This is a genomic window from Nocardia sp. NPDC046473 (assembly GCF_040645995.1).
Taxonomy (GTDB): Bacteria; Actinomycetota; Actinomycetes; order Mycobacteriales; family Mycobacteriaceae; genus Nocardia.
Map to the genome: position 1 here is coordinate 520,825 of NZ_JBEYZJ010000006.1, position 54,307 is coordinate 575,131.

Here is a 54,307-nt window from a genome sequence, read left to right on the forward strand (position 1 = left end):
CCGCGTTCGGTTCGGGGCCGGACATCGACACCTTGGTCAACCTTCCCATCAGTTCGCCGAGCAGTTTTTTCCGCGCGGTCACGCGTCCTCCAAAGCAGCCCGCAGGCGGACAAGCAAGTCGGGGTCGACCGGCTTCCAGCGGTCCGGGGCCGGCACCGGTGCGGTCGGTCGCACCCGGCGTCGGCGGGGTGGTGGCGTCGCCTCGATGACCGGCGGGGCGGTCGTCGATGGTGCGGGCATGACCTGGACGGGTGGCTCGATAAGCCCGGCCGCGGTCAGTTCCCGCACCGCGACCAGACACCCGTAGCTGGTCCGGCCGAGGTAGTCGCCGATACCGGCGACGCTGCGTCGAGCGTCCGCGGCCGCGAGCACTTCGGCCTGGCCGCCGGTGAGGACGATGCGCCGTCGCCTGCCGCGGCGGACGGGTACGACCGGCGCGCGATCGACCAGCTGCGCGGGCCATGGCGTCGACTCGGGATCGCCGCGCCGCTCGCACTCGTGGACGAGTACGTGCGGGGTGATCCGGCAGACGGTGGCGAGCCAATGTGGTGGCGTGGGCCGGAATTCGGGGACCGAAGGCGACGCGAGCAGGAAATAGGCGGCATCGAACACCGAGAGCATTGCCAGGGTTTCCAGCCTCGGCTGTTCCAGCAATCGGCTAGCGTCACCACCCTCGGCTCGGCGCCAGTCGTCTGCGGTCGCCACGCCTGCCTCCATGACGAGCCGGGCAAGTCCGCTCGTGCGCAGGCAGTCGGCCGAGGTGATCGCTCCCTCGGTGAGCTGAAATGCGCCGTCGCCGACGAATAGCACGCCGGTGCCTTTCGTTATTTCCAGTCGTCGCAGTTCATCGGTGAGTTCAACGCTCATGACCCGGCCCGACGAATTCGGCGAGAATTCCGCGGAGCTGGAATCGCGCTATCGCCAGATTTCCGGTGTCGTCGTCGAATAGGACGTGCATGAAAAGGCGACCGTCGAAGTCGCCGTTCACCAGATTGAGCAGATGGAATCCGTGGGTACCGCAGACGATGAGCTCGGTGAGGTCCTCGCCGTCGCGACCGGTTGTCAGCGCGGGGCAGTCGAGCACCGCGCGCATCACGTCGGTGGTGGCCGCGGCGCCTTCGTGCTGGTCGACTACGTCGTGTCGGCCCGCCGCGGCGATTGCCAGGCCGCTCGCGCCATCCACCAGGGTCGCGCTGCGCGCACCGGGAATGTCCATGATGCGTTCCAGACAGCCGTCAACACCGATCACCGCGTCACCACTTGTCGTATCAGGGGTTCAAGAATTCCAGAGATTACACACTGCTGGTGTGTGACGCGCGGTAAATGCCGCAAAACTTTGCTCTAAAAAATCGGGCCAGGCCGGAAAAGGAAACCTGTCGGTATTCGGACCTTGCAGTATCTATTACCCTTCAGTATTGAATACCTTGCGGTTCGCTGATTCGGCTCGACGCCATAATTTGCTATCGGTCGGATGCCGAGCGGTGTCGACCGCTGGCTCGATCTGCCGGAATCGAGTCGGCCCGTGGCGTTGGGGCGGTGTGGGACGGGTGTCGAGACCGCGGCCGAGTGGGGTGCGCGGCGCGGATCGAGCGACGGCGGCAAACCTCAGCGGGCCGGCTCCGATCGCGGGCGTCCGGTGGCGGATTTGTCAGCGTGACTTCACTGGAATTAGTTCGACCGAAGAGTCCGTTTTCGGAATAGTGTCCGGCGTCACTTGGCTTCTCGGGTGATAGCCAGCGCGCAAACAGTGGCGCAGATCACGTACCACCCGGCGTGCCGTTCTGCGAAACGCCGTGTCCTGTCTACATGCGATGCGCTGACCCGGCGCACAGACGGTTGAGGAGCGGGCTCTTGGATTCCGATTACTTCACCTATCTCCCGGCCGCGGTGGCCGACGCGGACGGGAGTTTGGTCGAGCAGTTGAATGACGGCGCGTTGCGCAAGCTGGTGCAGACGGCGGCCGGGCTCTCCGTGGAGGCGCAGCACTACCTGGCGATGCTCGCGAATCGACTGCGGGCGAGCGAGGGCTTACATGCGCGCAACTACGCCGATGGTGAGATGTAATGCGCGGGAGGGGGTCCGGGCCGAGCGTTCAGCGCTCGGTGGAGTCGGAGTCTCCGTTGCGATGCTGGCGGGATAGCCGCCAGAGAAACTCGGGGTCGTCGTCGGGTCCGACGACGCGCTTGCGTTGCGGTGAACGCGAGTGGGTGGCGGACGGTCCGGCAGTTCTCTCGGGGCCGAACGCTTTCCAGCACAACACCGCGACTGCCACTACCGCGATGAGTGCCAACAGGTACGTCACGTCGCTCACCTCCTGGTTATGAGGGTAGTCCCGTGCGTAGCTCTCGCACACCGCAGACGTGAAATAGATACGCCGGGTGGGCGCGGGCCCCGGCACGATGGGCCCGCGCGGCCCGCAGTCAGCGTGCGGTCGCCTCAGTGGTGAGCGACTTGAGCAGCTGCATTACCTCTGATTCGCGGAACCGGCGATGTCCGCCCGGTGTGCGCAACGACCCGAGACGCCCGGCATGAGCCCATCGGGTGACCGTCTTGGGGTCGACGTGGAACATGGCAGCAACCTGCCCTGGTGTCAGCAGGGTGTCCTGGCCGCCGACGGTGATCGCACTCATAGCAAACCTCTCCGTTCTCGACAGTTCCCTCATCAGATGGCGTCATCGTTGCACTGAAACCCCTAGGTACTCGAACCACCTACTGTTGGTAAAGGGGAAGTAATAGACAAATCGGATATGCTGCCGACCTCGGCGACAGGCGCGCGCTGAGGGCGGGCAACAGCTTCGCATAGGCTGAGCGACGTGAGTGACGCAACTCCACCGGATGGTGTGCCAGGACAGCAAACCGCTGGCGCGGGTCAGCGCCTTGCCCGCAACCTCGGTCTGTACACGGTGGCCAGGCTGGCCCTGGTCGTGGTGATCACGCTGCTGATCGTGGGGCTGGCCCGGCTGGTCAAGGTGGACATCCCGCTGGTGGTCGCCGCCCTGTTCGCCCTGATCATCGCCATGCCGCTGTCGCTGATGCTGTTCAAACGGCTGCGCGTGCGGGTCAATGAGGACATCGCGGTGGTGGACGAACGCCGCCGCCACGACAAGGCGCAACTGCGGGCCCGGTTGCGCGGCGATGACCATGAGGACAATCAGGGGGCATCGTGAAGTCCTGTGATCGCAGCACCCCGCGCGACTGGGTGGACAACGCGGTCCGGCTGATCGACGCCGACGCCCAGCGCAGTGCCGATACCCACCTGTTGCGGTACCCGCTGCCCGCCGCGTGGAACGTCCAGCTGTATCTGAAGGACGAGTCCACCCATATCACCGGCAGCCTCAAGCACCGGCTGGCCCGATCGCTGTTCCTCTACGCGATCTGCAACGGCTGGGTTACCGAGGGCACCACGGTGGTCGAGGCCTCGTCGGGCTCGACCGCGGTGAGCGAGGCGTACTTCGCGAAGCTGCTCGGCCTGGATTTCGTCGCGGTGATGCCGGCCAGCACCTCGCCGCAGAAGATCGCGCTGATCGAAGCGCAGGGTGGCCGTTGCCATTTCGTGCAGCGCCCGCCCGACATGTACACCGAGGCGGCGCGGCTGGCCGCCGAATGCGGCGGCCACTACATGGATCAGTTCACCCACGCCGAGCGCGCGACCGACTGGCGCGGCAACAACAACATCGCCGAATCCATCTTCGAGCAAATGACTTTGGAGTCGCATCCGGTGCCGGACTGGGTGGTGGTCGGCGCGGGCACCGGCGGCACCAGCGCCACCATCGGCCGCTACATCCGATACCGCAGGCACGCAACGAAATTGGCCGTGGTCGACCCGGAGAACTCCGCGTTCTACGGCGGCTACGAGACCGCCGACTCGGGCTATGAGACCGGAATGTCTTCGCGCATCGAGGGAATCGGCCGCCCGCGGGTGGAGCCGTCATTCGTCGGCCAGGTGGTCGATCGGATGATCGGCGTGCCCGACGCGGGTTCCATTGCGGCAGCGCGCTATGCGAGCAAGGTGCTCGGCCGCCGGGTCGGCGGTTCCACCGGTACCAACCTGTGGGGCGTGTTCGCGATCATCGCCGAAATGCTCGCCGCCGGTCGCGGTGGCAGCGTGGTCACCCTGCTGTGTGACGGCGGAGATCGTTATGCCGGAACGTATTTCGACGACGCCTGGGTCGAATCGCAGGGCCTGAGCCTCGCTGAGCCGACCGCGATCCTGGACAAGTTCGCCGCCACCGGCGCGTGGGCGGGCTGACCGCACCCAGCCGTTCGTCATCACCAGCCGAAGGCCACCGTCATTCGGGACATCGCGCCCGATCGAAGGTGGCCTTCGCGCTGTGTCCGGTGTTTCGCCGACCGTGAACAACTCTCGTGTCAATTTTTGTTGACATCCACCCGATGTGTCAATCAAAATTGACGACATGACTGAAGCAACCACTCTGGCGGCCGCCGCGGGCAGCCCCGACCCCAAGGTCGGGCTGCGCGCGGTGCTCGCACTGCGGCGGCTGCTCGAACGTCTGGAAGCCATCCAGGTGGCCAATGCCCGTGAACAGGGCTGGTCCTGGCAGGCGATCGCGGAGGCGCTCGAGGTCAGCAAGCAGGCAGCCCACCAGAAGCACAATCAGAGAGGCAGGAACCGCTGATGTTCGAACGGTTCACCAAGTCGGCGAGGACGGCCATCGTGATGGCCCAGGAAGACGCGCGCGAACTGCGCTCGCCGAACATCGAGATCGAGCACGTGCTGCTCGGCCTGCTGTCGCAGGGCGAGGACGAACTGAAGGCGCTCTTGGCCGAGGCGGGTGTCACGCACGAGAGCGTGATGACCGCGCTGGCGGCGCAGCGCAAGGGTGAACCGCTGGGGAGTGAACCGCTGGGCGAAGAGGACGCCGAGGCGTTGCGCTCGATCGGTATCGACCTCGACGCCGTGCGTGAGTCGCTGCAAGCCAATTTCGGCGAGGATGCGCTCGACCGTCCGATACCCGAGGGACGGCGCGGTCCGTTCGGTTGGGGCCGTGCCGTCACCTACGGCCACATCCCGTTCACGAAGGACTCGAAGAAGGTGCTCGAGCTGTCCCTGCGGGAAGCGCTGGCCCGCAAGGACAAGACCATCGAATCCGGGCACGTGCTGCTCGGCATCCTGCGCGCACCCAACCAGACCACCGTGCGCCTGTTCGGCGGTTCGGAGCCGATCCACGACCTGCGGCCCAAGGTGCACGCGCTGCTCGATCGCGCGGCCTGAGATAGGGGACATGTGTCGTCGTGGCGGATCGACAACGGTCGCGGAACTCGGTGCGGTCACGCCGCGCGACCGCCGCGAAATGCGTTTCGAGACGACACATGTCCGCTCGGTCGCATAACATGCGCGGCCGGACGAAGTCCGTTGTCAGCCGCGTCGGGCCGAGCGCAGGCGAGGCACTCGCTTTAGCATGGGCGCATGCAGCTTCTGATTCGGTTGATCATCAACGGCGTGGCCATCTGGCTGGCCGCCGCCTGGGTCGACAAGATCGACATCATCAGTCCGGCGGACAACGGCAATGTCGGCAAGGTCCTCGTCGTGCTGGCCGTCGCTGCGGTGTTCACGGTGGTGAACGCACTGGTCAAACCGATCGTCAAGCTGCTGTCGCTGCCGCTGGTGATCGTCACGCTCGGTCTGTTCCTGCTGGTGATCAACGCGCTGATGCTGTGGCTGACCGCGAAGATCACCGAGACCACCGACTACGGCCTGCGCGTCGACGGCTTCTGGGCCGCGGTGATCGGTGGCTTGATCGTCTCGATCGTGAACTGGGTGCTGGGCATCTTGGTCCCGGACGGCGACGACTAGCCGGGATCAGTTCGTCACCCGAAACTGATGGCCAACGCGGTGAGCGCCGACCAGGCGAGCATCGCGAGGCCGGAGTCGCGCAGCGCCGGAATGAGTTCCAGGCCGCCCTTGCCGGACCGGACCGGCGCGTTGGCGCGCACTGCGAGCGGAATGGCCAGCAGGCCCACCAACGCGAACGGGGTGCGCGCTACCAGGAGCAGCGTGCCGATGAACGGGATGGCGAGCAGCGCGAGCTGCAGCGTCCTGGTCCGCGGGTCGCCGAGTTTGACGGCCAGGGTGACCTTTCCGGACTGCGAGTCGGTCGGGATGTCGCGCAGGTTGTTCGCGACCAGCACCGCGCTGGAGAACGCGCCGACCGAGACCGCGAGCACCACGCCCGCCCAGTCGATCTTTTCCGCCTGCACGAACTCGGTGCCGAGTACACCGACCAGGCCGAAGAACACGAACACCGCGATCTCACCGAAGCCGCTGTAGCCGTAGGGCTTACTGCCGCCGGTGTAGAACCAGGCGCCGGCCAGGCAGGCCACGCCGACGAGCAACAACCACCAGGCCGTGGTCGCGGCCAGGATCAGGCCGACCACCGCGGCGATGCCCAGGCTCAGGATCGCCGCATTGCGCACCGCGGCGGCCGAGGCCAGCTTCTGCCCGACCAGCCGCACCGGGCCGACCCGCACGTCGTCGGTGCCGCGAATGCCGTCGGAGTAGTCGTTGGCGAAGTTGACGCCGATGATCAGGGCCAGCGAAACCAGCAGCGCGAGAACGGCTTTCCACCACACGGCACCGTCGAGCGAGGCGGCGGCGCCGGTGCCCGCCAGCACCGGGGCGATTGCGTTCGGCAGGGTGCGTGGACGCGCGCCCTCGATCCATTGCGCTGCTGTAGCCATCCCCGCAGCATAGTGTCGCGGTCGGACAATAGCCGCTCAGCGCCAGCGCTCAGCGCCGGCGCGGGGCGCTCAGCCGCCGTTGGCCTCGGCGACCGCCTTCAGCCGCGCCAGGCCCTTCTCGAAGTCCTTGCCGACGATCTTGTCGGTCGGCAGGATCTTGGAGAGCACCTTCATCAGGCCCTGCTGCGTCCCGGTCATCCGCCAGACCACCTCGGTGGCGCCGGATTCGGTCGGGTTCAGCTCGAACAGCACCTGATTGGTGGCCTGCCACGGCTTCTCGAAGATCAGCTGGATGCCGATCTCGCGATCGGCGCTGGCGACGACCTCCATGCTGCCCGCACCGGCCTTACGGTTGCCGACCCAGGCGTACTTGGCGCCGATACCGGCGTCCGGGCCGGTGTAGGTGCGCTGCAACTGTGGGTCGAGGTCCTCCCAGGGGGACCACTTCGTCCACTCGTGCAGGTTGTCGATCAACCCGTGAATGCGCGACGGCTCGGCCGAGATCACGGCCTGCCGGACCACTTCGAACTCAGCCATGCGGACAGCGTAGGCGACCGACCATAGGAAATGGGGTAAAAAACCATGTCGGCTCGGATGGCGCCACTCGCATACGATTACCGCGGGATGTTGTCGGATCAAAGCGGCCCGAATGGCCGCAGTCAAATGTTGCGGGCGCCCGCAGGTGAACCAATCGTGGTCGGCCTGCTGGGCGAGATCGCGCTGCGCCGGGACGGCGCGCTGACCGCGCTACCCGGAGCCCGCTCCCGGCTGCTGCTGGCGGCCTTGGCTTTGCGCCCCGGCCGCAGCCGCAGCGCCCAGTCCCTGATCGACGACGTATGGGGCGAGCAGCCGCCGCGTGCGCCGATGAACGCGCTGCACACTCAGGTGTCGCGGCTGCGTTCCGCGCTGCCCGACGGCGCGCTGGAGATCGGCCCGGCCGGCTATCGCCTGACGTTGCGTGCGGACCAGCTGGACCTGACCCGCGTCGCCGAACTCGTCCGTCTGGCTCGTGACTACCGGGCCGCCGGTGACGACGCGGGCTGCCTCGGCGCGGTCGCGCAGGCGCGGGCGCTGTGGCGCGGCGAGCCCGGCGCGGATCTGCCGCCGGGCGAGGTCGCCGATGCGCTGCATGCCTTGGCGACGAGCAGGCTGGCCGAACTGGATGCACTCGAGCTGGCGGCGCGCGAGTCGACCGGCGACCTCGACGGCGCGCTGCGGATCGCCCGGACCAGGGTCGGCCGCAACCCACTGGACGAACCCGCGCAACTCACCCTGATGCGATTGCTCGCCGTGGCAGGGCGCCCCAACGAGGCGCTGGAGTCGTTCGCCGCCTTCCGAACTCGGCTGGCCGAGCAACTCGGCGCGGACCCGGGACCGGCGCTGGTCGAGCTGAATACCGCGATCCTGCGCGGCGATTCGCTCGGCCCGATCGCCGCCGCAGCGCCGACGGCTCCGCAAAGCCACGGCACGGCAACACCTTCCGGAAACGGCGGCTCGCCGCCCGACGCGGACTTCACGATGCCCGCGGCGATCGGCCTGCGCGCCGCGCCCAACGCACTGCTCGGTCGCGAGGCCGATCTGACCATGCTCGACGAACTGCTGCGCACGTCGCGGGTGGTCACGGTGCTCGGCCCCGGCGGCTCCGGCAAGACCCGCATCGCCAACGAGGTCGGCGCGCGGATGGCCCGCACCCGCTCGGTGGTGTTGGTGGAGCTGGCATCGATCCGCGCGGAGGATACCGACGTCGTCCATGAGATCCAGGCCGCGATCAGCGCGGCGCTCGGTCTGAGCGACGTGATGTTCGGCTCGTCCGCGTTGCGGAATCGTGAGGTCGTCGAGGCAAGCTGGCGGCGCCTGCGCAACGCGGTCGCCGCGCGACCGATGATGCTCATCCTGGACAACTGCGAGCATCTGATCGATGCCACCGCGGTGGTGGTCGCCGACCTGATCGGCTTCGCGGATTTGCTGACCGTGCTGACCACCAGCCGAGCGCCGCTGATGATCACCGCCGAAGCGGTGTACCCGTTGCCGCCGTTGACCATCGACGCCGCCGGGTCGCCCGCGACCGAACTGTTCGCGGCGCGTGCCAGGTCGGTGCGACCCGGCGTCCGGCTCGATCCCGAGACCGTCGCTCAGCTGTGCCACACCCTCGATGGCCTGCCCCTGGCCATCGAACTTGCCGCCGCGCGGGTCCGGGCGATGAGTGTCGAGGAGATAAATCTGCGGCTGGCGGATCGGTTCGCGCTGCTGCGCCACGGCGATCGCAGTTCGCCCGAACGCCACCGCACCCTGCACGCGGTGATCGACTGGAGCTGGAATCTACTGGACGTCCCGCAGCAGGTGGCGCTGCGCCGATTGTCCCGATTCCCAGCGGGTTTCACGCTGTCCGCGGCCGAGGCGGTGGTCGGCGGGCCGGAGGTGGACGACGTCGCGGCGGCGGTCGACGGATTGGTGAACCAGTCGCTACTCACCATGCTCGACGACGAGGTCCTCGGCACCCGCTACCGCATGCTGGAGACGGTGCGCGAGTACGGCGACGAACAGCTGGCCGCGTGCCCGGCCGAGTCCGACCTGATGGCCGATCGATTGATGTTGTGGGCCAAGGACTTTGCCGTTGACGCCGCGGCCCGCTACCTCACCGGCGATCAGGTGGAGCTCGCCCTCTCGGTCGCCACCGAGCTGGACAACCTGCTTGCGGCACTGCGTTACGCGCTCGAACGGCGCGACGCCGCTACCGCGTACACGGTGTTCCCGGTGATCTCCATGCTGTGGGTGCTGCGCGGTTCGCACCTGGAGGTGGTCGCGTGGGCGCCCCGGGTCGCCGACCTGTGCCCGGCCGATACCGGACCGGACGCGCCACCCGGCGACCTGGTGCTGATGAGCTATCAGACGATGTTCCTGCACCTGGCCTTCAGTCAGGCCAGCGCGCGTGACCTGGTGCGCCTGCGCACCCGGATCCGCCGATTGTTGCGCAGCAGAACCGATCTCAGCGCCGCCAACCGCTTGGCCGGCAGCATCGTGCTGACCCGCTCCGACGGCCGCGGGCTGGCCCGGTTGATCGCGAACGCCATCCGGTCGACGGATCTCGAAACCCGGTCCACCGCCTTGCTGGTGCGCGCGAACATCAGGGAGAACCTGGGCGACGTGCGGGGTTCGACAGTCGACGCGGTCCGCGCGCTCGACATCGTCGGTCGGGACAATGTCTGGAGTGTGGCCATGGTGTGCAGGCACCTGGGCCAGGTGTACGGCCAGATCGCGGAATACGACAAGGCCGTGGTGCATTACCGGCGCGCGCTCGACATGCTGCAGCGGCTGGGAGCCTACGAGGACACCGTCGAGACCCGGGCGATGCTGGTCGCGTCGCTGCTCGGCGCTGGTTACCCGACGCAAGCCCGGCATGAATTGGAGATCGCGCTCGGATCGTCGGACCTCGACGGCTCGGTGGGCGGGAAGAATCATCTGCTCGCCACGATGATGCAGACCGCCGCCGAGGTGGCGCTCGGCGAGGGCGATATCGAGGGTGGGCTCAGCCGCTATCAACGGGCCTTGGAGCTGTCCGGCTGGCCGGGCAACGAGGCGAATCCGGGGCCGAGTGGGCTCATGCTCGGTGCCGCTGTATTGGACGCTCGCGTGCTCTACGGCGCGGTGGATGCCGGCGGTGAGCTCGTCGACAACCTGGTCGATCTGGTGTTGCCGACGATGACACAGTTCCAGGACCTGCCGCAGGTCGGCGCGGTCGCCTGCGCGGTCGGTTCGTATCTGATCGCCGCCGAGCGGGATCGGGACCGTGGGCTGGAACTGTTGGCGTTGGCGCCGAAGGTCTTCGGCCGTCAGGACTTTCCGTCGATGCGCTGGTCCACGCACGCCGAACGGGTCGACCGGCTGCTCGGTCCCGGCCCGTTGGCGGAGGCCAGGGCCGAGGTGGTGCGGATGCGTCGGCGGGATTCGTCCGAACGGATCATGCAGATCATGGGGGAGTTGCAGAACGCGCGCTGAGCGGCGAATCTGCCTGTCCGGGAAACCGATCGGGCCCGAATATCGGTGCCGGCCGGAACACGACGCAACGCCGGCCGACCCATGGTCGACCGGCGTTGCGTTGTCCCTCATCGGTTTTCGGTTGTCACGCCCGGCGCATGTACGCCTTGACGGCCAGCGGGGCGAAAATGACGATCACCACCACCGAGCCGATCAGCGACCAGGCCAGGTTGGTGCCGTAGCTGTTGCTGTTCATCAGGTCCTGGGCCGCGTTGACCATGTAGTAGACCGGGTTCACGTGGTTCAGGCCCTGCAGCCAGCCCGGCATCTTGCTCACCGGTGCCAGCGCGCCGGACATGAATGTCAGCGGGAACATGATCATCATCGAAATGCCTTGCACGCCAGAGGCACTCTTGCCGGTGACGCCGACGAGCGCCCAGATCCAGCTGACCGCGAACGAGCACACGATGATCACCAGTCCGGCGACGACCACGCCGGCGAATCCGCCGCCGGGCCGGTAGCCGAGGATCAGCCCGACCACAATGGTGAGCACCGTCGCGATGGTGTAGCGCACCATATCGGCGATCAGCGCACCGCTCAGGGCCGAAATGCGGGCGATCGGCAGGGATTTGAACCGATCGAAGACGCCCTTGTCCATGTCCTCGCGCAGCTGGGTGCCGGTGACGACCGAGGTCAGGATCACCGTCTGCACGAGGATGCCGGGGATGAGAGTCGGCAGGTAGTCGTGCACGGACCCGCCGATCGACCCGCCGAAGATGTAGGCGAACAAGGCGGTGAACAGGATCGGCTGGACCGTCACGTCGAACAGCTGTTCCGGGTTGTGCTTGATCTTCAGCAGGCCGCGATAGGCCATGGTGAACGAGGTCTCGATGGTCCTGCGCAGGCTGATGCTGTTGCTGACCTCGGGAATGTTGGCGGGTGCCGCGCGGCGCGGCTTGGCAGGTGCGGTGATCGTAGTCATGCCGCGCTCCGTTCGGTGTCGTCGTCGGCCGGACGGCCGGTGATGGTGAGGAAGACCTCGTCGAGGCTCGGCTTGCTGACGGTGATCTCGTCGATGCCGATCTGCCGCTCGCGCAGGCGAATCAGCAGATCGGCGGTCATCCCGGCATCGCGCAGCGGCGCGGTGAGCCGACCGGCCTCCGGTGTGATCACGGCATCGACCCCGAGGAACTCGCTGACGATGCGGCGTGCCTCGTCGAGCTGAGCCCGGTCGGTCATGGTCAGGTGTAGGGACGAGCCGCCGACCGAGGCCTTGAGCTCGTCGGCGGTGCCGTCGGCGATCACCCTGCCGTGGTCGATCACCGCGATGCGGTCGGCCAGCTGATCGGCCTCGTCCAGGTACTGCGTGGTGAGCAGCACCGTGGCGCCCTCGCGGACCAGCCTGCGGATGGTCTCCCACATCTGGGCGCGGGTGCGCGGGTCGAGGCCGGTGGTCGGCTCATCGAGGAACAGCAGCGGCGGGGTCGAGATCAGGCTGGCGGCCAGGTCGAGCCTGCGCCGCATGCCGCCGGAGAAGTTCTTGAGCGGCTTGGTCGCCGCTTCGACGAGGTCGAACTCCTCGAGCAGGTCGGCCGCCTTGCGCCGGGCGTCGGTGCGGCTGAGACCGAGCAGGCGGGAGAACAGGATCAGGTTTTCGGTGGCGGACAGGTCCTCGTCGACCGAGGCGTACTGCCCGGTGACGCCGACCAGCGACCGCACGGCCGTCGGTTCGGCGACGACGTCGTGGCCGAAGATGCGGGCGCTGCCACCGTCGAGCCGAAGCAGCGTGGCGAGCATCTTGATGGTCGTGGTCTTGCCTGCCCCGTTCGGTCCGAGCACGCCGTACACCGAGCCTTGCGGAACCGCCAAGCTCACACCATCGACGGCGCGCTGTTCCCCGAACACCTTGACCAGCCCATCCGCCTCGACGGCGAGTGCTGAAGTGGGTGTGAAAGAAGTCATGGGTAAACAGTGCGGCCACCTTCTTGCACGGCCCTTGCATGCCGATGACATGGCCCTTGCATCAGATGTCCAATGGGGTAGCATCTGATGCATGCGTACGACGATAGATATCGACGCAGTCGTGTTGGAACAACTTCGGCGTCGACAGAAACGGGAGGGAAAGACGTTGGGGCAATTGGTTTCCGAACTGCTGGCCCGCGAACTCGCCAGGGACGAGCCGAGGCTCGTTGCCGATATCGCCTGGCCGAGCCAGAACCTCGGTCTCCGTGTCGATATCGAGGACAAGCACGCGCTGTACGCGGCACTGGATGCGGATGGCTGATGTCGCGAACCGTCGACACCAACATCCTTGTCTACGCCTCGGACAGCGGGTCCCCGGTCTATCAGCAGGCGTCCGCGCTCATGCAAGAGCTACTGCGCGGCCCGGAACTGACGACTGTGTTCTGGCCGGTGCTGCAGAGCTACCTACGGATCGTGACGCATCCGGCGATCTGCTCGTCGCCACTGCCGATCGCGATGGCCCATCAGGCGGTCGAGGCGGTGCTGGCGTCGCCGTCGATCCGGGTCGTCGCGGAAGGCGCGAACTTCTGGCGCTGCTATACCCAGATCGGCGGAGGGCGCGGCAATGACGTGCCAGATGCGGTGATTGCCGCACTGATGCTCGAGCACGGCGTATCGACGATCTATACCCGGGATCGGGACTTTCGGCGGTATCCGGCCATCTCGGTCCGGGATCCGTTCGCGGATCGGGTCGTGCACGGACCGAGCTGACCGGCGCTACTGACTCGAGTCGGCGAGTAGCTTTTCGCGCAGCGTGGTGCGGTCGGGTTTGCCCGGGCCGCGCATGGGGATCTCGTCGACCAGCGTGAGCTCGCGGGGGGCGGCGATCGAATCCAGTTCGGCCACCACGTGTTCGCGTAGTTCGTCGAGGGTCGGCACCGCGCCGGGAGCGGGTACCACCACGACCGCGACCCGCTGGCCGAGGCGTTCGTCCGGCAGGCCGAGCACCACGCATTCGCGGATGGCCGGGTGATTCATCAGCACGGCCTCGACGACCTGCGGGATCACCAGTAGGCCACCGGTCATGATCGCCTCGTCGAGCCGGCCGGTGATGCTCAGCCTGCCGTTGTCGAAGGTGCCAGCGTCCTCGGTGCGGAACCAGCCGGGCTCGGCGAAGGCCGGGTTGTCCGGTTGGCCGCGGTAGCCCGAGGCGATCATCGCGCCGCCGAGCAGCACCCGGCCGTCCTCGATGCGTACCTGCGTGCCGTCCAGCGGGATGCCGTCGTACACGCAGCCGCCGCAGGTCTCGCTCATGCCATAGGTGCGAACCACGTTGATACCGGCCGCTTTCGCGCGTTCGTACACCGGAAGCGGGGTGGCCGCGCCGCCGACCAGGACACCGTCCAATTGGGCGAGCGCCGCCGCGGCGGCGGGTGCGTCGAGCGCCTTGATCAGCTGGGTCGGCACCAGCGCGGTGTAGCGCCGGTCGCCGCGCATGCCGGAGACGGCACCGGCCAAGGCCTCGGGCAGGAAACCACCCGACACGTCGAGGATGGTCGGCTGGGTGCCCGCCAGGATGCTGCGCAGCAGAACCTGAATGCCCGCGATGTGATGCGTCGGCAGGGCCAGCAGCCAGCTGCCGGGACCGCCGAGCCGGTCGTGTGTGGCGGTGCCGCTGGCCCGCAGCGCGGCGGCACTGAGCATCGCGCCCTTGGGCACGCCGGTGGTGCCGGACGTGGTCACCACGAGCGCGACATCGTCATCGATCGTCTCGCCGGGAGCCAGCGCTTCACTGAGCCGCCTGGCCTCGCGGCGGTCGCTGGTCGGGATCGGCAGCCACGCGGGCCCGCTGCCCTCCAACGCTTCTCGCAGATGAGGCAGGACCTCGCCCGCACCGGATCCGGTGGGCATGGGAAGTGTGCGAAGCGTGCGGCTCATGACTGCACCTCGCCGGCGCTCGGTTCCGTCATTCGCGGGGGCGCTGTGTCGATGGTTCGTTCGCTTCGCTCCCTCACGACCACACCCCGCCAAAGCTCGGATGCCCGCCGGGCTCACTCACGACCCCACCTCGCCGGCGCTCGGCCCCATCGTTCCCAGAGGCGCTGTGCCTACGGCTCGCCCACTGCGCTCGCTCACGGTAGCGATCGTGTCATGGCCGCGTCGCCGAACGCGGAACGGGTGGTCGGTTTGCTGGGGCGGCATGAGACATGTGTGGCCGCCCCCAGGAAATGGGGCTCAGGTACGCCAGGCATCGAGACTGCGATTCACTCGTCGGACGGGTTACGCACGGCGGCCGGCCCGGACATCGGCGGTCGGGGGCCATCCGAGCGCTATCGTCCTCGTCGCGGCGGCCCTTGGCAACTCGGGTCCGCAGGCCGATTGCACGTGCGAATGTAAGATCAGTCCGCTGACCTGCGCGAATCTCGGCGGATCGGATGATCCGGCGGTATCTCGACCAGCACGATCGGCACGCCGTCCGGGTCGCGCACCCACATTTCGATCAGTCCCCACGGCTCCTGAACGGGCGCCCGGTCGATGGCGACCCCCTTGAGCGCGAGCTCCGCCGCGGCGTCCGCGGCGTCGCGTACCTGGAGCCAGATGGCCCCGCCGAACGCGGACGGCCGACCCGATCCGCCGTGCGCGGCCACCTCGACCAGCGACTGTCCAGCGAAGAAGACCGTGCCGCCCGGATACTCCCGCGCGATAGCCAGCCCCAGCCCGTCGCGATAGAAATCGAGCGTGCGCGGGTAGTCGGTCGGCCGCAAAATGATTCGGCTGCTGAGGATGTCCATGTCAGAAGTACCAGGGGTAGGGCGTCCAGTCGGGCTTGCGCTTCTCCAGGAAGGCGTCGCGGCCCTCGACGGCCTCGTCGGTCATGTAGGCCATCCGCGTCGCCTCGCCCGCGAACAGTTGCTGGCCGACCAGCCCGTCGTCGAGCAGGTTGAACGCGTACTTCAACATCCGTTGCGCCTGTGGGGATTTGCCGTTGATGTCGGCGGTCCAGTCCAGCGCGACGTCTTCCAGTTCGGCATGGTCGACGACCTTGTTCACCGCGCCCATCTGGTGCATCTCCTCGGCGGTGTACGGGCGGCCGAGGAAGAAGATCTCGCGGGCGAACTTCTGGCCGACCATCTTCGCCAGGTAGGCGCTGCCGTAACCGCCGTCGAAGCTGCCCACGTCGGCGTCGGTCTGCTTGAAGCGGGCGTGCTCGCGACTGGCCAGGGTGAGATCACAGACCACGTGCAGACTGTGCCCGCCGCCCGCGGCCCAGCCGTTCACCAGCGCGATGACCACCTTCGGCATGAACCGGATGAGTCGCTGCACCTCGAGGATGTGCAACCGGCCCGCGCGGGCCTGGTCGACGGTGTCCGCGGTGTCGCCGCTGGCGTACTGGTAACCGTTGCGGCCGCGGATGCGCTGATCGCCGCCGGAGCAGAAGGCCCAGCCGCCGTCCTTCTCGCTCGGGCCGTTGCCGGTGAGCAGCACCGCGCCGACATCCGAGGTCATCCGAGCGTGGTCGAGTGCCCGATAGAGTTCGTCGACCGTATGCGGGCGAAACGCATTGCGTACCTCTGGGCGATCGAAAGCGACACGGACAGTGCCCTGTTCGATGTGCCGGTGGTAGGTGATGTCGGTCAGATTCTCGAACCCGGGGACGGGCCGCCACAACTTCGGATTGAACGTCACGTCAGTGATTATTGCCCTTGGCTCTCGGTCGGCTGATCCGGTGTGTGGAACTGCCACGACTTGACGGTGTAAAACAACGCGTTACCGTGCATATATGAGTGATGCAGTGAAACCGGTTATCGACCGGAGCGCGGTGGATGAGTCCCGGTACGAGAAGCATGGGGGATTCCCGAAGGTGTCCCGCGCGAAGATCGGGCGCAATTTCGGCCCGTTCGTCGAGGCGATGCGGACGCTGCAGGATCTCGCGGTTTCGGTGGACGCGCCCGACGAGGTCTTCGGTGCCGCGGTCGACCAGGCGCGAGAACTCACCGCGCTACTCGAGCCGTACCGCGCGCCCGAACTCCAGGGCCCAGCGGGCCGCGCCGTCGAATTGCCCGGCCGCGGAAGCCTTCTGCTGCTGCCGTGGCAGGTGGTCGAGGCGGGCCCGGACGGCATCCGGATGACCGGTGAGTTCCGCCGCTTCCATCTCGGCGGCAACGGCGCGGCGCACGGCGGCGTGCTACCGCTGCTGTTCGACGATCTGCTCGGCATGATCGTGCACTACGCCGGACGGCCGATCAGTCGCACCGCGTATCTGCATGTGAACTATCGCAAGATCACTCCGCTGCAGACGCCGCTGACCATTCGCGGTCGTGTCGATCGCACCGAGGGGCGCAAGACCTTCATCACTGCCGAATTGCTCGATGAGCAGGGCAATCTGCTCGCCGATTGTGAAGGATTGATGGTGCAGTTGCTGCCGTGGCAGCCTTGAGCCGGTGAGTGCCGCGACCAGTTGCGCGAGGATGCGTATAGTTGCGCCTGCTCGTTCATCGAAACCTATTCCGGAGGACCTGAAAGTGGTTGCAGCACTGTCTGAATCCCTGCTCGACGACGCCAAGCGCCCGGCTTTTCTTGCCGATGCCGTCGAGGTTCTTGATGCCGAGGTCTCGGACAAGGGTGGTGCGTCCGGCCTGGCTGTGAAGGGTGGCTACGCGGCGGTCAAGAAGATCAGCCCGTCGATCGTGCCCGATGCGCTGGCGTCGTTGGCGCCCAAGCTCGTTGCGCAGCTGGACCCGTTCTGGCAGGAATTCGCCGCAACGGGTTCGGGCACGTTCGGCGATCTGCTGGTCGCCAAGTCCGACCAGGTCGCCGAGGCGTTGCTCTCGGTCACCGACGCCCGCGCCGAAGCCTCCACCCGGCCCGCGCTGAAGAAGGTCTACTCGTCGATGCGTTCGTCGGCGAAGAAGAATGTCATCGAGGCGCTGCCGCGCGTCGGCGACCTGATTCAGAAGCACGCCAACTGAATTAACACCGTGCACGTCGAACGCGTCGCACATCGACCGGCCGCCCGCGGCCGTGCTGTCCGATGTGCGGCGCGTTCTGCTGTCCGGCCCGGCCGGTGCGACCGGCCGGGTGTGAGCAGGGCGACGAAGACGGAACGCCCACTGTCTGAGAGGCTGGAGGCGTGAACCCGTCTACAGCACAAGCGCAGGTCGTGGTGGACGAACTCGCGCGTGGGGGTGTACGGGATGTAGTCCTGTGCCCCGGATCGCGCAACGCCCCGCTGGCCTTCGCGCTGCAGGCCGCCGACGCGGCCGGCCGGCTGCGGCTGCACATGCGCATCGACGAGCGGACCGCAGGTTTCCTGGCCATCGGCTTGTCGGTGGCCAGCCGCCTCCCGGTGCCCGTGGTGATGACGTCGGGTACCGCGGTGGCCAATCTCGGCCCCGCCGTGCTGGAGGCCAATTACGCCCGCATTCCGCTGGTCGTGCTCAGTGCCAACCGGCCGTACGAGATGCTCGGTTCCGGCGCGAATCAGACGGTGGAGCAGCTCGGGCTCTTCGGTAGCCAGGTCCGTGCCACCATCAGCCTCGGCCTCGCCGAGGCGGAGGCGCTGACCGACGACTGCGCGGAGTACGGGCATCAGAACAGCCAGTGGCGCTCGGCGGTCTGCCGGGTGCTCGCGGCGGCCCGCGGCACCCGCTCCGGCAATGCCGGCCCGGTGCATTTCGACATCCCGCTGCGCGAGCCGCTGGTGCCCGACCTGGCGCCGGGCGAGCTGACGCCGGACGGGCGCGCGGACGACCAGGCCTGGACCAAGACCCAGTACGCCACGTTGGACGTGCCACTCGATCTCGATCTCACGCCCGACACCGTGGTCATCTCCGGGCACGGCGCCGGGCTACGGCCCGAGCTGGCCGACCTGCCCACCGTCGCGGAACCCACCGCCCCGATGCACGGCCCCGCGCTGCATCCGCTCGCGCTGCCGCTGCTGAAGCCGCGCCAGGCCATCATCACCGGGCGGCCGACCCTGCATCGTCAGGTATCCAAAGTCCTTGCCGACCCGGCGGTTCGGGTCTACGCGCTCACCACCGGCCCGCGTTGGCCCGATGTCTCCGGCAATGTGCTGGGCACCGGCACCAGGGCGGTCACCACCGGCGCGCCGCGGCCGGAGTGGCTGGCGTACTGCCGCGAACTCGACGCGAAGGCGAATCAGGTGGTGCGCGAGGAACTCGACCACCACCCGAAGCCGACCGGGCTGCATGTGGCCGCCGTGGTGATGAACGCGCTGCGGGACGGCGATCAGCTGGTGCTCGGCGCGTCCAATCCCGTGCGCGACGCCGCGTTGGTGTCGCATCCGCGTCCCGGCATCCGGGTGCTGTCGAACCGCGGCGTCGCGGGCATCGATGGCACGGTGTCCACTGCCGTCGGGGCGTCGTTGCGGCACGAGGGCCGCACGATCGCGTTGATCGGCGACCTGACGTTCCTGCACGACGCGTCCGGCCTGCTGATCGGCCCCGGCGAGCCGCGGCCCGCCGATCTGACCATCGTGGTGGCCAACGACGACGGTGGCGGCATCTTCGAGCTGCTCGAGCAGGGGGATCCGCAGTACGCAGGCGTCTTCGAGCGGGTCTTCGGCACGCCGCACGGGATGGACCTGGCCGCGCTGTGTGCGGCGTACCGCATCCCGCACCGGCAGGTCGATCCCGAGCAGTTGGCGGTCGAACTGGCCGGAAACGCGCATGGCACCCGGGTTTTGGAAGTCGCTACCGAGCGTTCCAGCTTGCGGGAGTTGCACGCGACGGTGCGCGCCAAGATCTCGCCGTAGCGGAGTCCCTGTGCCGCAAGCCGCCTCGGTTCAGGCGGGCTCGGGTTCGTCGTCGAACGGGACGGTGATCGACTGTTCGATCACGTCGGCCGGATCGGCGCCCCATGCGTCGCGGGCGATGGTCTCGGCAATCTCCTGGTCGACGCCGCCGTCCGGATCGGGGCCGTCGTTCAGGTAGTCGGTGTCGTTCGGATACGCGGGGATCGACTGCTCGGCGAGATCGGCTTCGGGAATCGCGTAGCTGTCGGCGGACGTGCTGTGATCGGTCATGGTGCTCCTCGCTGCGATGGCCTCGACCACGGGCGTACCCGTCGTGGCGCGCCGCAACCGAGGCGGACAACAGTTCCAGCACTGTCGAGCATGCGCCAGGTCCGGTCCGCGAGCAACCCCGTGGCGTCCGATCACTCGCCGTCGAGCGCCCCGGTTCCGTTGGCGGGAAATTCGACCAAGGCCAGCGTGCGGGCGGCCATGAACCGCGCGGTCCGCACCGGGGTTCCGGTCCGGGTTACTTCGGTCACTTCCACCACTCCGCGCGCGATGCGCACGTCGACTCGCCGTCCCGCACGGGTGGCTACCACTTCGTAATTGCGAGACCCGTCGCCGAAGTCGACGACGATCTCCACTCGATCACCCTTCATCTACCAATTGTCCTCTTTTCCAGCGCTTTTCGCTGTCACGACTTGGTCGCGGTGCGGTGCCGCGGGCGGCGTCGGACGACGGTGGCAGGCAGGCGAATTCGGTCGACGACGCGCGCGCCGCGGTCGCTCGATCGGGCCGTCGGGGGTCGCACCGATGAATCCTGTTGCGCCGCGTCGTCTGCACACACAGGAGACGTCCAGCTCGCCCAGGAGAACCGATGAACCAGGAATTCGATTTCGAACCGGCCGCCGCGGCACTCGAGGCCGTGGTCGTCCGCATCACCGATGATCAGCTCGCCGCCGGCTCACCGTGCGTGGACACCAGCGTGCGCGACCTGCTCGCCCACGTCGTCGACCTGACCGAGGCGTTCCGGCAGGCCGCGACGAAGGAGGCGGTCGGTGGTTCGGTCGCGCCGTCGGTGGGGGCCGAACGCGCGCTACCCGGCGATTGGCGCACGCGCATCCCCGCGCAACTGAAGGCGCTCGTCGGTGCGTGGCGCGAGCCGGCCGCCTGGGACGGCGTGACCGAGGCGGGCGGGGTCAGCGAGCAGGCGCCGGTGATGGCCAGGATCGCGCTGGACGAAATCGTCATCCACGGCTGGGATCTGGCCAAGGCCACCGGCCAGCCGTTCAACGCCACTGCGACCGACCTCGCCATCCTGCTCGACCTGCTCCGGGAGACCCCACCCGAGGGCACTCCCGGCCTCTTCGGTCCGGTGCTCCCGGTGCCCGCCGAGGCCTCCGCGCTCGAGCGGGTCCTCGCCCTCACCGGTCGCAGCGCCGACTGGGCGGCCTAACTCGGCGTGACGAATGTGCCTGCGCTGACGGCGTTTACGGCGGCGCGGGCGGCGGTGGTCGCGGCGTGGTCATCGATCGGATCGCCGCTGGCCAGCAGGCGGTAGTACAGCGGGGCGGACACCGCCGACAGCACGGCGCGCGCGTCGGTGCCGGCAGGCGCCTCGCCGCGGTCGATGGCCCGTTCGACGCAGGGCGCCCATTCGGCGAGGCGGACGTCGTAGAAGCGGCGCAGGGCGGTGGCGGCGGACTCGTCACAGGTGGCCGCGGCGATGACGGCCTGAAAGAGCTTGCCCTGGCGCGGATCTGTCAGCGTCTCGGCGACCAGGCGGGCGTTGGCGGTGAGGTCGCCGAGCAGCGATCCGGTGTCCGCGTGCGGCACGGACTGTTCGGCCATGTCGATCAGGAGGTCGGTGACCAGTCCGGTCGGATTGCGCCAGCGCCGATAGACGGTGGTCTTGCCGACCTCGGCGGCGGCGGCCACCTCGGCCAGGTCCAGGTGGGCGAAGCCGCGCTCGGCCAGCAGATCACCGGCGACCTGCAGTACGGACTCGCGGACCCGGGCCGTGCGTCCACCAGGGCGAACCGAGCCGGGAGCGGCCTCGTCGTCAATCATAATGGGTCTCCAGTTTCATTTAGTGCCGAGGGGGTGTACCGTTTGATGTGTTAACAGAACTGTAGACCCCTTAGGAGTCAACATGGAGTATCGGCGGCTCGGCGCATCAGGTCTGCTCGTTCCGGCCCTGAGCTTCGGCGCGGGCACGTTCGGCGGACGTGGCGAGCTTTTCAGCGCCTGGGGTGACACCGATGCCGAGCAGGCGCGGCGACTGGTCGACATCAGTCTGGAGGCGGGCGTCACCATGTTCGACACCGCCGACGTCTACTCCGACGGTGCCTCGGAGGAGGTGCTCGGCGCGGCGATCAAGGGCAGGCGCGATCAGCTGCTCATCTCCACCAAGGCGTCGCTGCCCACCGGCCCGAGCCCGACGCAGGCCGGTTCCGGGCGGGCCAGGCTGATCGGCGCGGTGGAGGCCTCGTTACGCAGGCTCGGCGCCGACTACCTCGACCTGTTCCAGCTGCACGCCTTCGACGCGGGCACTCCGGTCGAGGAAGTTGTTGCCGCACTGGATGATCTGGTTCGCGCGGGCAAGATCCGCTACGTCGGCGCCTCCAACTTCGCCGGTTGGCAGTTGATGAAATCCCTTGCCGCCGCGGACAAGCACGGCCTGACGCGCTATGTCGCCCACCAGGTGTACTACTCATTGGTCGGCCGTGACTACGAGTGGGAACTCATGCCGCTCGGCCAGGACCAGGGCGTCGGCGCTGTCGTCTGGAGCCCACTCGGCTGGGGCAGGCTCACCGGCAAAATCCGTCGCGGCCAACCGCTTCCGGAAGGTAGCCGCCTGCATCGAACCGCCGAGGCGGGCCCGCCGGTCGACGACGAAAAGCTGTACGACGTGGTCGACGTGCTGGACGAACTCGCCGCCGAAACCGGCAAGACCGTGCCGCAGATCGCGCTCAACTGGCTGCTGCGCCGCCCCACCGTGTCCACCGTCATCATCGGCGCCCGCAACGAGGACCAGCTGCGCCAGAACCTCGGCGCGGTCGGCTGGGAACTCAGCACCGACCAGGTCGCCCGCCTGGACAAGGCCAGCGCGACCACCCCGCCCTACCCCTACTACCCGTACTACCGCCTCGGCGACTTCACCCGCCTGAACCCGCCGGCCGTGTAGCTAGTAGACGTCGCGGACGTAGCGCTTTTGCGCGACAAGCTGTTTACGGAAGGCGAGGGCGCCCGCCTCGTCGAGGTTGCCGTGGACGCGGGCGATGCGCAGCAGTGCGTCGTCCACGTCCTTCGCCATTCTCGTTGCGTCGCCACAGATGTAGAGGTGCGCGCCGTCGGCGAGCCAGGACCAGAGTTCGGCGCCGTGTTCGATCATCCGGTGCTGCACGTAGATCCGCTCGCGCTGGTCGCGGGAGAAGGCCAGGTCCAGGCGGGTGAGGAAGCCGGAGCGGAACATGTCTTCGAGTTCGTTGCGGTAGTAGAAGTTTCGGGCGGCGTGCTGTTCGCCGAAGAACAGCCAGTTGCGGCCGGTGCAGCCGAGTTCTCGGCGCTCGTGCAGGAAGCCGCGGAACGGCGCGATGCCGGTGCCTGGGCCGACCATGATCATCGGTGCCGCCGGGTCGGCGGGCGGGCGGAAGTGTGGAGCCCGCTGCAGGAAGATCGGCACCGTGGTGGGCGCGGTGCCGGCCCGGTCGGCGAGGAAGGTCGAGCAGACGCCGCCGCGGCGGGCCGCGGATCCGGTGGCCGCGGGGTCGCCATAGCGCACGATGCCGACGGTCAGCTGCACCTCGTCGGGGCTGACGAGCGGGCTCGACGAGATCGAATATTGGCGCGGCTGCAGCTTTTTCAGCGTGCCGAGCCAGTCGACCAGATCGGCTCGCACCGGGAAGTCGCGCAGCACGTCCACGGCCTGGCGGTCCCACAGATAGTTGTCGAGCTCGTTGCGATTGTCCCGGCGCAGCAGTTTCGCCAACCGGATGTTCGGATTGCGCTCCGCGATAAAGGTGAGCAGGTCGTTGCTCACCTTGCTGATGTCGTAGTGCGTGCGCAGGGCCTCGCCCAGCGATAGTTCCCGGTCGTCGAGCTCGATGATCCGGCGTCCGTCCAGTCCCGTGCGGGCGAGCCATTCCTGCACCAGCACGGTGTCGTTGGTGGGCCAGACGCCGAGCGAATCACCCACCTCGTAGTCGGCTTCCAGCCCGCGCAGGTCGAAGCCGAACTGCCGCACCTCCTTCACCGAGCTGCCGAGGGTGAGCGACTCGTTGCGCACCAGCGGCGCGAGGACCGGCGCCTGCCGGGTGAACGGCGCGATCTCCCGTCGGGCGCGCCCCGGCGCGGGGGCGGCGGCGCGGGTGAGCACCGCCGTCATGGTGCTGGAGCGAGTGCGGGTCGGCGGCGGTGGGCCCGGATCATGTTCCGGTGCATCGCCTTCCATCGACTCGCCGAGCACGGCTACGACCGAGTCGAGCCAGCGCTCGGCGGGCTCCGGAAAGTCGGGTTCGCTGTCGACGCGCGGAAGCAGCCGCGTCGCACCGTATTCGGCGAACTTCTCATCCAATCGGCGGCCGTGCCCGCAGAAGTCGTCATAGGAGGAGTCGCCGAGCGCGAACACCGCGTAGCGCACGCCGGAGAGCTGAATCGCGGTGCCGTCGAGCCGGTGCCAGAAGTCGGCGCCGTTGTCCGGCGGTCCGCCGTCGCCGAACGTGCTGCTGATCACCAGCACGTCACCGGCAAGCCCGTCGACCGCGCACGAGTCCATGTCGAGCAGCCTTGGCGCGAAACCACATTCGGCCAGCCGTGCGGCGACCGTCGCCGCGAGTTCTTCTGCTGACCCGGTTTGCGACGCCCACAGCACCGTCACAGCGTGCGCGGGCGGCGCATCGGGAGCGGCGGCGCGGGAGTACATGCCGGCCAGCACGCCATCGATCCACAACCTGCTCTGCGCGGACATCGGCGCCGTGGTGGGCAACACGGGCAGCCCGGTCACCGGAATCGCCTGCAGCGCGGCCAGATACCCACTGAGATAGATCCGCTCGGCTTCGGTGAGCATCGGCGTCGCGGCCGCGTCCAGCCCGAACGCGGCGGCCAGCGGATGCGCCGTGGCCTGCGCGGGCGTCGGCACCGCGGGTGCTTCCGGCGGATCGGCCTCGGGTACGGCCACTCGGCGCAGCGAGACCGCGCACGCCTTGAACTCCGGTTGCAGCGAGGCCGGATCGACGGCGTCATTGGTGACCGCGTTGATCGTCAGATACTCGCCGTGCTCGTCGTTCCAGTGGAAAGGCGCGAAGCAATCGCCGGGCCGGACCCGGTCGCTGAGCTGTACGCCCAGCACGGCCCGCCCACGCCGCGAAGCGATTTCGAGCTGATCGCCCGCCCGCACTCCGAGTCGTTCGGCGTCGGCCGGATGCACCTCGACGAACGGCCGCCCGGTTATCTTGTTCAGCTTGTCGATCTTGCCGGTCTTGGTCATGGTGTGCCATTGATGCTGCAGCCGACCGGTATTGAGCAGGAACGGGAAGTCGTCGTCGGGCATTTCTTCCGGCGGAAGGTGCGGGCGCGGCCAGAACACGGCACGCCGGCTCGGTGTGGCGAACGCCAGCCGCGGCCGGCGGCCGTCCGCGTCGACGTGCAGGTTTTGGCTGACACCATCGTTGACGTAGCGAATCGGATTGCGCGAGCGCGCGCCATCGGGACAGGGCCACTGCATCGGGCCGTCCTTGAGCCGCTCGAAATCCATGCCGCGCAGGTCATATCCGGTGACCGGATTGGCGAACCGCTTGATCTCGGCGAAAACCTCGGCGCTGGAGCCGAACTCGAACCCGGCGAACCCCATCGCGGTCGCCACCTGGGCGATCAGCAGCCAATCCGGGCGCGCGGCACCGATCGGATCGACGCAACGCTGCAGCAAAGTGACGTTGCGCTCCGAATTCACCATCACCGCATCGGCTTCGGCCCACAGCGTCGCGGGCAGCAGCAGGTCGGCGTAGGCATTGGTGGCGGTCTCGAGGTAGGCGTCCTGGGCGATTACCAACTCGGCGGCCTCCAGCCCGTCGAGTACCGTCTTGCGATTGGCCACGGTGGCAACGGGATTCGTGCAGATGATCCAGGCGGCCTTGATCGTGCCCGCGGCCAGCTCGCGGAACATCTCGATGGTGCCCGGCCCCACCTCGTCGCGCACCGTGCCGGGCGCGAGCCCCCATGCGGTTTCGACGAAAGCGCGGTCGGCGGGGGAGAGCACGCTGCGCTGGCCGGGCAGGCCGGGGCCCATGTAGCCCATCTCCCGCCCGCCCATCGCGTTCGGCTGCCCGGTCAGCGAGAACGGCCCGCTGCCGACGCGACCGATGGCGCCGGTCGCCAGGTGCAGATTGCAGACCGCGTTGGTGTTCCAGGTGCCGTGAGTGGACTGATTGAGCCCCATCGTCCACAGCGACATCCACTCGCCCGCCGCGCCGATCCACCGTGCGGCGGTGCGGATATCGGCCTCGGCGAGTCCGGTGATCTCGGCGACCTTCGCGGGCGGGTAGTCGGCGAGGAACTCGGCCATCCCGTCCCAGCCCTCGGTGTGCTCGGCGATGAAATCCCGGTCGATGTCGCCGTTTTCGACGAGCAGGTGCAGCAGGCCGTTCAGCAGCGCCAGGTCGGTGCCCGGCGCGATCTGCAGGAACAGGTCGGCGCGAGCTGCGGTGTCGGTGCGTCGCGGATCGACGACGATCAACTTCGCGCCCGCCTTGAGCCGATCGGCCATGCGCAAGTACAGAATCGGGTGACAGTCGGCCATGTTCGCGCCGATCACGAAGAACAGATCGGCATGCTCGAAGTCGTCGTAGGAGCCGGGCGGGCCGTCCGCGCCCAGCGACTGCTTGTATCCGGTGCCCGCGCTCGCCATGCACAGCCGCGAATTGGCCTCGATGTGCACGGTCCGCAGATAGCCCTTGGCCAGCTTGGTGGCCAGGTATTGCGCCTCGAGCGACATCTGCCCGGAGACATACACCGCGATCGCGTCGGGTCCGTGCTCGTCCAGGATCGCGCGCAATCGATCGGCCGCCTCGCGCACCGCGTCGTCGACCGGCACCGGCACCGGCTCCCGACCGCGTTCAGGCCGTCGGTACGCGGTCTCCATCCGGCCGGGTGTGCGCATCAGTTCGAGGTGGGTGGCGCCCTTGGTGCACAGCCTGCCCGCGTTCGCCGGATGCAGCTTGTCGCCGCTGACCTTGGCGATGACCGGCGCCCCGTCGGCGCCCGCCCGGGTCTGCACCGTGATGCCGCAACCGACGCCACAGTACGAGCATGCCGTCCGCGCGGCGCGGTCCGCGGGTTTCGTGCCTGCGTCCACCATGCCCCCGATCATGGCCATCGCCGATTGCGGCGGGTTTACCCCGCGTTATCGACGTGTGACAATGACCCTCACCAGCGGAAAAGTGGTCGGTGAGGTGTGACGGAGATCGCTGGTCAGCCGAGCTTGTACGCCCGGTGCAATGCGACGATCCCGCCCGTCAGATTACGCCACTTCACCGAGGACCACCCGGTGTCGGCGATCCGCAGCGCCAGTTGCCGCTGGTTCGGCCAGGCCCGAATCGATTCCGCGAGATAGACATACGCGTCGGGATTGCTGCTGACCGCGCGGGCCACCTTCGGCAGCGCCTTCATCAGGTATTCCATGTACACCGTCCGGAATCCCGGCACGATCGGCGTGGAGAACTCGGCGATGACCAGCCGCCCGCCCGGCTTGGTGACCCGCAGCATCTCGCGCAGCGCGGTGTCCGGATCGGCGACATTGCGCAGCCCGTAGGAGATGGTCACCGCGTCGAACGACTCGTCGGCGAACGGCAATGCCATCGCATCGGCCGCCACCATCGGCACCTTGCGGTGCTTACCCGCGGCCAGCATGCCCTGGGAGAAGTCGGCGGCCAGGCACCAGGCACCGGACTTCGCCAGATCGAGGGTGGACACCCCCGTGCCCGCCGCGAGGTCGAGCACCCGCTCGCCCGGCCGTGGCGCCAGCGCCTTGCGCACCGCCCACCGCCAGTAGCGATCCTGGCCACCGGAGATCACCGTGTTGGTCAGGTCATACCGGCGCGCGACACCATCGAACATCGACGCAACCTCGTGCGGCTGCTTGTCCAACGAAGCCCTGGTCGATTCTGTTTTCGCCACGCTCATCCGTCTCTCCGCGTCTTTAGGCCATACAAGTCGGGTGCCTCCTGAGTCGCGTACAGGTCTTGCGTCCGGTGCGCCGCATTTCTGGGCGTGCCCGACGAGTTACCCATGTTCTCACGAGATCATTTGCGACTTTCCGATCGGCCGCTGCGCGGCAATCGGTTGCGGAATAGGGCCTCTTTATGCCGTATGCGGAAGCCGCATTCGGGTGCCGGTGACGTCCGCGTAGTGCCCCATCAGTTCGGTGCAGATGGCGGGCCAGGTGCGATGCAGCACCGATTTGCGTGCGGCACCGGCGAATCGGGCCCGCAATACCGGATCATGTAGTGCCGCAACGGCACTCGGCAGCAGTTCGGTGAAACGGTCGACCGGGAGCAGATAACCGTTGCGACAGTGCGCGATCAGGTCACGCGGGCCGCCCGCGTCCGGGCCGATCACCGGGATGCCGCAGGCCAGGGCCTCCTGCACGCCCTGGCAGAAGGTTTCGTGCTCGCCCGCGTGCACCATCACGTCCAGGCTCGCGTACGCCTGGGCCAGGGTGTCACCGCCGAGCTCGCCGGTGAACACGGCGGTCGGCATCATTCGCGCGAGCCGGTCCCGTTCCGGCCCGTCCCCGACGATCACCAACTGGATGTCCGGGTCGTTGCCGAGCACGGCGAGCCGCTCGACGTGCTTCTCCGGCGCGAGTCGTCCGACGAAGCCGACCACCAGCTTGTCGCCGTCCAGCCAGGAGTCGCGCAGTTCCGTGCGCCGCGCAGCCGGGTTGAACCGGTCGATGTCCACGCCACGTCCCCAGCGGTGCACGCGCGGAATGCCGTGCTGTGCCAGGTCGTCCGCGGCCGCCCGGGACGGCGCCAGTGTCCTGGTCGCCCCCTCGTGGATGCGTCGCGTCCAGGCCCACGCCGCCCGGCTGGCCAGCGCCAGCCCGTAACTCTTGGCGAACCCGGCGACATCGGTCTGATACACCGCCACCGTCGGCAGATCCAACCGCATCGCCGCCCCGAGACCGCCGGCCCCGAGCAGGAACGGCGAGGCCAGATGCACCACGTCCGCGTCGAAATCCTCGATGGCCGAGACGATGCCGGGCTGCGGCAGCCCCACCGGCAGCGAACTGATCTTCGGCACCATCACCGCGGGCACCCGGTGCACCCGGAACCGCTCGTGCCAGCGCGCGGCGGGCGGCAACCCACGCGGGGTGTCCGGCGCGATGATCAACGCGTCGTGGCCGTGCCGGTCCAAGTGGTCGACCACCCGCAGCACCGAGTTGACCACGCCGTTCATATTCGGCAGAAACGACTCCGCAACGATCGCTACACGCACCCTCTCAGGGTGACCGCCACAGCGCGCCGTGCCGCCACATGGGCGTTAAGGAAACCTAAAGATCGAGCGAACACCTCGGGCCGATCGGCGGTTCACATGCCGAAAGCGTGGAACCGGGGATCGGCCATGCCCTCCTCGGTGGCGATCGCGCCGAGCACGGTGCGCAGCACGGCGACGGCCTCGGCGCCGTGTTCGCGGATCAGGCGCTGCTCGTAGCGGCGATGGAATTTCTTTGCGGTACTGAGCAGCTCGTTGCCGCGTGTGGTCGGGTACAGCAGTTTGGCCCGTCGATCGGCCGGGTCGTCGCGCCGTTCGAGGTAGCCGCGGCGTTGCATGTCGTCGACGATCTGCGCGGCGCCCTGCTTGGTGATCTCCAGGCGTTCGGCCAGTTCGCTGATGTTCATCGGCTTGCGCGCGAGCGAGCGCAGCACGTATCCGTCGGAACGCCCGGTGTCCGCGAAACCCTGTGCCGACACGGTTTCGCGGAGCTCGCGCACGAACTGCTGATAACCGAGGCCGAGCAGGATGCCGAAATCCAGGTCTTGCGATGGTGCCGTCATACCGTCATGATAGACAAGCAAACTTGAACAAGCTTACTTGTCTATCTAGGAGTCACATGCTCGTCATCAAAGCCGCCGACGCACCGCGTTTCGAGATGCCCGGCGCGCAGTTCACCGCCATGGCTTCGCCGAGCCGCGGTTCGGCCGAGGTCTGTACCTGGCGGCTCACCGTCGCGCCGCGGCACCGGCCGGACGGGTCGCACGTGCTCGATCGCGACGAGATCTTCATGGTCGTCGCCGGAAAACTCGACGTCAGCGGTCAGCTGCTGGCGGCGGGGGATGTCGTGGTGGTGCCCGCGGGCAGCCCCATCGCGGTGGGTAACCCTGGCGACGAACCGGCCGAGGCGTTCATCGCGATCGCCGCGGGTTTCGAGGCCGTCATGCCCGATGGCAGCAGGCTGTCGCCGCCGTGGGCGCAGTAGTTCAGCTCGATTTCGGGCGTCGCCTGCCGAGCCGGGCCAGCAGCCACAGCGTCGGCAACGCGATCAGCCACACCACCACGATCACCGACAGGGCGGGGGGAATGGCAACGCGGACATCGCGTCCCTCCACCCGCACCAGATCGGGATCGGCGCGGTTGTACTCGACCCGGATGCGCTCACCCGCAGTGAGATTGGTCGGATACAGCACGCCGACCTTCGGATTGTGGGTCTCCCCGTCCGGGGTCACGTACATGACCGCCGAGCGCAGCCGCCCTGCGGAGAGCACCTCGGCGCTGGCCACACCCTTGTCCGAGCTGATCAGGTAGTCGTTGCGCCAGGCCGCGCACACCAGCAGCACGACGAGCACGCTGACCACCGCCGCCGCCGTGAGCACGCTGATCCTGGCCCGCCGCAGGCGGATCGACCGCCGATCAGACTGGGTGGTTTCCAACACTGCAACAGGCTACCGACCGACTCGGATACGGTGTCGCGCATGTCCCGAAAATTCAGCTTCACCGTGCCTTATGCCGTCCCGGTCGAAGATCTTCACCGGGCACTTACCGACGACAAGGTCTGGCAGGCGCGTTTCGCCGACGCCGAGACCGCAACATTGGACCTTTCCCATCCCGACGGTGCCGACACCATCCGCATCCACATGACCGAAAAGGCTTCCGAGGACAAGATTCCGAGCGTGGTGAGCAAGGTGCTGAAGAGCCAGCTCACGCTCGAGCGCACCGACAACTGGGCGGCCCTGGCCGGCGAGGTCGCCAAGGGCTCGTTCAAGGGCGCGACCACCGGCATCGCCACCGAGATGTCGGGCACCTACGAAATGCGTTCGACCGCAGAGGGCTCCGAGATCGAGGTGGTCGGCACCGTGCAGGTCAAGGTGCCGGTGGTCGGCGGCGCCATCGAACCGCTGGCCGAGCAGCTGCACCATCGCGTGCTCAACAGCGAGCGCACGTTCATCGAGGAGTGGGTCGCCGCTCAGGCGACTGCCTGATCCAGTCGAGGCCCTGCCTGATTCAGCAAAGGTCTGCCTGAACCAGGCCCCGCCCCGCCGTCCCGGTCCGCACCGGGACGGCGGGCCGCTCGGCTACTCGAAGTCGGCGGGGGAGTACTCCTTCTGCTGCACCAGCACCAGCCAGTTCCCGGAGTTGTCCCGGATGATCGCCTCGGTGCCGTAGGGCCGTTCCGCGGGCGGCTGAACGAACTCGACACCCTTCGCGGTGAGTTCCTCGAAGGTTTTCTGGCAATTCTCGGTGCGCAGCCCGAGCGCGCCGTGCGTGCCGTTCGCGAGCGCGCGGCGGATGGCGTCGGCCAGATTGTCGTCCAGCGGCGGGCCGGGGACCATCAACGTCACCTCGAGCTCCGGGTGCGCCGGGTGCGCGACGGTGACCCAGCGGAACCCGTTGTCGCCCATGGTGATATCGGTGACCTCGACGAAACCCAGCTTGTCGAGGTACCACTGCTTGGCTTCATCCTGGTCGGTGACGTACACGGTGACCAGGGAGACGTTCGTGATCGTTGTCATGCGACCAGGCTATGGGCGGCGGCGCCGGGGGGCTTCTCCGAAATTGCGGGATCTCAGCCGTCTCGTTTGCGGTCGCTGAGGCCGTGCATGAACACATAACACCCGGGTATGCGCGGCGCCCCGTCGGCGAACTTCGCCTGATACTCCGAGGGCGTGACGCCGACCAGCTGACGGAATTTGCTGCTGAACGAACCGAGGCTGCTGTACCCGACCAGCATGCACACCTCGGTGACCGTGACATTGGACGAACGCAGCAGGTCCTGCGCGCGCTCGATCCGCCGCTCCGCCAGATACGCGGCCGGCGTCAGCCCGTAGACCGCGGCGAACGCCCGCAGGAAGTGATACTTGGAAACCCCTGCGGCAGCGGCTAATTCATCGAGACGCAGCGGGTCGGCATACTGTCGATCCGCGAGATCGCGCGCCCGCCGCAGATGCGGCAGCAAATACAGTGCGGGCAATCCACCGTGTTGTCCGCCCATGGTTGAGAACCCGTCGTCGCGTGGGCAAGGCAAGCGTCAGCCTACCGCCGGTGCGTTCGGGGAACCGCAGGTCCTGGCGTCAGGAAAAGGGTGGCAGGTCGTCGGTGCGCATCGACATCCGCCCGGCCGCCCGCCACGCTCGCGCGGTCAGGTCCACGTCCTCGTCGGTGACCAGATTGCCCATCACCCGAACCGCCGTGCGCTGCAAGTACTTCGACCGCATCACCGGCGGCCCGCCGACCGGCACCATCCGCGGATGGGTGGCCAGCCCGGCAATCCGGCGCGCCACCGAGAACGTGCGGCCATATTTCGCGCGCAGCAGCCCGGGCCAGACACGGGTGAGGTCCGGCTCGTCGAGCAGCCCGGCCAACATGTGCCCGCCCTCCAGGCCGTAATCGATACCCTCGCCGTTCAACGGATTCACACAACCCGCGGCATCGCCGACCAGCACCCAGTTGCGCCCGGCCACATTCGACACCGCGCCGCCCATCGGCAGCAGCGCCGAGGCCACCGCGCGCAACGAACCCTCGAACTCCCACTCATCGAAACGCAGCTTCGTGTAGTGCTCCAGCAACGGCTTCAACGCGATGTGCGACGGCCGTTTCTCGGTGGCCAGCGAACCGACCCCGATATTGACCTCACCGTTGCCGAGCGGGAACACCCAGCCGTAGCCGGGGACCAGCACATTGTCGGCGTCGCGCAGTTCGAGATGCGAGGTGATCCACTGGTCGTCGCTGCGGCCGGACTTGATGTACGCGCGGGCCGCCGTGCCGTAGGCGTACTGGCGATGCCAGGTGCGGCCGAGTAGCCGTCCGATCGGCGAGCGCACGCCGTCGGCGACGACGAGCGTCGCGCACTCGATGGTGTGCGTGCCCGCCGCTGTCCGCACGATCACACCCGTGACGCGGTCACCGTCGCGCGTGACATCGACCACCTTCGTGCCGTCGATCATCCGCGCGCCGGACTTCATCGCGGTCTCGCGCAGCTTGTCGTCGAGTTCGGTTCGGGGAACGGCACTTCCGTAGGTCGGAAAGGAACCGGCGGGCCACGGCAGCAGCGCCTCCCTGCCGAAACCGGTCATCCGCAGGCCGTGGTTGACGGTGTGCGCGCGCAGCCAGTCGCCGAGGCCGAGGTGTTCCATTTCGGCCGTCGCGCGCGGGGTCAGCCCATCGCCGCAGGTCTTGTCCCTGGGGAAGACGGCGGAGTCGAGCAGCACCACGTCGCGACCGGCCCGCGCGGCCCAGGCCGCCGACGCGGAACCGGCCGGGCCCGCGCCGATCACGAGCACCTCGGCCCTGGCGGGCAGCGCGTCCCCGCTCGCGGGGGTGACTTCCGGTGAACCCATGGTCTCAATACTTGCAGGGCAATCTTGTTCGTGTCGACGGCGGGCGCGTCACCGGTGCTGCGGCGTGGCGAGGCGCGCGGACGGCAGCGTGCAAAAGTGTCTGATACACCGCATAGTGATGGTGTTCATGGGCCATCGGCTGGGGACACGCTAGGTTCTCTATCGTGGGGTCGGACGGATCGGTGGGAGAAGAAATGAGCACATCGGCTGTGAAGGACGAGAGCACGGTGGTGGCCGGGGTCGACCTCGTCGACGTCGAGCTCGCGGCAACCGTGCGCAACGGCCTGGAAGAGGTCGAGAAGCTCCTGGTCACCGAGCTGTCCGACGGCGAGGAATTCCTGCAGGAGGCGGCGCTGCACCTGGCCAGGGCCGGCGGCAAGCGGTTCCGTCCGCTGTTCACCATCCTCACCGGCCAGCTCGGCCCGCGCCCGACCGATCCCGCGCTGATCACCGCGGGCACCGTCGTGGAACTCGTGCACCTGGCGACGCTGTACCACGACGACGTGATGGACGAGGCCACCATGCGCCGCGGCGCCCCGAGCGTGAATTCCCGCTGGGGCAACAACATCGCGATCCTCGCGGGCGACTACCTGTTCGCGCACGCATCGCGGCTCACCTCGACCCTCGGCCCGGATGCCGTGCGGATCATCGCCGAAACCTTCGCCGAGCTGGTCACCGGTCAGATGCGCGAGACCATGGGTGCCCGCGAATCCCAGGACCCGGTCGAGCACTACCTGCGCGTCGTCTGGGAGAAGACCGGCTCGCTCATCGCGGCCTCCGGTCGATTCGGCGGCACCTTCTCCGGCGCGAGCCTCGACCACGTCGAGCGGCTGGCCCGGCTCGGCGACGCGGTCGGCACCGCCTTCCAGATCTCCGACGACATCATCGACATCTCCTCGGCCGCCGAACAGTCCGGCAAGACGCCCGGTACCGACCTGCGTGAGGGCGTGCACACGCTGCCGGTGCTGTACGCGCTGCGCGACGAGGGCGCCGAGGGCGACCGCCTGCGCAAGCTGCTCGCCAACCCGCTGCAGACCGACGCGGAGGTGGACGAGGCGCTCGACCTGCTGTCCCGCTCGCGCGGCATGGTGCTGGCCAAGGAGAAGCTGCAGGGCTACGCCGATATCGCGCACGCCGAACTCTCCGCCTTGCCCGCGGGACCGGCCAACGACGCCCTCGAACACCTGGTTCGCTACACGATCGAGCGTGTCGGCTGAGTTACGTGGGTAGCAATGGCTACGTTCCGATCAGGAACCTTTGCTCTGCTGTCCTCGTTGACCTCGTGTGATGCTCTCGATGAGAGTCGATGTGGTTTTGGAGCTCGAAGTGACAGCTGATCTGGTGAGCACATGGGTAACTCGCCGGGGACGGGCTTACTGACACGGGCTTCTACCGCCGGGCGCCGACGTCAATCTCGTGGCAGTCGAGTCTGGCCTAGAGACGCGGAGAGGCGGACATGCACGGGTATGCGAACGGACTGAAGACGTTCGGGTTGATGACCGGCCTTTCGGCGTTGATCGTGTTCGCCGGTGCGCTGTTCCGCAGTCCGACGATCCTGATCATCGCTATCGTGCTGGCGGTCGGCATGAACGCGTATGCGTACTTCAACAGCGACAAGCTCGCGTTGAAGGCCATGCACGCGCAGCCGGTCAGCGAGCTGGAGGCGCCGGTGATCTACCGGATCGTGCGCGAGCTGGCGACCACCGCACGCCAGCCCATGCCGCGGCTCTACATCAGCCCGACCAACGCGCCCAACGCCTTCGCCACCGGCCGCAGTCCACGGCACGCCGCGGTCTGCTGTACCAGCGGCATCCTGCAGATCCTCGATGAGCGCGAGCTACGCGCGGTGCTCGGCCACGAGCTATCGCACGTCTACAACCGCGACATCCTGATCTCCTCGGTCGCCGGCGCGCTCGCCGCGGTCATCTCCGGCCTGGCCAACCTGGCCTTCTTCGCGTCCGCGTTCGGCGGCAACCGCAACGGCGAGGGCCCGAACATGCTCGGCGTGCTGCTCGTCTCGCTGCTCGGCCCGATCGCCGCGAGCCTGATCAAGCTGGCCGTCTCCCGCTCCCGGGAATTCCAGGCGGACCAGTCCGGCGCCGAGCTCACCGGCGACCCGCTCGCCCTCGCCTCGGCCCTGCGCAAGCTGGAGCGCGGCGTGCAGGCCGCCCCCTTGCCGCCTGAGCCGCAATTGACCGCTCAGTCACACCTGATGATCGCCAACCCGTTCCGCGCGGGTGAGCGCGCCGCCCGCTGGTTCTCCACGCATCCGCCGATGGCCGAGCGCATCGCTCGCCTCGAGGAAATGGCGGGCGGCGCGAAGAACTACTGAGGGTGTTCGGCGGCGAGCTCTGCCTCGAATGCGCGGAAGGTGTCGACGAACAGTTGGCGTTGTTCCGGTGTCAGCGGTTCGAGCACTCTGCGCCAGGCGCGGACACTGCCGCCGAGCCATTCGTTGACCGAATCCGTATGTGCCGCAGCGATTCCCACGATCTTGCGGCGGCGGTCGCGGTCGTCGGCGGTGCGCTCGAGCAGCCCGTCGCGACTCAGTTCGCTCACCATCAAGCTCACGGTTGTCGGCGCGACCTCCAGCCGCGCGGCGAGGTCGTTCACCGCCTTCGGACCTTCGAAAACCAGGATCGCCAGCAGCGACAGGTGCCGGGGCGCGAGCGCGAACTCCCGGAGTTCCTCCGGGACCCGTAATCGCTTGGCGCGCCCGACAACCCGTGGCATGAGCAGCAGCAGCGTGCGGATCCCCGCGTCGACGTCGATTCCGCCCCGCTGCTGTTCGGTCGACATCGCCGGTACCCGCGAGCTCGCTATCGGTAGTTGACGAACTGCAGGGCGATGCCGAAATCCTCGCCCTTCAACAGCGATATCACCGCTTGCAGATCGTCGCGCTTCTTGCTGCTCACCCGCAGTTCCTCACCCTGGATCTGCGCCTTGACGCCCTTGGGGCCCTCGTCGCGGATCTTCTTGGTGATCTTCTTCGCGTGCTCGGTGTCGATGCCCTGCACCAGCGTTCCGGTGATCTTGTAGGTCTTGCCGGAGGCGACCGGCTCGCCGGCGTCGAACGCCTTGAGCGAGATGTCGCGGCGAATCAGCTTCTCCTTGAACACATCCAACGCCGCCTTGACCCGCTCCTCGGCCTCGGCCGTCAGCACGATCTTGTCCTCGCCGGACCACTCGATGGCCGCGCCGGTGTTGCGGAAGTCGTAGCGGGTGGTCAGCTCCTTCTCCGCCTGATGCAGCGCGTTGTCGACCTCCTGACGTTCGACCTTGCTGACGACATCGAATGACGAATCGGCCACACTTCGCTCCTGTCCTGACGGTCCAACTGCTCGCTCGACCGGTTGATCGGTCACCGTTAGTTGTACCCCGGAGCGCGACCGTAGTCCCGCCGCATGGCCGATGGCCAGCCGGTTTGCATTCAGGGTGCGGGTCCGTTGTATTCTGCTCTCCGCACTCAGTGCACGGCAGATTGCCCGAGCGGCCAATGGGAGCGGACTGTAAATCCGTCGGCGAAAGCCTACGTAGGTTCGAATCCTACATCTGCCACCCGAAGCCCCCGCGGATCGAACTTTCGATCCGCGGGGGTTTTTTCGTTTGCGGCCCTCCAGCACCGGCACTCGCTCCTCGGGTGCCGGAAGGTCCCTCGAAAAGGCTTCTGACCACCCGGTTTGGAGCTCTGACCCTTGGGTGTGTAACCTCGTTCAAGACTTCGCCGCGCCGGGGTCGGGTGTTCGGAGCCTGGTGCGGAAGTAGTCATGCCCCCTTAGCTCAGTCGGCAGAGCGTTTCCATGGTAAGGAAAAGGTCAACGGTTCGATTCCGTTAGGGGGCTCGCCGGATTGCCGGTGGTGACCGACTCGGCATCGCATATAGTTCCCACTCCGGTGGGGCCGGGCGCGGCACTACAGCAATGCGACCCCGTGGCGGTGTAGCTCAGTCGGTAGAGCAAACGACTCATAATCGTTGTGTCGCCGGTTCAAGTCCGGCCATCGCTACCAAACCGATCAGACCAACTGGTTGACCCGAAAGAAGGAATATCGTGGCCGCGAAGTCCACCGATGTCCGGCCAAAGATCACCTTGGCCTGCGAGCAGTGCAAGCACCGCAACTACATCACCAAGAAGAACCGGCGCAACGACCCGGATCGGCTGGAACTCAAGAAGTTCTGCCCGAACTGCGGCACGCACCGGGGACATAAAGAATCCCGCTAGTCCGCCACGCGTGATGCTGCCGCGTGGATCGGCGTCGAGAGCCTGATCGCTCTCGACAATCTCGGATCGTGACAGTGCGAGGGCCGGACGTTTGTCCGGCCCTGACGCATTTCATCGGTCGGGTGACGCGGTATGTGAGGGAGCGCAGCGAGCGAACCATGGATACAGCCGCCCGAGCGGTTACGGCGGAGCCGAGCGTCAGCGAGGCGCAGCCGTAGACGCTCCGCCGACTCCGAATTCGGGGTCAGATAGGTACAGTCCACCCGTGACAATCAACACCGGTACAGACGAAGCGGTTCAGGCGGTCGACACCTTCGACCCCGCAGCACACGCGGCCTCGATGGTTGGTCACCACTACCGCGTCGACGACTACTACGAGGTCGGCCGCGAGAAGGTGCGCGAATACGCGCGCGCTGTGCAGGACTACCACCCGGTGCACTGGGACGAGGACCTCGCGCAGGAGTACGGCTACGACGGCCTGCTCGCGCCGCTGACCTTCATCTCCCTGGTCGGCATTCTGGCCCAGCGCAAGCTCTTCGAGCAGATTGTCACCGGCTACGACCTGAGCCAGATCCTGCAGACCGACCAGATCCTGGAATTCCACCGGCCGATCAAGGTCGGCGATCAGCTGGTCTGCGACGTCTACCTGCATTCGTTCCGGCAGGCCTTCGGCGGCGACATCATCGTCACCAAGAACATCGTCACCGCGCAGAACGACGAGCTGGTGCTCACCACCTACACCACGCTGATCGGCCGCAGCGGCGGCGATATCGACCCGAACCTCAACGATGTGGTCCGCAACGTGCTGATGCACGGCATCGGCGAAGACGCGCCGGACCATCGGCCGCGCGCCAACGCCCCGGCCCCCGTGGTCGCCGCCAAGGTGCCCGAGGTCGCGCCGAGCAAGCGCGCCATCAACTTCGACGACATCGCGGCCGGCGACGAGCTGCCCACCCGCGTCGTCCGGCTGACCCGTGGTGACCTGGTGAACTACGCCGGTGTGTCCGGCGATGCCAACCCGATCCACTGGAGCGACGAGGTCGTCAAGCTCGTCGATCTGGAAGACGTGGTCGCGCACGGCATGCTCACCATGGGCCTCGGCGGCGGTTTCGTCACCTCCTGGGTCGGCGATCCCGGCGCGGTCAAGGAGTACAACGTCCGCTTCACCAGCCCGGTCTATGTGGGGACCGATGAGGCCGCCGAGATCGAATACACCGGTAAGGTGAAGTCTGTGGATCCGGAGACGCGGACCGCGGTCGTCGCCATCGTGGCGAAGTCGGCGGGACGCAAGATCTTCGGGCGCGCGACGGCAACCGTCCAACTGGCCTGACCTGGTCGCTTGACCCTGATTGGCTAACGACGTGGGCGGTAACGTACACTCAGATTTCTGGGGTCACCAGCCGCTGCGCGCTGCTCTGTAGGGCTGGTTCCAAGCGAATCCGCAAGGATTTCGCCGAGGGGCCGGCAACTGCCGGAGTGGCGCGCGTGTTGTGTGACACCAGAACTGAACAACTGAATACCGAACAGTGGTTGGACGGCCAACACGGATCCAACCGAAGGGGCGTAGCTCAACTGGCAGAGCAGCGGTCTCCAAAACCGCAGGTTGCAGGTTCAAGTCCTGTCGCCCCTGCCCTGGATGCCAGCGACGAAAGGATCGACGTGAGCGAGCGGGAAGATCGCCTGGGCGCGCATGCGACCGACGACGGCGATGACTCCGCCGGAGTAGCTCGTCCGAGTGGCAAGCGTTCTGCCCGGCGGACTCGCGGTGCGTCGTCCGACACGGGTTCGGTCGCCACTCTGGATCGACCTACGTCGCGCAAGGCAGCCAAGACCGATCGGGCCGAACGCGGAACGCGTAATCCGTTCAAGCGTTTGATCAAGTTCCTGCGTGAAGTAGTCGCGGAACTGCGCAAGGTGATCTGGCCCAATCGGAAGCAGATGGTCACCTATACGAGCGTTGTTCTGGTGTTCGTGATTTTCATGGTCGCGTTCATCAGCGGGTTGGATATCGCGTTCATCAAGGGTGTCAACTGGCTGTTCGGCTAGCAGAAGCCAGCGCTTGCGACTGCTTGCAGGTCGCTCGAAAGGGTCAGCCCGCCGGCCGATCTCCGGGGCGGACCCGGGCGGAGTAATTCCGCCGCGCGCCCGGCCCCGGCACGCAGAGGATGTACGTGACGACACAGGAAGCGAGTGCCCCAGTGAGCACCCCGGAGAACGACACAAACGAAGAGTTCCCGGTCGAGGACGCGGTGGTGGATCCCACGACCGAAGACGCCGCGACCGTCGAAGACTCCGAGGACGTGGACTCCGAGGACGCCGCTGACGCCGAGGTCGCCGAGTCGGAGACCGAAGACGAGGCCGCTGCCGCCGCCGCTCCGATCGACGAAGCGCCCGCCGACCCGGTCGCGGAGATGAAGTCCGCGCTGCGTCGCGCCCCTGGCGACTGGTACGTCATCCACTCCTACGCCGGTTACGAGAACAAGGTGAAGGCCAACCTCGAGACCCGCGTGCAGAACCTGGACCTGGAGGAGTACATCTTCCAGGTCGAGGTGCCGACCGAAGAGGTCACCGAGATCAAGAACGGCCAGCGCAAGAACGTCAACCGCAAGGTGCTGCCCGGCTACATCCTGGTCCGGATGGAACTCAACGACGAGTCGTGGGGCGCGGTGCGCAACACCCCGGGTGTCACCGGCTTCGTCGGCGCCACCTCGCGGCCGTCGCCGCTGTCCATCGACGACGTGGTGAAGTTCCTCGTCCCCGCCGCCCAGCAGAAGAAGGCGCCTGCCGCCGCCGGTGCCGCGGGTTCGGGCGATTCTTCCGCCGAGTCGGTGTCCAAGCCGACCATCGAGGTCGACTTCGAGGTCGGCGAGTCGGTCACCGTGATGGACGGCCCGTTCGCGACGCTGCCCGCCAGCATCTCCGAGGTCAACGCCGAGCAGCAGAAGCTCAAGGTGCTCGTGTCGATCTTCGGCCGCGAGACCCCGGTGGAGCTCGGCTTCACCCAGGTCGCGAAGATCTAAGACGTTCCGTCCTCGACGGAATGAATCGGCCCGGACCACGGGTTGATTCACCAGGACTTGCAAAGAGCAAGGAAAACAGACACCTAGGAAAGAAAGATGCCCCCCAAGAAGAAGAAGCTCGCCGGGATCATCAAGCTTCAGATCCAGGCCGGCCAGGCGAACCCCGCCCCTCCGGTGGGTCCCGCGCTCGGTCAGCACGGCGTGAACATCATGGAGTTCTGCAAGGCGTACAACGCCGCGACCGAGTCGCAGCGTGGCAACGTCATCCCGGTCGAGATCTCGGTGTACGAAGATCGCTCGTTCGACTTCAAGCTGAAGACCCCGCCCGCCGCTCGGCTGCTGCTCAAGGCCGCCGGTGTGCAGAAGGGTTCGGCTGAGCCGCACAAGACCAAGGTCGCGAAGATCACCATGGACCAGGTCCGGGAGATCGCCAAGACCAAGGCCGAAGATCTGAACGCCAAGGACATCGACCAGGCAGCGAAGATCATCGCGGGTACCGCCCGTTCGATGGGTATCACCGTCGAAGGCTGAGCACATCCGCTCACGGTGGGAGGGCCGGCCAGGCCCGATAACCACGGCTGAAACCAGAAACTAAGGACAGAGAATCATGGCAAAACGAAGCAAGGCGTATCTCGCCGCGGCCGAGAAGGTCGATCGCGACGCGCTGTACTCCCCGCTCGCCGCCGCGCGGCTGGCCAAGGAGACCGCGACCACCAAAACCGACGCGACCGTCGAGGTCGCCGTCCGTCTCGGCGTCGATCCCCGCAAGGCCGACCAGATGGTTCGCGGCACGGTCAACCTGCCGCACGGCACCGGTAAGACCGCCCGCGTCATCGTGTTCGCGGCCGGCGAGAAGGCCGCCGAGGCCGAGGCCGCCGGTGCGGACGCCGTCGGCGCCGAGGACCTGATCGAGCGGATCCAGGGCGGCTGGCTCGAATTCGACGCCGCGATCGCCACCCCGGACCAGATGGCCAAGGTCGGCCGGATCGCGCGTGTCCTCGGACCGCGTGGCCTGATGCCGAACCCGAAGACGGGCACGGTCACCAACGACGTGACCAAGGCCGTCAACGAGATCAAGGGCGGAAAGATCAACTTCCGCGTCGACAAGCAGGCCAACCTGCACTTCGTCATCGGCAAGGCCTCCTTCGCCGATGCCGCGCTGGTGGAGAACTACGGCGCCGCGCTGGAGGAGATCCTGCGTGTGAAGCCGTCGACCGCCAAGGGCCGCTACGTCAAGAAGGTGACGGTTTCGACGAACACCGGACCGGGCATCCCGGTGGACCCGAACCGCACCCGCAACCTCCTCGACGAGGACGCGTAGCGACTGCTTGCAGGTCGCTCGAAAGGGCCGGCTCCTTAAGTAGCACCTGAGCACGTCCGCACGGGCGGGAACGCGAATCGCGTTCCCGCCCTTGCGCGTTCGCGGGATCGGACTAATTCCGGGCGCGGGATCGTTGGCCCTGAGATGACGGTTGTCCTGCTCATCTCCGGGAGCACGCGCAGTGCTTCGACCAATTCCGCGGCCTTGCGCACGGTCCAGGCGCTCGCCGCCGACGGCATCGAGGCGCGGTGGTTCGACGGCCTCGCCGACCTGCCTGCCTTCAACCCGGACGAGGACGGCACCGGACATCCGTCGGTTCTCGCACTGCGCGAACAGCTTTCGCAGGCCGACGCGGTGCTGTTCTGCTCCCCGGAGTACGCGGGCACGTTGCCGGGCAGCCTGAAGAACCTGCTCGACTGGACCGTCGGCAATGCCGATCTCTACGAGAAGCCGACCGCCTGGATCAATGTGGCCGCGCTCGGCCGTGGTGACGGCGCGGCCGCGACCTTGGCGCTCGTCCTCGGCTACGTGGGCGCCGACGTGGACCCCGACATCTGTGCTCGGTTGCCGGTCGGCCGGGACGACGTCGGACCGGACGGTCTGGTCGCTACCGCCGAATTCCGCAGCGGCGCAATCGAAGCGCTGCACAATCTGGTCGCCAGGGCCTCGACCTGAGCACGACGCGGGCCGAGACCCGATCGGATCCCGGCCCGCCATCGGCTGCGTGGGTCAGCTGGTCGAATCCTCTTGAGGTTCCCCGGCTTTGCGCCAGCCGAGCAACACCGACTCGCCGTCCGGCACGCCCCAGGGCAGGAACATCGCCACCACGATCGCGCACACCACCACCGCGGCCGCCGCGACCAGCGAGGCGGTGTGCGAGCCCTCCAGTGCGGCGGTTTTCATGGCGACGATGAGGTTTTCGCGCTGGCTCTCGAAGAACTGGGGAAGCGGGCGCTTGCGGATCTCCAGCACGCTGAGCGGACTGGACTTCACCAGCCCCTTCTCGTTGTCGTTCATCAGGCCGGCGGGCAGCGCGTCGATGCGCGGGGCGATCCGGGTCGTGTAGTACGACGCCACGATCGAGCCGAGCACCGCGACGCCGAGGGTGCCGCCGATCTCGCGGGTGGTGTCGTTGACCGCCGACCCGGCGCCCGCCTCGTTGAGCGGCAGCGAGCCCATGATCGATTCGGTGGCCGGTCCCTGCACGATGCCGACGCCGAGCGCCATGAACACCATGGCGGGCAGCACGTCGGTGACATACGGACTGTCCACCGTTACCTGACCACCTAGATACAGCCCGAGTCCGGTACTCAACAGGCCGGTCACAATAACCGGCGTCGGCCCGAATCGCTGGGCGAGCAGGGTGGCAATCGGTGCGCCGATCGCCACCGAGAACGCGAAAGGCAGTGAGGCGATACCGAATTCGAGCGGTGTGTATTCACGCACGCCTTGGAAATACTGGGTGATGAGGAAAAGAAAGCCGAACATCGAGAAGTAGCAGATCGCAATCGACAAGGCGGGCATCGAGAATCGCCGATTGCGGAACAGTGTCATATCGAGAATCGGTGCGGCAGTGCGCAATTCCCAGACCACGAACGCGATAACCAGCGCGAGGCCGAGCCCGCCGGTGCCCAAGGTCGTCGAGGAGAGCCAGCCGAAGCGCGGCGCCTCGATGATGGACCAGACCACCAGCGTGATGCCCGCGATGGACAGCGCGATGCCGGGCAGATCGAGCTTGCCGACCTGCGAGGAGCGTGATTCGGGCACCCAGAGCAGGGTGGCGGCGAGCGCGACGAGCGCGAGCGGCACGTTGATCCAGAAGACCGAGTGCCAGGTGAAGTGTTCCAGCAGCCAGCCGCCGGAGATCGGGCCGATCGCGATGGCGAACCCGGCCATCGCGGTCCACGCGGCAATGGCAAGGGCCCGTTCGCGTTTGTCGTGGAAGATGTTGATGATCAGCGCGAGCGTCGCCGGGAAGACGGCGGCGGCGAACACGCCCATCGCGGCGCGTGCGGCGATCACGCCGCCCATCGAGCCGGACAGCGCGCCCGCCACCGACATGGCGCCGACGCCGACCAGGCCGACCATCATGACCCGGCGGCGGCCGAGCCGGTCGCCGAGATTGCCGAAGGCGAGCAACAGGCCCGCGAAGGTGAGGGTGTACGCGTCGACGACCCATTGCAGGCCGCTGACGCCGGTGCGCAGCTGCACTCCGATCGAGGGCAGTGCCACGTTCACGATGGTGTTGTCCAGGACGACTAGCAGCTCGGCGAGGCAGATCACGGCCAAGGCGAGAAAGCGCTGGTTACGTCGTTCCAGCAGCACCGGTGGATCGACTATGGAGGTTGCCATAGTTCAGCAGTCAAACAGTAACTGTCACTGTTGGTAACACCTTCAAGCCGCGATCTCGGCCACATGGATGGGTCGACTGTGACGGTTGACACATCGAATCGGGCGCTGAATGGTCCCGATTCGCCTCAGCCCCACCCCGTTTTGGCAGATGGGGGTGGGTCCGGGTACATTGGACAACAGTTATCGACCAGTTCGATTCCTACCCAATCCGTTCTACCGAAGACCGTTGGTCGTCGAGCCCGCATGGGCTCGGTCGAAGGTCCGGCGACATTGCCGGCGGCCCACGCAGGGAGAACCGAGGCCGTGAGTTATTTGTGCGCCCCGGAACGCCTTGCGTCCGGGGCGTTTGTTTTGTCGCCGTCCCCATGATCGGTAGTTCGTTACATACCGACCATCAGAGAGGAGGCGAAGTATGGCAAAACCCGAGAAGGTTACCGCGGTCGAGGAGATCACCGAGCAGTTCAAGAGCTCGACTGCCACCGTTGTCACGGAATACCGTGGTCTGTCGGTCGGCAAGCTCACCGAACTGCGACGTGCGCTCGGCGCCGAGGCCACGTACTCCGTCGCCAAGAACACCCTGGTCAAGCGCGCTGCTGCCGAGGCGGGCGTGGAAGGCCTCGACGACCTGTTCGTCGGACCGACCGCGATCACCTTCATCAGCGGCGAGCCTGTCACCGCGGCGAAGGCCCTCAAGACCTTCGCGAAGGAAAACAAGGCGCTCATCATCAAGGGCGGCTACATGGACGGCGCACCGCTGTCCGTGTCCGAGGTCGAGAAGATCGCCGACCTGGAGTCCCGCGAGGTCCTGCTGGCCAAGCTGGCCGGTGCGATGAAGGGCAACATGGCGAAGGCCGCCGGTCTGTTCAACGCTCCCGCGTCGCAGGTGGCTCGCCTTGCCGCCGCGCTCGTGGAGAAGAAGCAGGCCGAAGCCGGTGGCGAACCCGCCGCTGCCGCTGAATAACCCCCATGCGGGTGAATCGCGCGCGGCTCGCCCTCATAGACAACAACTACCGAAAGGAACAACATCATGGCCAACGTTGACGAACTGCTGGAGACCTTCGGCAACATGACCCTGCTCGAGCTGTCGGACTTCGTCAAGAAGTTCGAAGAGAAGTTCGAGGTCACCGCCGCTGCTCCGGTCGCCGTCGCCGGTCCGGCCGGCCCGGGTGCGGCCGCCGAGGCCGTCGAAGAGCAGGACGAGTTCGACGTCATCCTCGAGGGTGCGGGCGACAAGAAGATCCAGGTCATCAAGGTGGTCCGCGAGATCGTCTCCGGCCTGGGTCTGAAGGAAGCCAAGGACCTCGTCGAGGGCGCGCCGAAGGCCATCCTGGAGAAGGTTGCCAAGGATGCCGCCGAGGCTGCCAAGGCGAAGCTGGAAGAGGCCGGCGCCAAGGTCTCGGTCAAGTAATTCCTGACCGAATCGCCGACGGGCGGTCCCCACTTCGGGGGCCGCCCGTTTGCTATTTGTGGCGACCTGCGCCAACAATCCGGAAATAGCGAATGAAACGGGGTTACTCTTCAGTCAGGTTGGGGTGTGCCCCGTCTCGCTCTTGGGATACAGTGGCCCGACCCACTGTGACGTGACACACCGCGAGACCGAGCACGCGGTTAGCTGGTGGGCAGCTCGCTGAGAAATTGTGGAGGTTGGCGTGGGCGTCGAGGTCAGAACCGAAGGCATTACCAAGTCCTTCGGATCCCAGCGAATTTGGCAGGATGTCTCCCTGACCTTGCCGACCGGTGAGGTCAGCGCATTGCTCGGCCCGTCGGGTACCGGCAAGTCAGTCTTTCTGAAGTCGCTGATCGGCCTGCTGCGCCCGGAGCGCGGCTCGATCTACATCGGCGACACCGATATCACCACCTGCTCCAACAAGGAGCTCTACGAGATCCGAAAGCTCTTCGGCGTGCTGTTCCAGGACGGCGCGCTGTTCGGATCCATGAACCTCTTCGACAACGTCGCGTTCCCGCTTCGTGAGCACACGAAGAAGTCGGAATCCGACATTCGCAAGATCGTCATGGAGAAGCTGGAGCTGACCGGTCTGCTCGGGGCCGAAGGCAAGCTGCCCGGTGAGATCTCCGGCGGTATGCGCAAGCGGGCCGGGCTGGCCCGTGCCCTCGTGCTCGACCCGCAGATCATCCTCGTCGACGAGCCGGACTCCGGCCTCGACCCGGTGCGCACCGCCTACATCAGCCAGCTGCTGATCGACATCAACGCGCAGATCGACGCCACCATCCTGATCGTCACGCACAACATCAACCTGGCCCGCACCGTGCCGGACAACATCGGCATGATGTTCCGCCGCCAGCTGGTCATGTTCGGCCCGCGCGAGGTCCTGCTGACCTCCGACGAGCCGGTGGTCAAGCAGTTCCTCAACGGACGCATGCAGGGCCCGATCGGCATGTCCGAGGAGAAGGACGAGGCCCAGATGGCGCGCGAGCAGGCGATGTTCGACGGTGGCCATCACCACGGTGGCGCCGAGGAGATCGAGGGCATCATCCCGCAGATGCAGGCGACCCCCGGCATGCCGGTTCGGCAGGCCGTGCGGCGCCGCAAGGAACGCGTCCGCGAGATCATGCACACGCTGCCGCACGCGGCCCAGACCGCGATTCGCGAATCACTTGATCAGAACGACGAGACGCAGGTGCTCGCGTACAACAACAGCGACCAGGGTGGTTACCAGGGCGGCGCGTATGAAGCCACTACTTCACACAACACAACTAACGGGTAACATCTGCGATCGTGAATTCCTCCCTGGCGCGATTGCGGACTCCACTGGAGTCGGGGTTCGGCCAGGCCGGCAACATCTTTGCGCTGTTCGTAGACGTGATGCGCAAGACGTTTCGCCGGCCGTTCGAGTGGCGGGAGTTCATCGAGCAGTCGTGGTTCATCGCGAGTGTCTCGATCCTGCCCAGCGCACTGGTCGCCATCCCCTTCGGCGCGGTCGTCGCGCTGCAGACCGGCTCGTTGATCAAACAGCTCGGTGCTGAATCCTTCACCGGCGCAACAAGTGTGCTCGCCACCGTGCAGCAGGCGGCGCCGATTGTCACGGCGCTGATCATCGCGGGCGCGGCCGGTTCGGCGGTCGCCGCCGACCTCGGCTCGCGCACCATCCGTGAGGAGATCGACGCGCTGGAAGTGCTCGGCGTCGATCCGGTGCACAAGCTGGTTGTGCCGCGCGTGCTCGGCATGACGGTGGTTGCGCTGCTGCTGAACGGCTTGGTCTCGGTGGTCGGCATCGCGGGCGGTTACTTCTTCAATGTGCTGCTGCAGGGCGGCACGCCCGGCGCGTACCTCGCGTCGTTCTCCGCCCTCGCGCAGCTGCCGGACCTGTGGATCGGCGAGTTCAAGGCGCTGGTGTTCGGTCTGATAGCCGGCGTGATCGCCTCGTATAAGGGGTTGCACCCCAAAGGTGGCCCGAAGGGAGTTGGTGAAGCGGTGAACCAGTCCGTGGTGATCACGTTCTTGGTGCTGTTCTTCGTGAACCTCATCCTCACCCTGGTGTACCTGCAGGTCGTCCCGGCCAAGGGCGCCTGACCGGTGGCCACTCAGTACCGCAACCCCGCTCTCGCCAAATCGCTTCGCCGGGCGGGCAGTATCGCGCGCTCACCGCTGAAGGTGATCGATCGGGCCGGCGAGCAGATGTCGTTCTACACGCGCGCCATCGCCTGGATCCCGCGCACCGCAGTGCATTACCGCAAGGAGGTCATGCGGCTGCTGGCCGAGGTGACCTTCGGCAGCGGCGCGCTCGCGGTGATCGGCGGCACCATCGGCGTCATCGTGTTCATGTCCGGGTCGGTCGGCGTGGTCGTCGGCCTGCAGGGCTTCAAGGCGCTGGACGCGCTCGGCAGCTCCGTGCTCACCGGCTTCCTCACCGCCTACATCAACACCCGCGAAATCGCGCCGCTGGTCGCGGCTTTGGCGCTGTCGGCGACGGTGGGCTGTGGGTTCACCGCGCAGCTCGGCGCCATGCGGATCTCCGAGGAGATCGACGCGCTCGAGGTGATGGCGGTGCCCGGCGTGCCGTTCCTGGTCACCACCCGGGTCATCGCCGGCTTCCTCGCGGTGATCCCGCTGTACATCGTCGGCCTGCTCGGCACGTTCCTGGCGTCGCGGATGATCAGCATCTGGTTCAACGGGCAATCCAGCGGGTCCTACGACCACTACTTCAGCCTGTTCCTACCACCTGAAGACGTGCTCTATTCGTTCGTCAAGGTGCTGGTGTTCGCGTTCGTGATCATCATGGTGCACTGCTACTACGGCTTCCACGCCACCGGCGGACCGGCCGGTGTCGGCGTCGCTGTCGGCCGCGCGGTGCGTGCCGCGATCGTGCTGGTGAACGTGCTCGATTTCTTCCTCAGCCTTGCTATTTGGGGGACTACGACGACGGTGCGGGTGGCCGGATGAGCGAGCGCAGCGAGCGAATCAATGACACAGCGTCCCGGGGAATGACGGAACCGAGCGCCAGCGAGGTGGAGTCATGAGCCGCGGGGTGCAGGCCTGGCGGTCTACCGAGAAGCTGCGCATCCGAGTGCTGGGTATCGCGTTCTTCGTGGTGGTCGCGCTGTTTCTCGCGACGACCATCGCGATCTACAACAAGCAGTTCGTCAAGACGGTCGACGTCGACCTGGTCACCGACAGCGTCGGCAACGCGCTCACCAAGAACGCGGACGTGAAGGTGCGCGGCATCACCGTCGGCGACGTGCGGTCGAGCAATTCCGAGAACGGCAAGGTGACACTGCATCTCGCCATCCATCCGGACAAGGCCGATCAGATCCCGTCCAATGCGACGGCCCGGCTGCTGCCCAAGACGCTGTTCGGCGAGCGGTACGTGGACCTGGTGATCCCCGCCGACCGCAGTGCGACCCACCTGACCAACGGCGTGACGCTGCGGCAGGACCAGAGCGGCAACGCGATCGAACTCAGCAAGCTGCTCGACGACCTGATGCCGCTGCTGCAAGCGATTCCGCCGCAGGACCTCGCGTCCACCCTCGGCGCGCTGTCCCAGGCGCTGTCCGGTCAGGGCCTCGCGCTCGGCGAGAGCGTGGACAAGCTGGACAACATCTTCCGTCAGGTCAACGGCGTGCTGCCGGATCTGCAGCAGGACCTGCGCAGCTTCGCCGAGGTGGCCGCCACCTACGCCGATGCCGCGCCGCAGCTGGTGAACGCGCTGGACAACCTGCGAACCACCAACGCGACCATCGTGCAACGGCGTTTCGACATCGATGCGCTCTACGCCGTGCTGACCCCGGCCTCCTCGGACACCGCCGATTTCCTGGTGGCCAACCGGGACAACATCATCGACCTGTCCGCCGACTCGCGCCCGCTGCTCGAGCAGCTGGCCACCTACTCGCCCACCTTCCCGTGTGTGATGGCGAACTTCGCCCTGCAGCGGCCGCGCATCGACGAGATCCTCGGCAAGGGCACCAAGAACCCGGGCACCAGGGTGACCATCGAGTTGACCAACCCGCGCGGTAGGTACCTGCCGAACCAGGACGAGCCGCGGTGGCTGGATGACCGTGGGCCGTGGTGCATTCCGGAGAAGCCGCTCGGCGTCGATCCCGGTCAGTACACCGGCGGCGCGAACAACGACGGCTCCTACGCGGTGCCGAGCCGCAACCCCGGTGATCAGGAGACGGGCAAGATGTCGCCGCCGCAGTTCGGCGTCTACCCGGCGAGCAATGTCGCGACGATCGCGGGCTCGCCGATGGAGCAGCAGTCGCTCGGTGCGATCTACGGTGCCGCCCAGGGTGTTTCGCCCGATCAGGTGCCGGGCTGGGTGACCAGGGCCGGTGCGCCCGCGTTCCGTGGCAGCGAGGTGAGCGTTCGATGAAGCAAAAGTTGCGCGGCCTCGGCGGCCCGCTCACCAAGCTGATCATCTTCGTTGTGGTGACGATTTTCGCGACCACCGTGCTCGGCCTGTCCATCGCCAACTACAGCGGCGACGGCACCAAGTTCAAGGCCCGCTTCACCGACGTGACCTCGCTCAATTCGGGGGACGAGGTGCGCGTTGCCGGTGTCCGGATCGGCAAGGTCACCAATATCGCGATCGTCGACAAGCGCCTCGCCGAGGTGAGTTTCGAACTCACCGACCGGAATTGGCTGCCCGCCTCGACCACCGCGAGCATCCGCTACCGCAACCTGGTCGGCCAGCGCTACATCGCGCTCGAGCAGGGCACCGGCGAGCAAGGCCGCAAGCTCAATGCGGGCGGCACCATCCCGCTGGAGCGCACCAACCCCGCGCTCAACCTGACCACCCTGTTCAACGGCTTCCGTCCGCTGTTCCGCACGCTGACCGCCGACGACGTGAACAAGCTCTCCTTCGAGATCATCCAGGTGTTCCAGGGCGAGCAGGGCACCATCCACGACCTGGTGGCCACCACCGCGAGCCTGACCAACAAGATCGCGGACAAGGACGCGGTGATCGGTGAGCTGGTCCGCAATCTGACCGCCGTGCTCGACACGGTCAACCAGCGCCACGACCAGTTCGATCAGCTCATCGTCAATACCGAGGCGCTGGTCAGCGGGCTGTCCGCGGAACGCGACACGATCGGCCGCTCGGTGACCTCGCTCGGCAACCTGGCCTCGGCCACCGCCGACCTGCTCGTCCCGGTGCGTCCGACGCTGCAGGGCTCGATCGCCGGGCTGAGTCAGCTCACCGGCACCATCAACGACCGCAAGGACGATATGAACGACGTCCTGCGCAACCTGCCGATCAAGATGGAAAAGCTCGGCCGGGTAGGCAGTTACGGCTCCTGGTTCCAGTTCTATCTGTGCGGTATCGACATCGTCGTCGGGCCGGGCACGGCGGATGCACCGAACCTGAACCTGCCCGCTGGACTGCCGACGATCAATCAGCCGCTGTATACCAATGCCGCGCCGCGCTGCGCCGGGAAGGCCCGCTGATGGACGACCGGATTCTGCTCGGACGCCGCAGCCCCGTCTTCATGGGCGTGCTCGGCCTGGCCATGGTGCTGCTGGTGACGGTGTCGGCGTTCTTCCTGGACCGGCTGCCGATCATCGGGGCGGGCACCAAGTACACCGCCGAATTCTCCGAGGCCGCGGGCCTGAAGAAGGGCAACGAGGTCCGCATCGCGGGCGTGAAGGTCGGCTCGGTATCCGACGTGCGCCTCGACGGCCCCAAGGTGCTCGTCGACTTCCGCACCCAGGACGCCTGGATCGGCAGCGAGACCACCGCGTCGATCCAGATCAAGACCGTGCTGGGCCAGAAGTACCTGGCGCTGGACCCGAAGGGCTCTCGCGCGGCCGACCCGTCGGCCCGGATTCCGTTGTCGCGCACCGTCGCTCCGTATGACGTGGTGGACGCCTTCACCGACGCGGCCAAGAACATCGACCAGATCGACACCGCGCAGCTGGCCACCAGCATGCGGGTGCTCTCCGACGCGTTCTCGACCACGCCGCCGGAGCTGCGCGGCTCCATCGACGGTGTTGCCCGCCTGTCGGAGACGCTGGCCAAGCGGGACGAGGAGCTGAAGAAGCTGTTCGCCGCGACCAGGCAGACCACCCAGGTGCTCGCCGACCGCAACGCGCAGTTCGAGCGGTTGCTCGCCAACGGCGGCCAGCTGCTCGCTGAGCTCAACATCCGTCAGCAGTCGATCGCGCAGCTGCTCTCCGGCGCCAAGACGGTGTCCGCGGAGCTCACCGCGCTGGTGCACGACAACGAGGAGCAGATCGGCCCCGCGTTGAAGAACCTGCGCGGTTCGATCGATCTGCTGAATGCCAACCAGCAGAACATTTCCAAGACGTTGGAGCTGGCGGCGCCGTTCTACGGGATCTACGCCAGCGTGCTCGGCACCGGTCGCTGGTTCGACGCGGTGATCGTCAACCTGATCCCGCCCGCGCTGCCGGATGTCCCCGGTGCTCGTCCGCCGATCCGCAACATGGGAGGTAACTGACATGGCGGGCCGGCTGCAGGGGCTACGGAATTCCGGGCGCGGCACCAAGATCGCCATCGCGCTCGTCGCGGTGGTGGCGCTGGTCGCCGCCGGGGTGCTGTGGTGGACCTTCGATCGACTGACCACCACCAAGATCACCGCCTACTTCGATCGCTCGGTCGGCATCTACGAGGGCTCGGATGTGCGGGTGCTCGGTGTTCCGGTCGGCACGGTGGATTCGGTGGAGCCGCAGGGCGATCAGGTCAAGATCGTGATGAGCGTCGATCGCTCCTTCGACATACCCGCGGACGCACGCGCCGCGCAGATCACGCCCTCGATCGTGTCCGACCGCTACATCCAGCTGACCCCGGTCTACACCGGCGGACCGAAAATGCCGCGCACCGCGACCATTCCGCGGGACCGCACGGTGACGCCGGTCGAGGTGGACCAGCTGTACAAGAGCATCACCGAGCTCTCGGATGCGTTGGGCCCCAACGGCGCCAACAAAGACGGCGCGGTCAACGACCTGGTGCGCACGGGTGCGGCGAATCTGGACGGCAACGGCGAGGCACTGGCCAACAGCCTCACCCAGCTGTCCAAGGCGGCCAAGTACCTGTCCGACGCGCGCGGCGACATCTTCGACACCGTCAAGAACCTGCAGAGCTTCGTCGCCATGCTGGCCAAGAACGACGCGCAGGTGCGCCAGTTCAATACCCAGCTCGCCGATCTGTCCAGCTTCCTGGCCAGCGAGCGCAGCGACCTCGGCGCCGCGCTGAATCTGCTGTCGGTCGCGCTCGGCGATGTCGCCCGGTTCATCGACAACAACCGCGACCTGATCGCGAGCAATGCCGAGGGCCTGGTCACGCTCACCAAGACACTGTCCGATCAGCGCGACGACCTGGCCGCCGCGCTGCCGGTGCTGCCGCTGGCGCTGAGCAACCTGATCAACATCCACAACGCCGAATCCGGCACCCTCGACATGCGCGCCAACTTCACCGACCTGCAGGACCCGCTCGGTGTCATGTGCAAGCTGATCGACGTGTCCAAGTTGCGGCCGGGTGATCCGCAGTTCGACGCGCTCGGCAGGCAGATGCGCCCGATCCTGGACCACTGCAAGGAGATCTCCGACCAGATCACCGCCGGGGTGAAGACGCCGACGCTGATTCTGCCGTTCGGCATCCTCAGCGGGGAGAACGAGCAGCGGGCTCCGGTGCCGGGCACCGTACCAGGCATTCCGTCGGACCGGACTCCGCCGTCGCAGGGAGGTGAGCGGTGAGTAGCCGAATCCGTTCCGTCACACGCGGTCTCGGTGCTGCCGTGGCCGTCGGGCTGGCCGCGGCCCTGGTCACCTCGTGCGCGTCCGACGGCATCTACAGCGTCCCGCTGCCCGGTGGCGCCGATGTCGGTGACCATCCGATGCGCATCGACATCCAGTTCGACGACGTGCTCGACCTGGTGCCGCAGTCCGCGGTGAAGGTCGAGGGCTTGCCGGTGGGCCGGGTCGAGGAGATCAAGATCGGCAAGGACCAGTGGACCGCGACCGTGCGGGCCGTGGTGAACTCCTCGGTCGATCTGCCGACGAACGCGCGCGCCGAGGTGCGCCAGTCGAATCTGCTGGGCGAGAAGTTCATCGAGCTGTCCAAGCCCGCCACCGATCCGGACCCGAAGAAGCTGACCGACGGTTCGACGATCCCGGTCGACCACACCAGGCACGCCACCGAGATCGAGCAGGTGCTCGGCGCAATGTCGTTGCTGCTCAACGGTGGTGGCGTCGCACAGCTGCAGCCGATCGTCACCGAGCTGAACAAGACCATCGGCGGCCGCGAGGACCGGGTGCGTTCGCTGCTCGATCAGGCCAACATCCTGATCAAGGGACTCGACGATCAGGTCGACGACATCACCAGGGCCCTCGACGGTCTCGACCTGCTGAGCAGCCGGGTGAGCAGGCAGACCGACCAGATCGGCAAGATCCTCGACGAGCTGCCGCAGGGTGTGAAGATCCTGGAGGAGCAGCGTCCGCAGTTGGTCGGGCTGCTCAGCCAGCTGGATCGGGTCGGGCAGGCCGGTTTCGACGTGCTCGATCACTCGAAAGACGACCTGATCCGCGATCTCACCGCGCTGCGCCCGACGCTGCAGGAACTCGGCAAGTCCGCGCCGGATTTGATCACCGCGTTGCCGTTGATCCCGACCTATCCGTTCCCCGACTCCACGCTGGAGTCCACCTTCGGTGGGTCGGTGAACACCTGGCTGTCGGTGGATCAGCAGATCGGCGTCACGCTGAG

At 67.1% G+C, this 54,307-nt stretch carries 61 protein-coding genes and 4 tRNA genes (2 of these 65 running past the window's edge); 39 read left to right on the top strand and 26 right to left on the bottom strand.

The annotated features are described in order from the left end of the window. The 3 genes in view from ABZ942_RS23985 to ABZ942_RS23995 are tightly spaced (each overlapping or abutting the next) and all read right to left on the bottom strand, a layout consistent with a single transcriptional unit that may run on beyond the window. Positions 1 to 82 carry the start of a roadblock/LC7 domain-containing protein gene (locus ABZ942_RS23985; RefSeq protein WP_357385485.1) on the bottom strand. It extends 404 nt beyond the left edge of the window, so only the first 82 of its 486 coding nucleotides appear in the window; its start codon is at positions 80 to 82; its stop codon lies off the left edge, out of view. Further along, a complete protein-coding gene (locus tag ABZ942_RS23990; RefSeq protein ID WP_357385487.1) occupies positions 79 to 867 on the bottom strand; it encodes a hypothetical protein in 789 nt (262 codons plus the stop codon). Before ABZ942_RS23990 ends, ABZ942_RS23985 begins: the two co-directional genes overlap by 4 nt. Further along, the gene (locus ABZ942_RS23995) at positions 857 to 1,249 is read right to left on the bottom strand and encodes a hypothetical protein (protein ID WP_357385489.1); all 393 of its coding nucleotides are present in this window, start codon (positions 1,247 to 1,249) and stop codon (positions 857 to 859) included. Before ABZ942_RS23995 ends, ABZ942_RS23990 begins: the two co-directional genes overlap by 11 nt. Positions 1,250 to 1,851: 602 nt before the next feature. Here ABZ942_RS23995 and ABZ942_RS24000 point away from each other — a divergent pair. Then, positions 1,852 to 2,064: a hypothetical protein gene (locus tag ABZ942_RS24000; protein ID WP_357385491.1), complete on the top strand. Its 213-nt coding sequence runs from the start codon at positions 1,852 to 1,854 to the stop codon at positions 2,062 to 2,064. 28 nt (positions 2,065 to 2,092) lie between these two features. Here ABZ942_RS24000 and ABZ942_RS24005 read toward each other — a convergent pair whose 3' ends face one another. Next, entirely contained in the window at positions 2,093 to 2,302 is a 210-nt protein-coding gene (locus ABZ942_RS24005) for a hypothetical protein (RefSeq protein ID WP_357385493.1), read from the bottom strand. 118 nt (positions 2,303 to 2,420) lie between these two features. After that, positions 2,421 to 2,630, bottom strand: a complete 210-nt coding sequence (locus ABZ942_RS24010) for a BldC family transcriptional regulator (protein WP_040739417.1) — start codon at positions 2,628 to 2,630, stop codon at positions 2,421 to 2,423. Positions 2,631 to 2,813: 183 nt separating this feature from the next. On the opposite strand from ABZ942_RS24010, the gene ABZ942_RS24015 reads away from it, so the two are divergent. The 5 genes from ABZ942_RS24015 (at position 2,814) to ABZ942_RS24035 (ending at position 5,815) form a co-directional block, all read left to right on the top strand. Beyond that, positions 2,814 to 3,167, top strand: coding sequence for a DUF4229 domain-containing protein (locus tag ABZ942_RS24015; RefSeq protein ID WP_357385495.1), 354 nt, complete (start codon positions 2,814 to 2,816; stop codon positions 3,165 to 3,167). Then, on the top strand, positions 3,164 to 4,249 hold the full coding sequence (locus tag ABZ942_RS24020) for a PLP-dependent cysteine synthase family protein (RefSeq protein ID WP_357385497.1): 1,086 nt from the start codon (positions 3,164 to 3,166) through the stop codon (positions 4,247 to 4,249). The genes ABZ942_RS24015 and ABZ942_RS24020 overlap by 4 nt, the downstream gene beginning before the upstream one ends. Positions 4,250 to 4,415: 166 nt before the next feature. Beyond that, positions 4,416 to 4,637, top strand: coding sequence for a helix-turn-helix domain-containing protein (locus ABZ942_RS24025; RefSeq protein ID WP_357385499.1), 222 nt, complete (start codon positions 4,416 to 4,418; stop codon positions 4,635 to 4,637). Further along, on the top strand, positions 4,637 to 5,233 hold the full coding sequence (locus tag ABZ942_RS24030) for a Clp protease N-terminal domain-containing protein (RefSeq protein ID WP_357385501.1): 597 nt from the start codon (positions 4,637 to 4,639) through the stop codon (positions 5,231 to 5,233). The genes ABZ942_RS24025 and ABZ942_RS24030 overlap by 1 nt, the downstream gene beginning before the upstream one ends. Positions 5,234 to 5,428: 195 nt before the next feature. Beyond that, the gene (locus ABZ942_RS24035) at positions 5,429 to 5,815 is read left to right on the top strand and encodes a phage holin family protein (protein ID WP_150399786.1); all 387 of its coding nucleotides are present in this window, start codon (positions 5,429 to 5,431) and stop codon (positions 5,813 to 5,815) included. 14 nt (positions 5,816 to 5,829) lie between these two features. Here ABZ942_RS24035 and ABZ942_RS24040 read toward each other — a convergent pair whose 3' ends face one another. Both ABZ942_RS24040 and ABZ942_RS24045 read right to left on the bottom strand, forming a co-directional pair. Continuing rightward, on the bottom strand, positions 5,830 to 6,699 hold the full coding sequence (locus ABZ942_RS24040) for a 1,4-dihydroxy-2-naphthoate polyprenyltransferase (protein ID WP_357385503.1): 870 nt from the start codon (positions 6,697 to 6,699) through the stop codon (positions 5,830 to 5,832). 69 nt (positions 6,700 to 6,768) lie between these two features. Next, positions 6,769 to 7,236, bottom strand: coding sequence for an SRPBCC family protein (locus ABZ942_RS24045; RefSeq protein ID WP_357385505.1), 468 nt, complete (start codon positions 7,234 to 7,236; stop codon positions 6,769 to 6,771). 156 nt (positions 7,237 to 7,392) lie between these two features. Here ABZ942_RS24045 and ABZ942_RS24050 point away from each other — a divergent pair, with 156 nt between their 5' ends. Next, on the top strand, positions 7,393 to 10,695 hold the full coding sequence (locus ABZ942_RS24050; RefSeq protein WP_357385507.1) for a BTAD domain-containing putative transcriptional regulator: 3,303 nt from the start codon (positions 7,393 to 7,395) through the stop codon (positions 10,693 to 10,695). A gap of 124 nt (positions 10,696 to 10,819) precedes the next feature. Here the strand turns inward: ABZ942_RS24050 and ABZ942_RS24055 are convergent, their stop codons facing one another. Then, positions 10,820 to 11,656: an ABC transporter permease gene (locus ABZ942_RS24055; RefSeq protein ID WP_357385509.1), complete on the bottom strand. Its 837-nt coding sequence runs from the start codon at positions 11,654 to 11,656 to the stop codon at positions 10,820 to 10,822. Further along, positions 11,653 to 12,636: an ATP-binding cassette domain-containing protein gene (locus tag ABZ942_RS24060; RefSeq protein WP_357385511.1), complete on the bottom strand. Its 984-nt coding sequence runs from the start codon at positions 12,634 to 12,636 to the stop codon at positions 11,653 to 11,655. Before ABZ942_RS24060 ends, ABZ942_RS24055 begins: the two co-directional genes overlap by 4 nt. A 91-nt stretch (positions 12,637 to 12,727) precedes the next feature. Between ABZ942_RS24060 and ABZ942_RS24065 the strand changes: the two genes are divergently transcribed. Further along, positions 12,728 to 12,958: an antitoxin gene (locus ABZ942_RS24065; protein ID WP_357385513.1), complete on the top strand. Its 231-nt coding sequence runs from the start codon at positions 12,728 to 12,730 to the stop codon at positions 12,956 to 12,958. Beyond that, on the top strand, positions 12,958 to 13,407 hold the full coding sequence (locus ABZ942_RS24070) for a TA system VapC family ribonuclease toxin (protein WP_357385515.1): 450 nt from the start codon (positions 12,958 to 12,960) through the stop codon (positions 13,405 to 13,407). The genes ABZ942_RS24065 and ABZ942_RS24070 overlap by 1 nt, the downstream gene beginning before the upstream one ends. Positions 13,408 to 13,413: 6 nt before the next feature. Here the strand turns inward: ABZ942_RS24070 and menE are convergent, their stop codons facing one another. The 3 genes from menE to ABZ942_RS24085 all read right to left on the bottom strand — a co-directional run bounded on the left by menE (position 13,414) and on the right by ABZ942_RS24085 (position 16,323). Then, complete coding sequence (gene menE / locus ABZ942_RS24075) at positions 13,414 to 14,574, bottom strand: o-succinylbenzoate--CoA ligase (protein WP_357385517.1); 1,161 nt, start codon at positions 14,572 to 14,574, stop codon at positions 13,414 to 13,416. 461 nt (positions 14,575 to 15,035) lie between these two features. Then, positions 15,036 to 15,428, bottom strand: a complete 393-nt coding sequence (locus ABZ942_RS24080; protein WP_357385519.1) for a VOC family protein — start codon at positions 15,426 to 15,428, stop codon at positions 15,036 to 15,038. A gap of 1 nt (position 15,429) precedes the next feature. After that, positions 15,430 to 16,323, bottom strand: coding sequence for a 1,4-dihydroxy-2-naphthoyl-CoA synthase (locus ABZ942_RS24085; RefSeq protein ID WP_357385521.1), 894 nt, complete (start codon positions 16,321 to 16,323; stop codon positions 15,430 to 15,432). Positions 16,324 to 16,417: 94 nt separating this feature from the next. Here ABZ942_RS24085 and ABZ942_RS24090 point away from each other — a divergent pair, with 94 nt between their 5' ends. The 3 genes from ABZ942_RS24090 to menD all read left to right on the top strand — a co-directional run bounded on the left by ABZ942_RS24090 (position 16,418) and on the right by menD (position 19,411). Next, positions 16,418 to 17,074 carry a PaaI family thioesterase gene (locus tag ABZ942_RS24090; protein WP_357385523.1) on the top strand — a complete coding sequence of 219 codons (657 nt, stop codon included), beginning with the start codon at positions 16,418 to 16,420 and terminating at the stop codon, positions 17,072 to 17,074. 85 nt (positions 17,075 to 17,159) lie between these two features. Continuing rightward, positions 17,160 to 17,606 (top strand): hypothetical protein, encoded by a 447-nt coding sequence (locus tag ABZ942_RS24095; protein WP_357385895.1) that lies wholly within the window; start codon positions 17,160 to 17,162, stop codon positions 17,604 to 17,606. Positions 17,607 to 17,767: 161 nt separating this feature from the next. Further along, complete coding sequence (menD, locus tag ABZ942_RS24100) at positions 17,768 to 19,411, top strand: 2-succinyl-5-enolpyruvyl-6-hydroxy-3-cyclohexene-1-carboxylic-acid synthase (protein ID WP_357385525.1); 1,644 nt, start codon at positions 17,768 to 17,770, stop codon at positions 19,409 to 19,411. A 30-nt stretch (positions 19,412 to 19,441) separates the two neighbouring features. Here the strand turns inward: menD and ABZ942_RS24105 are convergent, their stop codons facing one another. Together ABZ942_RS24105 and ABZ942_RS24110 are read right to left on the bottom strand one after the other, a co-directional pair. Next, positions 19,442 to 19,681 carry a hypothetical protein gene (locus ABZ942_RS24105; protein ID WP_357385527.1) on the bottom strand — a complete coding sequence of 80 codons (240 nt, stop codon included), beginning with the start codon at positions 19,679 to 19,681 and terminating at the stop codon, positions 19,442 to 19,444. Between the two features lie 131 nt (positions 19,682 to 19,812). Beyond that, positions 19,813 to 20,049, bottom strand: coding sequence for a hypothetical protein (locus ABZ942_RS24110; RefSeq protein ID WP_357385529.1), 237 nt, complete (start codon positions 20,047 to 20,049; stop codon positions 19,813 to 19,815). A gap of 218 nt (positions 20,050 to 20,267) precedes the next feature. On the opposite strand from ABZ942_RS24110, the gene ABZ942_RS24115 reads away from it, so the two are divergent. After that, complete coding sequence (locus ABZ942_RS24115) at positions 20,268 to 20,846, top strand: TIGR03086 family metal-binding protein (protein ID WP_357385531.1); 579 nt, start codon at positions 20,268 to 20,270, stop codon at positions 20,844 to 20,846. Here ABZ942_RS24115 and ABZ942_RS24120 read toward each other — a convergent pair. Further along, positions 20,843 to 21,460 (bottom strand): TetR-like C-terminal domain-containing protein, encoded by a 618-nt coding sequence (locus tag ABZ942_RS24120; protein ID WP_357385533.1) that lies wholly within the window; start codon positions 21,458 to 21,460, stop codon positions 20,843 to 20,845. The two genes, ABZ942_RS24115 and ABZ942_RS24120, sit on opposite strands and share 4 nt — an antisense overlap. A gap of 82 nt (positions 21,461 to 21,542) precedes the next feature. Here ABZ942_RS24120 and ABZ942_RS24125 point away from each other — a divergent pair, with 82 nt between their 5' ends. After that, the gene (locus ABZ942_RS24125; protein WP_357385535.1) at positions 21,543 to 22,577 is read left to right on the top strand and encodes an aldo/keto reductase; all 1,035 of its coding nucleotides are present in this window, start codon (positions 21,543 to 21,545) and stop codon (positions 22,575 to 22,577) included. On the opposite strand, the gene ABZ942_RS24130 is transcribed toward ABZ942_RS24125, so the two are convergent. From ABZ942_RS24130 to ABZ942_RS24145, 4 genes are all read right to left on the bottom strand, one after another. Then, positions 22,578 to 26,744 (bottom strand): bifunctional nitrate reductase/sulfite reductase flavoprotein subunit alpha, encoded by a 4,167-nt coding sequence (locus tag ABZ942_RS24130; protein WP_357385537.1) that lies wholly within the window; start codon positions 26,742 to 26,744, stop codon positions 22,578 to 22,580. 113 nt (positions 26,745 to 26,857) lie between these two features. Continuing rightward, the gene (locus tag ABZ942_RS24135) at positions 26,858 to 27,562 is read right to left on the bottom strand and encodes a demethylmenaquinone methyltransferase (protein WP_357385897.1); all 705 of its coding nucleotides are present in this window, start codon (positions 27,560 to 27,562) and stop codon (positions 26,858 to 26,860) included. A gap of 183 nt (positions 27,563 to 27,745) precedes the next feature. Next, positions 27,746 to 28,885: a glycosyltransferase family 1 protein gene (locus tag ABZ942_RS24140; RefSeq protein ID WP_357385539.1), complete on the bottom strand. Its 1,140-nt coding sequence runs from the start codon at positions 28,883 to 28,885 to the stop codon at positions 27,746 to 27,748. Between the two features lie 92 nt (positions 28,886 to 28,977). Further along, positions 28,978 to 29,445 (bottom strand): MarR family transcriptional regulator, encoded by a 468-nt coding sequence (locus ABZ942_RS24145; RefSeq protein WP_357385541.1) that lies wholly within the window; start codon positions 29,443 to 29,445, stop codon positions 28,978 to 28,980. Between the two features lie 56 nt (positions 29,446 to 29,501). On the opposite strand from ABZ942_RS24145, the gene ABZ942_RS24150 reads away from it, so the two are divergent. Next, complete coding sequence (locus ABZ942_RS24150) at positions 29,502 to 29,867, top strand: cupin domain-containing protein (RefSeq protein WP_357385543.1); 366 nt, start codon at positions 29,502 to 29,504, stop codon at positions 29,865 to 29,867. A 1-nt stretch (position 29,868) separates the two neighbouring features. Here ABZ942_RS24150 and ABZ942_RS24155 read toward each other — a convergent pair whose 3' ends face one another. After that, positions 29,869 to 30,321: a DUF3592 domain-containing protein gene (locus tag ABZ942_RS24155; protein ID WP_357385545.1), complete on the bottom strand. Its 453-nt coding sequence runs from the start codon at positions 30,319 to 30,321 to the stop codon at positions 29,869 to 29,871. 39 nt (positions 30,322 to 30,360) lie between these two features. Here ABZ942_RS24155 and ABZ942_RS24160 point away from each other — a divergent pair, with 39 nt between their 5' ends. After that, complete coding sequence (locus ABZ942_RS24160; protein WP_357385546.1) at positions 30,361 to 30,867, top strand: DUF2505 domain-containing protein; 507 nt, start codon at positions 30,361 to 30,363, stop codon at positions 30,865 to 30,867. A 93-nt stretch (positions 30,868 to 30,960) separates the two neighbouring features. Here ABZ942_RS24160 and ABZ942_RS24165 read toward each other — a convergent pair whose 3' ends face one another. From ABZ942_RS24165 to ABZ942_RS24175, 3 genes are all read right to left on the bottom strand, one after another. Continuing rightward, a complete protein-coding gene (locus ABZ942_RS24165; protein WP_357385548.1) occupies positions 30,961 to 31,398 on the bottom strand; it encodes a VOC family protein in 438 nt (145 codons plus the stop codon). A 53-nt stretch (positions 31,399 to 31,451) separates the two neighbouring features. Then, positions 31,452 to 31,877, bottom strand: coding sequence for an AraC family transcriptional regulator (locus tag ABZ942_RS24170; RefSeq protein ID WP_357385550.1), 426 nt, complete (start codon positions 31,875 to 31,877; stop codon positions 31,452 to 31,454). A gap of 79 nt (positions 31,878 to 31,956) precedes the next feature. Beyond that, positions 31,957 to 33,222: a geranylgeranyl reductase family protein gene (locus ABZ942_RS24175; protein WP_357385552.1), complete on the bottom strand. Its 1,266-nt coding sequence runs from the start codon at positions 33,220 to 33,222 to the stop codon at positions 31,957 to 31,959. 194 nt (positions 33,223 to 33,416) lie between these two features. Between ABZ942_RS24175 and ABZ942_RS24180 the strand changes: the two genes are divergently transcribed. After that, positions 33,417 to 34,439: a polyprenyl synthetase family protein gene (locus tag ABZ942_RS24180; RefSeq protein ID WP_357385554.1), complete on the top strand. Its 1,023-nt coding sequence runs from the start codon at positions 33,417 to 33,419 to the stop codon at positions 34,437 to 34,439. 239 nt (positions 34,440 to 34,678) lie between these two features. Further along, positions 34,679 to 35,554: a zinc metalloprotease HtpX gene (htpX, locus tag ABZ942_RS24185; protein ID WP_357385556.1), complete on the top strand. Its 876-nt coding sequence runs from the start codon at positions 34,679 to 34,681 to the stop codon at positions 35,552 to 35,554. Here the strand turns inward: htpX and ABZ942_RS24190 are convergent. Next, positions 35,548 to 36,021: a MarR family transcriptional regulator gene (locus tag ABZ942_RS24190; RefSeq protein WP_357385559.1), complete on the bottom strand. Its 474-nt coding sequence runs from the start codon at positions 36,019 to 36,021 to the stop codon at positions 35,548 to 35,550. The two genes, htpX and ABZ942_RS24190, sit on opposite strands and share 7 nt — an antisense overlap. A 20-nt stretch (positions 36,022 to 36,041) precedes the next feature. Continuing rightward, a complete protein-coding gene (locus ABZ942_RS24195) occupies positions 36,042 to 36,533 on the bottom strand; it encodes a YajQ family cyclic di-GMP-binding protein (protein WP_357385561.1) in 492 nt (163 codons plus the stop codon). Between the two features lie 164 nt (positions 36,534 to 36,697). Here ABZ942_RS24195 and ABZ942_RS24200 point away from each other — a divergent pair. The 11 genes from ABZ942_RS24200 to ABZ942_RS24250 all read left to right on the top strand — a co-directional run bounded on the left by ABZ942_RS24200 (position 36,698) and on the right by ABZ942_RS24250 (position 42,458). Beyond that, a tRNA-Tyr gene (locus ABZ942_RS24200) sits at positions 36,698 to 36,780 on the top strand. 211 nt (positions 36,781 to 36,991) lie between these two features. Then, a tRNA-Thr gene (locus ABZ942_RS24205) sits at positions 36,992 to 37,064 on the top strand. A gap of 90 nt (positions 37,065 to 37,154) precedes the next feature. Continuing rightward, positions 37,155 to 37,230 (top strand) — tRNA-Met (locus ABZ942_RS24210). 41 nt (positions 37,231 to 37,271) lie between these two features. Beyond that, entirely contained in the window at positions 37,272 to 37,442 is a 171-nt protein-coding gene (gene rpmG / locus ABZ942_RS24215) for a 50S ribosomal protein L33 (protein ID WP_014988500.1), read from the top strand. A gap of 271 nt (positions 37,443 to 37,713) precedes the next feature. Beyond that, on the top strand, positions 37,714 to 38,772 hold the full coding sequence (locus tag ABZ942_RS24220; RefSeq protein ID WP_357385899.1) for a fused (3R)-hydroxyacyl-ACP dehydratase subunits HadA/HadB: 1,059 nt from the start codon (positions 37,714 to 37,716) through the stop codon (positions 38,770 to 38,772). Positions 38,773 to 38,999: 227 nt separating this feature from the next. Continuing rightward, positions 39,000 to 39,072 (top strand) — tRNA-Trp (locus ABZ942_RS24225). Positions 39,073 to 39,101: 29 nt separating this feature from the next. Then, positions 39,102 to 39,488 carry a preprotein translocase subunit SecE gene (secE, locus tag ABZ942_RS24230; protein WP_357385563.1) on the top strand — a complete coding sequence of 129 codons (387 nt, stop codon included), beginning with the start codon at positions 39,102 to 39,104 and terminating at the stop codon, positions 39,486 to 39,488. Positions 39,489 to 39,691: 203 nt separating this feature from the next. Further along, a complete protein-coding gene (nusG, locus tag ABZ942_RS24235; protein ID WP_357385901.1) occupies positions 39,692 to 40,462 on the top strand; it encodes a transcription termination/antitermination protein NusG in 771 nt (256 codons plus the stop codon). A gap of 96 nt (positions 40,463 to 40,558) precedes the next feature. Further along, positions 40,559 to 40,993, top strand: coding sequence for a 50S ribosomal protein L11 (gene rplK, locus ABZ942_RS24240; protein WP_150399757.1), 435 nt, complete (start codon positions 40,559 to 40,561; stop codon positions 40,991 to 40,993). A 76-nt stretch (positions 40,994 to 41,069) separates the two neighbouring features. Further along, positions 41,070 to 41,783, top strand: a complete 714-nt coding sequence (rplA, locus tag ABZ942_RS24245) for a 50S ribosomal protein L1 (RefSeq protein ID WP_357385565.1) — start codon at positions 41,070 to 41,072, stop codon at positions 41,781 to 41,783. Positions 41,784 to 41,927: 144 nt separating this feature from the next. Then, entirely contained in the window at positions 41,928 to 42,458 is a 531-nt protein-coding gene (locus ABZ942_RS24250) for an NAD(P)H-dependent oxidoreductase (RefSeq protein ID WP_357385567.1), read from the top strand. A gap of 54 nt (positions 42,459 to 42,512) precedes the next feature. Here ABZ942_RS24250 and ABZ942_RS24255 read toward each other — a convergent pair whose 3' ends face one another. Beyond that, the gene (locus ABZ942_RS24255) at positions 42,513 to 44,135 is read right to left on the bottom strand and encodes an MFS transporter (protein ID WP_357385569.1); all 1,623 of its coding nucleotides are present in this window, start codon (positions 44,133 to 44,135) and stop codon (positions 42,513 to 42,515) included. A 412-nt stretch (positions 44,136 to 44,547) separates the two neighbouring features. Between ABZ942_RS24255 and rplJ the strand changes: the two genes are divergently transcribed. From rplJ to ABZ942_RS24305, 10 genes are all read left to right on the top strand, one after another. Beyond that, complete coding sequence (gene rplJ, locus ABZ942_RS24260) at positions 44,548 to 45,096, top strand: 50S ribosomal protein L10 (RefSeq protein ID WP_357385571.1); 549 nt, start codon at positions 44,548 to 44,550, stop codon at positions 45,094 to 45,096. Between the two features lie 66 nt (positions 45,097 to 45,162). Continuing rightward, a complete protein-coding gene (gene rplL, locus ABZ942_RS24265; protein WP_357385573.1) occupies positions 45,163 to 45,543 on the top strand; it encodes a 50S ribosomal protein L7/L12 in 381 nt (126 codons plus the stop codon). A gap of 241 nt (positions 45,544 to 45,784) precedes the next feature. After that, positions 45,785 to 46,861: an ABC transporter ATP-binding protein gene (locus ABZ942_RS24270; protein ID WP_357385575.1), complete on the top strand. Its 1,077-nt coding sequence runs from the start codon at positions 45,785 to 45,787 to the stop codon at positions 46,859 to 46,861. A gap of 98 nt (positions 46,862 to 46,959) precedes the next feature. Further along, positions 46,960 to 47,667, top strand: a complete 708-nt coding sequence (locus ABZ942_RS24275) for an ABC transporter permease (protein ID WP_357385903.1) — start codon at positions 46,960 to 46,962, stop codon at positions 47,665 to 47,667. A gap of 105 nt (positions 47,668 to 47,772) precedes the next feature. Continuing rightward, positions 47,773 to 48,537, top strand: coding sequence for an ABC transporter permease (locus tag ABZ942_RS24280; RefSeq protein WP_223884852.1), 765 nt, complete (start codon positions 47,773 to 47,775; stop codon positions 48,535 to 48,537). Positions 48,538 to 48,610: 73 nt separating this feature from the next. Next, complete coding sequence (locus tag ABZ942_RS24285) at positions 48,611 to 49,963, top strand: MCE family protein (protein WP_357385577.1); 1,353 nt, start codon at positions 48,611 to 48,613, stop codon at positions 49,961 to 49,963. Further along, entirely contained in the window at positions 49,960 to 51,036 is a 1,077-nt protein-coding gene (locus ABZ942_RS24290) for an MCE family protein (protein ID WP_357385579.1), read from the top strand. Before ABZ942_RS24285 ends, ABZ942_RS24290 begins: the two co-directional genes overlap by 4 nt. Further along, a complete protein-coding gene (locus ABZ942_RS24295; protein WP_357385581.1) occupies positions 51,036 to 52,046 on the top strand; it encodes an MCE family protein in 1,011 nt (336 codons plus the stop codon). The genes ABZ942_RS24290 and ABZ942_RS24295 overlap by 1 nt, the downstream gene beginning before the upstream one ends. A gap of 1 nt (position 52,047) precedes the next feature. After that, positions 52,048 to 53,301: an MCE family protein gene (locus ABZ942_RS24300; protein ID WP_357385583.1), complete on the top strand. Its 1,254-nt coding sequence runs from the start codon at positions 52,048 to 52,050 to the stop codon at positions 53,299 to 53,301. Beyond that, on the top strand, positions 53,298 to 54,307 hold the 5' portion of the coding sequence (locus ABZ942_RS24305; RefSeq protein WP_357385585.1) for an MCE family protein. Its footprint extends 229 nt past the window's final position; the window shows 1,010 of its 1,239 coding nt (coding positions 1–1,010); its start codon is at positions 53,298 to 53,300; its stop codon lies beyond the right edge, outside the window. The genes ABZ942_RS24300 and ABZ942_RS24305 overlap by 4 nt, the downstream gene beginning before the upstream one ends.

What these genes read in the sequence shown, in the direction of transcription:
- ABZ942_RS23990 (WP_357385487.1), bottom strand. Translation starts at nt 867, where the DNA reads ATGAGCGTTGAACTCACCGATGAACTGCGACGACTGGAAATAACGAAA.
- ABZ942_RS24010 (WP_040739417.1), bottom strand. Translation starts at nt 2,630, where the DNA reads ATGAGTGCGATCACCGTCGGCGGCCAGGACACCCTGCTGACACCAGGG.
- ABZ942_RS24025 (WP_357385499.1), top strand. Translation starts at nt 4,416, where the DNA reads ATGACTGAAGCAACCACTCTGGCGGCCGCCGCGGGCAGCCCCGACCCC.
- ABZ942_RS24030 (WP_357385501.1), top strand. Translation starts at nt 4,637, where the DNA reads ATGTTCGAACGGTTCACCAAGTCGGCGAGGACGGCCATCGTGATGGCC.
- ABZ942_RS24035 (WP_150399786.1), top strand. Translation starts at nt 5,429, where the DNA reads ATGCAGCTTCTGATTCGGTTGATCATCAACGGCGTGGCCATCTGGCTG.
- ABZ942_RS24040 (WP_357385503.1), bottom strand. Translation starts at nt 6,699, where the DNA reads ATGGCTACAGCAGCGCAATGGATCGAGGGCGCGCGTCCACGCACCCTG.
- ABZ942_RS24045 (WP_357385505.1), bottom strand. Translation starts at nt 7,236, where the DNA reads ATGGCTGAGTTCGAAGTGGTCCGGCAGGCCGTGATCTCGGCCGAGCCG.
- ABZ942_RS24055 (WP_357385509.1), bottom strand. Translation starts at nt 11,656, where the DNA reads ATGACTACGATCACCGCACCTGCCAAGCCGCGCCGCGCGGCACCCGCC.
- ABZ942_RS24060 (WP_357385511.1), bottom strand. Translation starts at nt 12,636, where the DNA reads ATGACTTCTTTCACACCCACTTCAGCACTCGCCGTCGAGGCGGATGGG.
- ABZ942_RS24065 (WP_357385513.1), top strand. Translation starts at nt 12,728, where the DNA reads ATGCGTACGACGATAGATATCGACGCAGTCGTGTTGGAACAACTTCGG.
- ABZ942_RS24070 (WP_357385515.1), top strand. Translation starts at nt 12,958, where the DNA reads ATGTCGCGAACCGTCGACACCAACATCCTTGTCTACGCCTCGGACAGC.
- menE (WP_357385517.1), bottom strand. Translation starts at nt 14,574, where the DNA reads ATGAGCCGCACGCTTCGCACACTTCCCATGCCCACCGGATCCGGTGCG.
- ABZ942_RS24080 (WP_357385519.1), bottom strand. Translation starts at nt 15,428, where the DNA reads ATGGACATCCTCAGCAGCCGAATCATTTTGCGGCCGACCGACTACCCG.
- ABZ942_RS24090 (WP_357385523.1), top strand. Translation starts at nt 16,418, where the DNA reads ATGAGTGATGCAGTGAAACCGGTTATCGACCGGAGCGCGGTGGATGAG.
- ABZ942_RS24105 (WP_357385527.1), bottom strand. Translation starts at nt 19,681, where the DNA reads ATGACCGATCACAGCACGTCCGCCGACAGCTACGCGATTCCCGAAGCC.
- ABZ942_RS24110 (WP_357385529.1), bottom strand. Translation starts at nt 20,049, where the DNA reads ATGAAGGGTGATCGAGTGGAGATCGTCGTCGACTTCGGCGACGGGTCT.
- ABZ942_RS24115 (WP_357385531.1), top strand. Translation starts at nt 20,268, where the DNA reads ATGAACCAGGAATTCGATTTCGAACCGGCCGCCGCGGCACTCGAGGCC.
- ABZ942_RS24120 (WP_357385533.1), bottom strand. Translation starts at nt 21,460, where the DNA reads ATGATTGACGACGAGGCCGCTCCCGGCTCGGTTCGCCCTGGTGGACGC.
- ABZ942_RS24125 (WP_357385535.1), top strand. Translation starts at nt 21,543, where the DNA reads ATGGAGTATCGGCGGCTCGGCGCATCAGGTCTGCTCGTTCCGGCCCTG.
- ABZ942_RS24130 (WP_357385537.1), bottom strand. Translation starts at nt 26,744, where the DNA reads ATGGTGGACGCAGGCACGAAACCCGCGGACCGCGCCGCGCGGACGGCA.
- ABZ942_RS24145 (WP_357385541.1), bottom strand. Translation starts at nt 29,445, where the DNA reads ATGACGGCACCATCGCAAGACCTGGATTTCGGCATCCTGCTCGGCCTC.
- ABZ942_RS24150 (WP_357385543.1), top strand. Translation starts at nt 29,502, where the DNA reads ATGCTCGTCATCAAAGCCGCCGACGCACCGCGTTTCGAGATGCCCGGC.
- ABZ942_RS24160 (WP_357385546.1), top strand. Translation starts at nt 30,361, where the DNA reads ATGTCCCGAAAATTCAGCTTCACCGTGCCTTATGCCGTCCCGGTCGAA.
- ABZ942_RS24165 (WP_357385548.1), bottom strand. Translation starts at nt 31,398, where the DNA reads ATGACAACGATCACGAACGTCTCCCTGGTCACCGTGTACGTCACCGAC.
- ABZ942_RS24170 (WP_357385550.1), bottom strand. Translation starts at nt 31,877, where the DNA reads ATGGGCGGACAACACGGTGGATTGCCCGCACTGTATTTGCTGCCGCAT.
- ABZ942_RS24175 (WP_357385552.1), bottom strand. Translation starts at nt 33,222, where the DNA reads ATGGGTTCACCGGAAGTCACCCCCGCGAGCGGGGACGCGCTGCCCGCC.
- ABZ942_RS24180 (WP_357385554.1), top strand. Translation starts at nt 33,417, where the DNA reads ATGAGCACATCGGCTGTGAAGGACGAGAGCACGGTGGTGGCCGGGGTC.
- htpX (WP_357385556.1), top strand. Translation starts at nt 34,679, where the DNA reads ATGCACGGGTATGCGAACGGACTGAAGACGTTCGGGTTGATGACCGGC.
- ABZ942_RS24190 (WP_357385559.1), bottom strand. Translation starts at nt 36,021, where the DNA reads ATGTCGACCGAACAGCAGCGGGGCGGAATCGACGTCGACGCGGGGATC.
- rplK (WP_150399757.1), top strand. Translation starts at nt 40,559, where the DNA reads ATGCCCCCCAAGAAGAAGAAGCTCGCCGGGATCATCAAGCTTCAGATC.
- rplA (WP_357385565.1), top strand. Translation starts at nt 41,070, where the DNA reads ATGGCAAAACGAAGCAAGGCGTATCTCGCCGCGGCCGAGAAGGTCGAT.
- ABZ942_RS24250 (WP_357385567.1), top strand. Translation starts at nt 41,928, where the DNA reads ATGACGGTTGTCCTGCTCATCTCCGGGAGCACGCGCAGTGCTTCGACC.
- ABZ942_RS24255 (WP_357385569.1), bottom strand. Translation starts at nt 44,135, where the DNA reads ATGGCAACCTCCATAGTCGATCCACCGGTGCTGCTGGAACGACGTAAC.
- rplJ (WP_357385571.1), top strand. Translation starts at nt 44,548, where the DNA reads ATGGCAAAACCCGAGAAGGTTACCGCGGTCGAGGAGATCACCGAGCAG.
- rplL (WP_357385573.1), top strand. Translation starts at nt 45,163, where the DNA reads ATGGCCAACGTTGACGAACTGCTGGAGACCTTCGGCAACATGACCCTG.
- ABZ942_RS24275 (WP_357385903.1), top strand. Translation starts at nt 46,960, where the DNA reads ATGCGCAAGACGTTTCGCCGGCCGTTCGAGTGGCGGGAGTTCATCGAG.
- ABZ942_RS24280 (WP_223884852.1), top strand. Translation starts at nt 47,773, where the DNA reads ATGTCGTTCTACACGCGCGCCATCGCCTGGATCCCGCGCACCGCAGTG.
- ABZ942_RS24285 (WP_357385577.1), top strand. Translation starts at nt 48,611, where the DNA reads ATGAGCCGCGGGGTGCAGGCCTGGCGGTCTACCGAGAAGCTGCGCATC.
- ABZ942_RS24290 (WP_357385579.1), top strand. Translation starts at nt 49,960, where the DNA reads ATGAAGCAAAAGTTGCGCGGCCTCGGCGGCCCGCTCACCAAGCTGATC.
- ABZ942_RS24295 (WP_357385581.1), top strand. Translation starts at nt 51,036, where the DNA reads ATGGACGACCGGATTCTGCTCGGACGCCGCAGCCCCGTCTTCATGGGC.
- ABZ942_RS24300 (WP_357385583.1), top strand. Translation starts at nt 52,048, where the DNA reads ATGGCGGGCCGGCTGCAGGGGCTACGGAATTCCGGGCGCGGCACCAAG.